The sequence below is a fragment of the Gimesia sp. genome, assembly GCF_040219335.1.
Lineage (GTDB): Bacteria > Planctomycetota > Planctomycetia > Planctomycetales > Planctomycetaceae > Gimesia.
This window is the reverse complement of the sequence record NZ_JAVJSQ010000018.1, coordinates 1-57,671: the sequence shown is the minus strand read 5'-3', so window position 1 is coordinate 57,671 and position 57,671 is coordinate 1. Positions and strand designations below refer to the sequence as shown.

Below are 57,671 nucleotides of genomic sequence, written 5' to 3'. Positions count from 1 at the left end.
AATCGTTCTCATTTCTGCGGCAGTGAGCTGATGTGGTGACGATCGAGGGCACGATGGCAGGTCATCCAGACCACATTCAACCCGCTTCCACTCACGGTAGCGACCGTGCGACAGACCGATCACACGCAGGACAGTTTTCAATGGAAAATGCTTTCGCGAATATTCGATGGCCTGCAGCACTCGGAGCTTTTGGGCTTCTTGCGGAAGCCGAATTTGTGACAGTGTGAAGTGAGTCACTTTCATGACGGTGATGATCAGACGCAGCAAAGCAATAAGTCTGGCGTTGCGACGACGCAGTGCGACCACATCACGTTGTAGTTCTACCAGACTCATATCTAAGACGTCGACGGTGATTACGCCGGACATGTTCTTTGTCAGCCAGCCTCGGGCCGTAGATCGAGGGACACCACGTTGAAGAGCGACATCAATGTTGCCGGTGGAGCGAACGAGTTCTTTCAGTCGATGGTCATAGGTACGCTGCCTGCGTTTGCTGTTGGACATGCCCAGATTCTGGTGATTCAAGGTGCCCGAGGGAAGAGATCTTCGTCATATGGTGGTATGAGAGTGTCGAGAACTCGCGCGAATTTGTAGGAAATGTCGTGACAAACAGCACGAATGACGTTTCCATCAGGCCGCACAGTTCACTGGGCTACAGAGCCCCGGTGCCGGAAGCAAAGTTGTCCTTCTCGCCCGCTTCCGCTCCGCTCCAACGGCTTAGTAGAAAAACTATGAAAAGAACAGAATATTAAGGCGTGTAAATGGTGTCTTAACTGGCAGCAGGTCAACATTGTTTTGATAAACGAAATGTTAACCGAAACTGACTATTGAAAAAACATAAGCCCACACTTATATTAAGCTTGTTTATTAAATAGTAAAGTTATTACCTGAGAAACTCCTACCTGGTATCCGCTACCAACTAACTCAGTGCAACAAGTTTAGATCTCATTACTTCATACGTCTGAGTCCATAACTTTTTCCTTCCTTACATGATCCTACCCTTTTAAAGAAGAGGCACTCCATGAACCCACCAAGAAAACTGAGAAGAGGATTTACCTTAATTGAACTTTTGGTCGTGATCGCCATCATCGCGATTCTGATCGCCCTGCTCCTGCCGGCAGTCCAGCAGGCGCGCGAAGCAGCTCGCCGCTCAACCTGCAAAAACAATATGAAGCAATTGGGACTCGCCCTGCATAATTACAATGACAATTTTCAGGCACTCCCCATCGGGGCCCAGACCGGCTCGTATTCTAACTGGCGAGCCGCGATTCTCCCCTACCTTGATCAAGCCAACATCTATTCTCAGCTGACACGTCCGAATGGTTACTATGCCCACAGCGGTTTCCCAGGGAATACGGTGCTGTATTCGGTGCGTCTCCCCGTTTACAAGTGCCCCTCTAACCCTTTCGGTATGACTAATACCACTGACTACAGTCTTTCTGACAGTACGTCCAATCCCAGCCTGCAGAGCATGATCGTCGATTACGTCGGTATCTCTGGTGCTACCCCCGATCCTGTGGGCCGCACCAATGTCTGCACCGGTGACGTGCTGGCGAGCAGTTCCAGCAACTGTAACACTGGAATGATGATCCCCTACAAAAGCATCCGTTTCCGCGACTGTACCGACGGAACATCGAATACCTTGATCCTCGCTGAACAGTCCGGTCAGGTGAATGGAGCTCAAAAGGGTGCCAATGCACTGGGGGCCTGGCACGGGTGGGCCAACGCGAGCCTTTCTACATGGAATGCCGGCACGCCGTTGCCTCTTAGCTCTGGCGGGTTCTGGTACACAGCCGGGACTACCACCGTGCGGAACCCTCCTAATGCATTCTGGTCCTCTGGAGCCCCGGGATACGCCAACAGTGCCTATTCTGCTAACACGGTCATTAACTCACATCACGTGGGTGGCGTACACGCCGTACTGACCGATGGCTCCGTTCGCTTCCTATCAGAAAACATCGACATGAACACGCTCCGCCAATTATGTGTACGTGACGATGGACAGGTCGTTGGAGAATTCTAAACCATAGGTGTTAGTGAATCACCTCCCCTGGGGCTTCGGTCCGGGGAGGGTGATCCCCCTTAAGATCTCCCATTTATGTTCTTGGAATCGCGATGAAAAAAAATGCTGCTTTACAAAATTTCCGTTTCTTCGCTTTGCTAGCCTTATGCCTCCTGCTTGTCACACTGAATACTGCCTGCAGTCGAACTCCAGGTTCAGACAAGCCCCGTGGTGAAATCTCAATCACAATTACCAACGGCGGTGATCCTGTCCCAGAAGGACAGGTCGACCTGGTCAATGAAGAGACAGGAGAAGGTGGAGGAGGCCCACTGGATGAATCAGGAACTGCCACGATCGAAATGGTCGCCGTTGGAAATTATACGGTGACTGTCAATCCCCCTCCAGAAGAACCAATCGCCCCCGGTATGGATCAACCAGCGGCACAACCAAAAGAATACCCTAATATCCCCAATAAGGTTCGCAAGATTCAGACCAGCCCACTGACTGTCGATGTACAATCAGGGACCAATGAATTCTCTTTCGATCTTAAGGAAATTCAGTAATCAGATTTCAGTGTTTTCCCATGCAGTCGGTGAAAGCTCCGTATTGTACACGGCTCAATCAGACTGTCGTTCGACCGATTTCACCAGCGTGATACTTGTATGACGTATGTGCTGCGGTAATCCCGGCCAGCGAGCAATCAGGTAAGTAAGATCATGATGGTATGTGCCTGTGGTTGTCCTGAACGGGGCTTGGATGGATCGAGTTTTGTTGGTGAGACGAAGGAATAAACCATGAAACGCTCTGATTTCTTACTCATCATACTCCCCAAACCACTACTGCTGGGTGAATACAACCGGGGAGAGTCCACCAGGCAGCGGGATCAGCGTCTGACATGAAATATCTGCTCATCAGGAGATGCCCCTGATCCATGACCTTTGCAAATTCGTGAGCTCTCCCTCACACTTCAAAGGTTTAATGACCGTCAGCTGGGGCCGCGAAACCACACCGGCTTTATTGATTGGATCACCTCAGTAAAACTTCATTTTGTGCGGTTGATTCGCAAAGCATCGACTCATGCATTAGTTACAAATAGACTGGCGCACGATAAGTCCCTTTTGCGTTCGTCCTATTTCTTATCACGTCACTTCTGACGTTCAAGCGCGAAGGCATTGCCAGTGAATGCTGGTTTCATTTTCCGATGGACCGGCATAAAAGACAATCAGAATTTCATCTTCAGGAAACAACGCTGTTGCAGGCAAACCAACAGCGAAATTGGACATCTCCTCCCAGGCAGCAAGTATGTGGCCCGGCTGACCTTGATGATTGTCATCCCCAGGGTATTACTGGGACAACTACGCGGCCCAGCGCCGAAAGGAAAGTATTCGTATATGCTGGGCTTTGCTGAAAACCAGCGCTGACCTGCCCCCACGAATGACACCAGTCAGACGACTCAGTGCTCTATTGTTTACCTTGCCGCCAACTATGACTCCGAACACACTCATTTTTGATTAGCCGACGCTATCACTTCGCCCAAAGTCTAGATCAGACAGAGGCACATCTCGTACGTTAAATTACACTGCACAGGCACACCGACAGCTAACACAGCTTCAGATAGTCCACAAACACATCGGCTTGTTTTTATAAGAAATCTGTAAAAACAATTGACTTTCATTAGTAAAGAATAGTTATCTGCCTACAAATATCAATAAGAGTGGGGCTGACAGGAATGGAGTCCACGCTGGAGATGTTAAAAGTAAAACTCTTCCAGCATGTCCGTTAATGGTTTCTCGTGTTTTCCTTTATTTCACCCAAACCATCTAAACTCTTTTAAAAGCTCTTTTCAATGCAAGATTTCGCAACGGAGATCCGGGAAGCGGTTCATGAATTGCACCAGCAGATCGAATCTACTTATCTCGCATTTCGTATGATGCATGGAATCATTTCGAAGCCAGAATATTCCTGGATTCTAGCACAGCTATACTATTTGCATCGTTTCCTGGAGCCGACCTGGCAAGCAGACAGTACCCTGGCTGGACTCTTCGACCTAAATAAATATTCTCGACTGCAAACCATTCAGGCTGATTTGAACCTGCTTGTGAATGGCGACATGCCTGCCATTGATCCCACAACCCAAAAGCTACTCCAGCAAACATCAGCCATGTATCAGGAAAATAAATACTCGCTGATTGGTGTATTGTATGTCCTGGAAGGATCGAGGCTGGGCTCAGTGTATTTAACCGAGCCTCTGATGAATGCTTTATCGCTTCAGGACACAACAGGGGCCGTTTTTTTTCTCTGCACCCCAGAGCCATGGTACAAAGACTGGTACCGCTTCAAGGAGAGCATCAATCAGATTGATGATCTGCCCCAGCAGTTTGAAGGCATTATGTATGCCGCAGTCAAAACATTTGAAGGAATGATTGAGCTGTACCAGACAAAACCAACTTGAAACGATCTATATCATCCTACTCTGCTGTTAAAAAAATGATTCTATCTCGAGATTCACCCAGTCAGTTCATGCCCCCCAGCGTTCCGCGGTATGACATGTTTTGTGCACTACTTTCAGCCTGTGAAAAGAAAGTCTCGCCAGCTGGAATTTATTGCTGATCGCTGACCGATGAATTTTTCAAGAAAAAACAAAGTTTACATCATCGATGACGACAAAGATGTAGCTCAGTCTACTGTCATTCTGCTCCAGACTCGGGGCCTGCCAACTGAGTTATTTCACTCAGTGGAGGACTTTCTCACAGAAACTGATCCCACAATATCAGGCTGTGTGGTCTCTGATTATGCGCTGGAAGGGAACTGGAATGGCATTGACCTGCTGCGGAAGATACAGAATCTGGGATACAGGATCCCATTCATTCTCGCATCTGGCTCTCTGAACCACAGTTCCCGGTTAACTGCGGAAAAGTCCGGTGCCTTTGCGATTCTTGAAAAACCTTACCCTTCAGATATTTTATGTGAAACGATCTATGCCGCACTGAAACATAATGATGGCCGATTCCCGAATTGATTATCGCTTGCGGGTTTTATGCATTCACAATTTGTGAATCAGACTTAACCTGAATCGAATATTTAGAGGCTGTCTTCTCAAGCTGCGATCAGATTATCAGCATACGATTCGCCTTTAAAAACACGCGCAGATGCAGTTCAATTTCAAATATGCAGACTTGCCATGTCTTGTTGCCTCTACACGCACTTTAAGAGATTGAAACCAAGCCAAACCTGGAGACCACAGAGACCGATACCCAAACACTGGCAAATCACTACATGGATGAAGTCTACATGAGTCGGTAACAATTTTTTTGTCACAAAATCAATTTACCAGAATCGCAATCTATGGATTTCTTAGAAATGGCTTTGGTCGCAGCTACTTTGCTGTGCTCTTTAGTCGCTGGTTTTCTCTTCGCATTTGCCGTTGTCGTTATGCCGGGCATCAGCAGTCTGAGCGACCAGGATTTCATATGTGCCTTCCGAGTCATGGATCGCGTGATTCAGAACAATCAACCACTTTTCATGCTGGTCTGGATTGGTTCGATGATCACCCTGATTATATTTACGGTTTTAGGCATTTCAGATTTACCCCGGTTTCAGCAGGTAATCTTGGTCATTGCCACGTCACTGTATCTTCTGGCTGTGCAGTTACCAACTCTGACAAAAAATATTCCATTGAACAATAAACTGCAATCACTCAGTGTAGAGGAGATGGAGGCAAATGAATTCAGAATTGCCCGCGATGAATTTGAAAAACGATGGAAGTATTGGAATGCGATCCGGACAGTTTCCGCTATCGTGACATCGTTGATGCTTATAATCCTGTTATCTCTGCAGTGATTACAGATCCATATGTTTTAATTGATCCGACCACCTTTCCTGGAATTCCAGTGACCATTAATAGTGAGTTCGGGTTGCATTCTCTCAGTCCACTCCTAGCATGAATGCTTGAATATGTCATCTCGGGAAAAGCCCGTCACACTTCTCTCAGATACGTTTAAAGCCTCTTAAAACGATCCAAATGGTGTAAGATTGCCGCCGACAGTGCCGACAATAAAAGGTCCCCCTAAAAAATCGCGTAATTGCACATACCTTTGAACCATGGATTATCAGCGAATATTTCAGTATGGCGGTTGGAAGCAATCTGCTTTACCGGAAACGAAGTCATTCAGCTGAGAGGATACAGAATCTGGGTTACAGTATTCCTTTCAGTATCTCATCCAGTTCTCTGAACCAGAGTTACCGGTTGACTTCGGAAAAGTCAGATGCCTCTGCGATTCTTGAACAATACCATTCCCTGCAAGGGAGGCTGCCTGATGTCCCTTCAACTGAATCTTGGCTGGTTACCTAAATAAAGTAGTCCTGATTTCCGCCTGGATTAGTGGTAAGCTGTCATAAGATAAATGGTGAGAACTCAAATGGATTATGCAGTATCGACATCACTGCTCTCAGAATCAGCCCGCTTTCGAATCGTAACTTTGGAGCCACACACGGAACGAGTGTTGTCGCGTTGAAATAAAGAGTAGTCACTCAACCATAAACTTTTCTAGACGATCAAATGTTTTTAGTCAGTGACGCATTCTGACTTCTTCGGCCAGCGCGAGCCCACTAAGATATGCACTTTCAATGCGTGGTCCGACGCACCAGTCTCCACAAACCCCCACTCCTAAGTCTTCGTCAAACAGGAACTTTTGATCCAGTGGTTCGCTGGGCAACGCAAATCGCCAACGATGGACATCAGCGAGTCTATGGGGCCGTGGCACTAAGCCGATGGCTTCCCAAAAGCAGGAAATCAGTTGGGCCATCACAATTTCTTTTACGTCTTCCAAGTGTGTGTACGACCATTCAGGATTTCCGTGCAGCAACCAGCAATCCGGCTTTGTCAGGCGTCCTGGCTTACTGCTGTTGCGAGCGATCCAGGAAAGTGACGAATCATGAACAGTCGCAGCATCCCAGGGGACATCCAACCGCTGGTCGAAAGCTAACATGACCGACCAGCAGGGCGCGAACTTAGCGGCGTCAATCTGCTGTGCGAATTCCGGAAAATCCTTCAGCAGGCTGGCCGACTGGGGAGCTGGGGCGTTGAGAATCAATACATCAAAAATGCCGAGATCCCGGTCTTCCTCACCGAGTAATTGCCAGCCATGTTCGCTTCGGGCGACTGTCGTCACTCGAGTTTGCAGAGTCAGGTTCAGGTCACGAGCCAGATGCTTCGCAATCGCCGTCATAGCTGGTACACCGACAAAGTGCCTCGTCTCTGAATTCGTTGGCTTCCAGACTCCCGTATCGAGCGACCCCATGCGACACTGCCAGGGAGCGACAACTCCGGCCGTGAGCCAGCTTTCGACTTGCTGAGCCATTTCCGTATCCTCGACAGTGAAGTATTGGGCCCCATGATCGAACGCGATATCCGTCTGGTGACGTCGCACGGAAACCCGACCACCAACTCCACGACTTTTATCAAAGATTCGGACGCTGAATCCGGCAGCACTAAGCTGGCGAGCGCAGCACAGTCCACCAATCCCGGCACCAATTACTGCAACATTTTGTTTGCGAGTTGCCACTTTCATCATTAAGCTTCCTGGATATTGCGAAAGGTAGCGATTGTGCTTTCCCCCAGTTATACCATGCATTGAGGATTCGACTGCTGAGTCGATTGATCATTGATGGCCCGGAGGCAAGTAAAGGACGCTACATACTTCCTTTTGGTAAAAGCCGTCCAGATCGTGGTTGATGCACGATTGATCTGGAATTCAACTCTCCGGTGCCTCCTGAATCATCCTCTGCCATTCACCATCTTCTGATTCCACGGACTTTCCCGTCAGCCGGGTCATAATACGATCCACATGCTGATGACAGTTTTCGAGAAACAGTCTGTATTGACTGGACTGGGTACCTGCCAGAGCCGTTCCCGCTATGTAAATCCCCGGGACGTTGGTTTCCATCGACTCTTCATTTACCTGTGGCTGCTGATTATCACCCACCAGTTCGATGCCTGCCCGGTGAAACAATGATTTCTCCTGTTCATAACCGATCAGTGTCAGTACATCGTCAGCATAATGCCGCTGTGGTTCACCCTGCTGCTGCACGTCCTCAAGTTCAACATAGGTTGAAGTAATCCGAACTGGCTGGGTCTCAAAGTATGCCTGAATCTTCCCTGAACGAATGAGTCCTGAGATTTCCGGATAGAGCCAGTATTTGATGTGCTCCTCGGGCAAATTTCTCCCTCGATAGCTGATACTTACATGGGCACCGACGTGGTATAATCGTAAAGCCGCCTCGACAGCGCTGTTCCGTCCTCCGACAATCAGCACCCGGCGACCATAATAGCGGTGTGGCTCACGCAGGTAACCGTCGACGTGCGGTAAGTCCTCGCCTTCGATACCAAGTCGGCGTGCATGGTCCAGCCCTCCCACCGCCAAAACAACAGTCTCACAATCGATCCCGGTTTGTCCCTGTGTGGACTCGGTTATGACGGTAAAACCTGAGTCCCGCTGCTGTATATCAACGACACATTGATAGCATTGCACGTGAATCTGGTACTGTTCTGCAACACTACGAAGATAAGTGAGATACTGTTCCCGATTGGCTTTGTTCTGATCATGTGTCAGCAAGGGAACACCCGCTATGGAAATGCGATCGTTGCTGCTGAACCATCGCGTCTGAGGCGCCCACCAGGAAATCGTCTGACCAATCGCACCGGCATCGAGGATCTGGTATGGAATCTGATTTCGAGTTAAAGCGACTGCCAGTTCCAACCCGATCGGACCGGCTCCCACGATCACCACACGTGTGTCCTTAGGCCCACCTGTTTTTGAATTAGATTGCATAAAATATTGTACTGGCTGGAAATTCAATGAGATAAGGTGTACTAAATTACGCATCGTTAATACACAATGTTAGCAGTTGCCGAATGTGTCTTCAGACGGGGACGCTTTCTCGAATCAGATGATCTCGCATCCTTTCAACTCTCGCACAACCGACCTGCTCCATCACCTGTTTCAGTTGCTTTTTGAGCATTTCAAACGTGTGGTGACCACCGTACCTGCCGAGAGCACACACGCCAAACATGGGAGTGCGGCCCATGAAGGCAAAGTCCGCTCCACAGGCTAGGGACGATGCGATATCAGCTCCCGAGTACATTCCACCATCGATCATCATTTTCAGCTTGCTGCCAAACTCCGGTGTGAGTTTATATAAAGGAACGATAGTAGACTCTCCTCGATCAAGCTGTCGACCACCATGATTAGAAACAATCAATCCATCTAAACCATGCTTGACTACGATCTCTGCGTCTTCCGGAGTGACGATTCCTTTAACGACCAGGTTGCCCTGCCACTTTTCTCGGATCGCTGCAATCTTGTTTTCTGTAAGTCGTCCTGAGAAAGTCTTGTTCATAAAAAGGCCCAGATGCTTCATGTTTAGACCTTTAGGAATGTAAGGTTTCATCGTCTGAAACTCAGGCTTGCCGGCCAGAAGTTGTCCCACTGCCCAGGATGGGCTCAAAAACATCTGGACGATGTTCCGCGGAGTCATTCTCGGAGGAATTGACAGGCCATTCCGGATCTCTTTTGGGCGATAAGCGAATGTTGGTGTGTCTGCCAGAATTACCAGTGTACGGCAACCCGCATCCCACGCTCTTTCCAGCAGCTTATCACGCAGATCATCCTCTGCCGGATGGTAAAGCTGAAACCAGAACTTGCCACTCGTGATCTTTCCGATTTCTTCAATGCTGGCGGTACTGACGGTGGATAATGTAAATGGGATATTGTGATCGACAGCAGCCTGTGCCAGATACTCGCACGCCTTGGGCCACATCAAACCCTGTAAACCTACGGGCGCAACCCCAAATGGTGCTGCATAAGTTTCACCAAACAGTTTAGTGCTTTGATCGGCTTCATTGAATTCGCGGAGATACCAGGGTCTGAGCTGTACTTTGCGTATGTCGTCATTGTTCCTCGCCAGGTTGATTTCCGTAAAACACCCAGCCGTAAGATAATCATAGGCGAAACCCGGCATCCGCGATTTGGCTTTAGCTCTCAGATGGTCAACTGACGGATATTCGGAATTGAAGTGAGTCTGCATATAGTTGTTGCCACTTAATTAAATCTACCCGGAAAGTAAAATCCACGGTATATAGAAAAGATCCAAGAAGCTAACGAGGGATGAGTTGTCCCCAGAGAGGACAACTCTCAGGTTGAGTTTACCGGAAAATTGAAATCATCGCTCCTGCTCTCGATTGCTTTCCGGCATTCAGGACAAGTGTGGAATCGCGTTCCTGTGCAACACACCAGATGCTCATAACATAGTCTTTTCTCACCACACTCCCAGCACCTGGCCATAACCATTTCCGGTTGTTCCTCAGCCAACGTGCCATTTTCAAACGTATCCATAATCTGTCCTAAGATATCTTAATTGGTTCAATTTGCAGTCTTCAATCCCGGGTGTCTGACGACCAGCCATCGCCCCACAACAGGCGCATCTGCTGGCAATATCGTAGTGCTGACTTGAAGATCAATTCACCAGAAACTGACTCAAGACGAGCGTGATCCACAATGTTCCCAAAAGGCGATAAAGACAGAAAGACAGAGTGGCTCCATCATCCGGGTAGGTGTAATCTAATCCAGCCTGTGCCGGCACAAACTGGTAAATTTTTTCTGTATTCGGTTTTTGCAGGAACATGGTTCGCATCAGGATTCAGTTTGCCAGCGGGTATGTCTTTGGGTGAAACACACAACTATCCGCTTGTTACTATAGTCTGGGTCGCACAACGTACTACTGTCCAGATGGGAGTTAAACCTGAAATCTTGCCAGCCACGGAGGCTTGACAACTCCGAAGTCGGTATTTCACAAAGGACTCTGCTTACAGAACCAGGTGGTCGTTTTCTGCTTTCATCTGATAGCGATCTCAAGATGAGCCATTTAAAATTACAAGAGTCCCATAGAAAATGATGCCCTGTGATTTTTCTGATGCCCTCTTGAGTCCAATGGAAAGGTTCCCGTCGTGCTGATACAGAAACGTATTCGTATCTCTGTTGTCATTTTTTCAGTGATATTTCTGTGCTTTGCTCACAACCTGCAAAGTGCAGAACCGGCTTCGGATGATCGATCACGCACACCTGTGGATGTAATTATCAATGAGGACAGTAAAATGTACGACTCGCATCCGTCCGCTGTGACCATGCAGAATGGTTCAACGCGGGTTACCTGGAATGCATTCGAGGACAGCCGTGATCAAATCCTGTTGCGCATCAGGACTGAGTGGTGCCTTAACAGGCATCTACGTGGAAGAACTCACAGCGGATGCGATTTTTGATGCGCTGAAAAAACGGCGTTGCTTTGCCACCAACGACTCCCGGTTCTTCGTCGATGCCCGCGCCAATGGTGCTTTGATGGGTGAGGCCTTCAAATCGCAGGATGGTAACGTTGAATTATCATTGCAGGCAGTTGGCACGCGCCCTGTTGTTTCCGCCACACTGGTTCTTGATGGTAAAGAGATCAAAAAAATCAAAGGCAGAGGAACTGAAGAGTTCCATACCACATATCAGCTGAAACAATTACCCCCCGGCAGATACTGGTTTTACTGGCGATTCGAGCAATCAAAGGATGCCCCCGTCCTGCCTGGAAACTTGATGGTAGCCCACGGTCACCTGGCATGGTCAACTCCGCATTATGTTAATGTCTCGGGAGAGTAGAAATGATTATACACCGCTGTTGTTCTCAACAATCCAGACATTTTCGTGCGAGTTCTCGCGTCTGGGTTAGTCAAAGCGTTCCAGCAATGGATGAACTGTGACACCTTAATCACTCCGTATAGTCTTCCCCAGTTTTTATGGCTATTGTCTGAAGCAAGACCGCTCTCATTGCCTGTCCGATTCGTTGTCCGAATGTGTCCGATTCAGCAAATCCCCAAAGCAAGTCTCCCGCTAGCCACATCAACCCAAGTGTCTAATTCTCAATTACTTACTGAGCTCATTTCCAGCTTGAAAATCCGCCTCAGGAGCGACACCCGCCGCCTCCACTCCAACGGCTGCTCACCAAAGTGGGCAGCCGTTTTTCTTTGCCCTCACAGCCCCCGCGATCCTCTCATGGCAACCTTCCCTTTTAATTTTCTCTTTGATCAGCGCTTGCATGCAACCCCTTCCCGATTTCCAGTGCAGTTCTGTCTCTGGAACGGAACAAATTGCACTTGATCGACACTTTCCGAATCGTATTCTTTTGTAATTCTGCTTCGCGCGCGAGGCGGATGATGCGTGCACTGGAACCTGTCCCACTTGTGACTCAGAAGCACCTGAATCGCCGTCGATTTTTCCAGTTTGTCACCGGAACAAAATGAACCGGTTCTCAATATCTCGTACATATTCAATTCATTTCGGAGCAGACTCAGAGCAATTCAAAGCAGACTCAACCCTTTTCACTGCACATTCGGAGCAGGTCAACACGCAGCATCCACTTGACTCCCCCACGCCGATTCCCAAAATTTAAAACCAACATGACCAACTTTAGAACGCCCAACCAGAAACAAGGGTCTGCCCAAATGCAATTCAGGATAAGCGCAGCAAGCCGGAAACAGACAGGAAAACAGACCAGGTCAAAAACAGCCTCCTGTCAAAACTGAGGGCAGCCAGCCTGGCGACGTTACCTTTGATCCAGACTCCCGCAGGCACCATATTCCTCCGATGTGATCTACCACTCAGTTCCAGCATCCAGACGCGTCATTGTATGAAAAGGCAACGTAACGCCGTAACTGAAAATCGTTCAGCGGAACAGGAACTGTTTCCAGAGACAGAGGGAGAAACCCAGATCCACAACGGTTATCCCGGGCACGAGCAATGATAAAGTGGCGTCTTCACCACCCGTGTAAGTGGTCAGGGAGGATGTACTGCCGCGCCTCTGCTGAGAGCAGTCTCTGATTGTCGGAACCAGCAATCAACCTTTCTCTACTTTCCAGAAACAGAAACTGGTGAAAAGCAGACAGCTGAAGATGGCCAGTTCTCGAACGAAGTCGGACATAAACCCGATCTACTTATATGATCGAAAGAATTTAAAAATGCTGAAAAAAGAATGGTAATTTATCTTGTCCATATTCATCCCGGAGTGATCAGTTCAAAACATGCTGCTCCTGCAACATTCGCTCCGATGAAAATAAATGTTGCGATACTGTTTTCTATTTTACTCCGTTTTTCAAGAGACTGTTGGGACAATGCCGTGATGGAAAGCTTCTTTGCAACGCTCAAGAAAGAGCTGATTCATCGCCAGAAATACGAGACACGGGCATCAGCCCGTCACAGTATCTTCGAGTACATCGAAGTGTTCTACAATGGTGAAAGGCACCATTCATCTCTGGGCTATCAGAGTCCCGAAATGTTTGAGCAGGCAGTATAACCTAATTCCAGCGCCCACTATTTCTGGGGAACTTCAGACTCAATCCATATCGGGAATCTTGGATAAAAAGGTCGGCATGGGCTAGCTTTTGATAGCATTAACAACGCCTAAAATGATATGGTGAAAATGGCCACCAATTTAGTGTAGAGGCCAAACTTTGACCGGCTCCATACTCAATTTCCAAGAGAGTACTCCGCTATGCAAAATATTAATCTCCCCCCTGAGAATAACAGCAGCAAGCTGACGCGACGTGACTTCATAGCAACCGCCAGTACTGCGTTTATGGTGCCGACCATCGTTCCCAGTTCTGTCTTTGGTGCGAATGCCCCCAGTAACCGCATCAACATTGCCCAGATTGGTTGTGGAAACCAGAGTCGTGCCGACTTGCCCGGTATGTTGCGGCTCGCTGATGCGCAGGTGGTTGCCGTCTGTGACGTCAACAAGGCCAGTGGTGGCTATGCTCGTAAAGAACATTTTCTGGGACGCGATCCCGCTCAGAAAAAAGTGAATGAGTACTATGCCAAAAAGGTACGTTCGGGGAAGTACCAGGGATGTGATGCCTACAGTGACTTTCGCGATGTTCTGGCACGCGAAGACATTGATGCCGTCATGATCACTTTACCCGATCATTGGCATGCCCTGGCGACTGTCAAAGCCTGTGAAGCCGGCAAAGACGTCTATTGCCAGAAACCCATGTCACTCACCGTCCATGATGGTCAGCAGATGATCAAAGCGGTTCGCAAGCACAATCGTATTTTACAGACCGGCTCTCAGTATCGCTCGAATAAAGTCGTGCGCCGCATGTGTGAACTGGTACGCAATGGTCGCATCGGCGAGGTCAAACGCGTGGTTTCTATTATTAATGGCAGCGGTGCAGGACCAGGCCCAGGCTGGCCGGAAATGCCCGTACCCGCTGGTTTTGATTACAACATGTGGTTAGGCCCCGCACCGATGGCCCCCTATCACAGCGATCGCTGCTTCTACCGTTTCCGCTTCCATCTCGATTATTCAGGGGGACAGGTCACCAACACCGGTGCGCATTCAACCGATATCATCCAGTGGGCGCTGGACATGGACGGCACTGGCCCGGTGGAATTCGAGAACCAACCAGGGGTTGTCTGGCCGCCCAAAGGGCATCTATACACCACCGCGATGAAAACCGACTTCCGCGCACGCTACGCCAACGGTATCGAGTTTATTTGTCGTACACAGGAACCCGGGTTTGGAGCCCGCATCGAGGGCACCGAAGGCTGGGTTCAATTCAGTGTGAATAATATGCGCGAGGTGGAAGCATCCTCAGATGCCATCAAGAATTCAGTAATCGCAGCCGATGAGATTCACCTGCCCGTCAGCGAGAATCATTACCAGAACTTCATTGACTCCGTCAAGTCGCGGAAAGATCCCATCGAACCCGTTGAGGCCGGACATTCTACCGCCAGTATTTGTCACCTGGGTAACATTGCCATGCGGCTGAAACGAAAACTAAAGTGGGACCCGGAGAAAGAACAGTTCATCGGTGATGAAGCAGCCAATCAGATGCTGCAACGCCCCTATCACGCGCCCTGGAAAATATAAAACGGGGGACTGCATGTCCACCTGCGAGTCCTACCTGGGGTAGTGTAAAAACGACTCGTCAATCGGCCAGCAACCAGGTGATCGCATTGTTGTAGAGCCGGATCACATCAGGCTGTTTGACATCCTCGGGGGCGCCCAGGCTTGTGTAAAAGACCTTAGCCTGTTTGGGACCGTAGGTGCGGTACCAGGCTAACGGCTGGGTCGGCGTATCTGTCTCCGCCTTACCAAGCAGCAGCGGGGTAGCATCTTTGGCAAGTGGCAAGACCAGGTACAGCGACTTGTAACCGCGAATGCTGGACGGGTCGATTCCTTTCAAGAACGGCGTTTTCGCGGGAGCATCTGGGTGGCGTGTTACCCGATAAGGCAACCCCTGGGTCTCATAACCGGTGTTTTGTCCGCCGAGGACAGCCGGTGTAAATTCCGGCCAGACCGCTCTTCCTTCAGGAGGCTTGGCATCCTTACCCCGAGGCAAAAAGGCGTGGTTGGCCGTTCGAATCCCCAGCAGCGGTTTACCCGCATTGAGATGTTTTTTGATCGCTTCGAGCTGTTCGGCTGGCAGCGTTGCCCGTCGTATAAATACAATCAACAGGTCGGCCCGTGGAACCGCTTTGAGCAACCCGGGAATATCTGTTGGCAACGGCTGATTGCCTTCCAGAATCGTAACACTATGGCCAGCCGGCCGAAGCTCCTGCGTCGCGTAGCGATTGAGAAACGTGACCGCTTCGTAATTGTTCGGATCATCCACCGTCAAACAAACGATCTCGGCTCCTGGTGCCTGTTGAGCAGCCATAGTGTTGATCATCATGAGTAAAAGCAGGAAGATCGAAAACGTGCAGAATCGGTCGAGAAGTTTACCGTGGTGACTGATCGAGATCGTTGCATATTGAGTTGGCATTGGACGTCTTTCGTGGTGGAGACAGGCAGTGAATAAGACTACCGTCTGGCTGGATATTCAATGGTTGGACTGCTATTTCAGAAAACAGATTGCCCCGTTGTTTCCAGATCAGAAAGGCCTCAACATTGAGAGCTTGTCTGAAATCAAAGCGTAGCGTCTGCCGGTTGAAACCCCTTAGCTGTCTGTGCAGGATTCTTCCTGATGTGTCAGTGGGGGACGAATACGTGGTCTTTTATAAATTTCGTCAGTGGCGATTGTTTGCTTGAGTTTTTCGTCTGCCGTCGTTTGAGAGATTCTGCCGAGTGTATGCTTTGTCGAGATCAAGCACAGCGCGTGCTGGATCCCCCTGAACTGACCGCTGGGCGTTTCTTCGTAAATGATTTCTGGATCTAGAGATGAAGTTTCCCTCTTCTGTAGTGAGATCCACGGCTTAGGCTCTCCAAATCAAAGTCGGTGATCAGAATCAAGTCATCCGTGACGTCACCATTGCCGATCATGTTGCGCAGCGGCGTACCAAAGTCTTATCCGTGGCGGAATGGGGGACGAACCGCTGTTTGCATTTCCGAAATGAAGAGAACTCTGTCTCGAAGCCTTTTTATTGCTCATAATAACATTCAGTCTATATCTGTAGTTCCACTCGTTACGAACATAATTGCTCATTGTGCATAATGAGGGATTGACCTTAACTTAATACCAAAAAGTTTTAACCAATAAACAGACTCACCGACACTTTTTCGCATGACGATGTAGTAAATGAAGTATCATAAAATATTGAGCCCAGACACATCAATATTTCTTCATTAGAAGCGATTCCCGGGGAGGAACTCTGATAAATACTTTCATCTACCATGCCTTGATCGTTGATGATGAATCAGCGATCCGCGAACTTCTGTCTCGCGTATTATCTCAGGCTGGATTTCAGTGTGATACAGCTGGAAATGGCGAAAAAGCCATGGAGATGTGCGCTCTCCATCGGTACGATCTGATTATCACCGACCTCAAAATGCCGGTGATGAACGGTCACATCCTATGTACCGAGCTCATGAAACTTCAGGATCAGCAAACGGAAATCTGCGTCCTCACCGGCATAATGCAGCCCCTGATCGATGAAGATTTGCGGAAGCGCGGAATCAGACACCTATATCGCAAACCAATTAAATACAAAGAATTTTCGCAAAACATGCTGGAAATTCTGTCCCGGAAAACCGACTCAAAGCGTAAGAACATCGCACCGGTTCAGGCAGATGACACATCCACGACTCGTCCCGGCTCAAAACACAATGTCATTGTTCTGAGTCCGGACTCGGCGTTCTGCCACCGTATCGTCCTGGCTGCTGCTGAGTCCCCCTTGAATGTGATCGTAGCTCTCAGCACTGATCATCTGCTGGAAATTGTGAATGAAAAGCGGGTGGATTTGCTGATCATCGACCAGGAGATTTCTGGGTTTCTGCGCGGGAATCAAATCGTGGAACGACTCCACGCTGACCTGATCAATATTCCTGCATTCTTGAGAGGCTCCCGAGACTCACTCGCTCGCCTCAATATTGAAAACTGCCAGGGGGTCGAAAAAACGATAGAGGAAGAAACCGACGAAACAGAAATTCTGAATCTGGCATACGGGTATATGTCACGCCTGTCCCACCACTGTCTGATGATCGACTCCGCAGCCCGCCGACTGGTTACGGAATTCAGCGATGTCCCTCCGATTCCACATGTACTGACCAGACTGGTAGAACATGCCACCCGTTCCTCCCTCGAAATTTCAATTCCACAACTCGTCAGCGAAATTGAAACGGACTCGCGACTGACTTCAGAGTTGATTAAGGTTGCAAACTCATCTCAGGTCGCTGCCTCTTCGCAACAAAAAGATTTGAAAGGCATCGTCACGCTACTGGGCCCCAGGAAGGCAATTGCAATCTGCCTCTCGCTTGGTTTGCGAACTGTCCGTTCCAAGCTGATGATGCCCTGGGCGGAAGAGTTCCGACACTGGTACCTCAAACGCACCTCCCTGATCGCCGCCACAGCAGAGTCCGTCGCGCGCTATTTCGATTCTGTACCTCCGGAAACAGCCTATCTGCTGGGAATATTGCAGGAGATCGGTATCCTGGTGCTGGCCGAGCACTATGGCGAAGCCTATTTTGAGCGGGTCGTAAAACGAGTTCGAACAATTCCCACGTTGCAGTTCATCACTTCCGAAAACCTGGTCACGAATACTGATCATGGCATGGTCTCTGCTGCTGTTCTGCAAGCCTGGGGCTTTCCGTTTTCCATCGTGCAACCCGTGTATGCCCATCACAGGGATGCTAGCGAATTGAATCTGCCTATTATGACGCAGGGGCTGGTACGTTGCATGCAGGTCGCGGAGGCGTTCGCGGAAATGTGCGACCAACCTGTGCCCCAGCGTATTCTTAAAGTCAATCAGCTGTTGTCCGAGTATTACCAGAAAGGAAGAATGGAATCGCAGGATGTCTTTCTGACTGCCATTGAAAAAACCAATCAGATGACAGAAATCCTCCGCACTCCGCCTTTATCCTCTGACGAACTGGAAGCGATTGTCAGCCAGATAAAGGAAAGTGATCAGATCCATTCATGAAGTGATTATTATATCATTCAAACCGCATCAGAATTCCAAATGAGATCCTCGAATAACTCAATATCGTGATCATTACCGACAGGCATGGCTTGACGATCTGGATCAACAAGGGATTCGAACGTAGTACGGGCTTACTCGCGATTCAATCTGCCGAAGCGGGTGGGGCCGCAAAAATATTATTGGCCGAAGCAAAGCGACGCTGTGATCAGGCAAGCATCATCGCTCAGAGGCGTTCGAGTCTGGTTCGAGCTTCATTTGTTGCAGGCCGTCCCCTGTTACTGACCGTAGAATCGTTTGATTATTGCTGATCGAGCAGGTTACGAACTTTTTGGGCCAACTTCGATGGTGAAAACGGTTTCTGGAGGAAGGTAAACTCTGTTGCCAAGACGCCATGTCGGATCACCGCGTCATCGGTGTAACCTGACAGGAACAGAATTTTGCAATTAGGGTGGATCTGATGGACTTTCTCAGCCAGTTCACGCCCGCCCAGATGAGGCATCACGACATCGGAGATGAGTAGATCAACGGCATCTCCGTTGGTTTGCATGAATTCCAGCGCTTCTTTTCCATTGGACGTCAGATGGATTGTGTACCCGTAGTTTCTCAAAATTTGAGCGGTCAGCGTCCTGACCGCGTCTTCATCTTCTGCGACCAAAATCGTTTCTGTGCCGCGAGAAACTGAAAACGTGGTTGCTTTTGGGGAGTGTTCAGCACCAAGCGTTCTAGTAGCCGGCAGATAGACTTTGAATGTTGTCCCCTGGTCGATCTCGCTGTAAACGGTGATCGTCCCACCAGTTTGCTTCACAATCCCATGGACGGTTGAAAGACCCAGCCCAGTTCCCCTACCGACATCTTTAGTTGTAAAAAACGGCTCAAATATTTTAGATTTTACTTCCTCAGGAATGCCCGAACCACTATCGCTCATGGTAAGTAGAACAAAACGGCCTGGTTGGAGATTCGGGATAATCTGACAATAAGTCTCATCCAGATCAACCATACCGGTGGCAATTGAGAGGGTACCGCCGCGAGGCATGGCATCACGGGCATTCACAGCCAGATTCAGCAGTATCTGCTCCAGATGACTTGGTTCCATTTTCACTTGATCGAGGCCGGGCTCCAGGGAGACTTGAAGCAGAATATCCTCACCGATCAACCTGTGCAGCATATTTTCCGTGCCGCGGACCAGTTCGTTCAAATCGATCAGTTTGGGTTCGATGACATGTTGCCGACTGAAAGTCAATAACTGCTTCGTGAGTTCTTCCGCCCGATTACCTGCATCCCAGATATGCGAAATCCAGTCGCGTAACGGAAAATCCTCTCCGAGATCGTCGAGAAGCATTTCGCTGTAACTGTTGATAATGGTGAGCAGATTGTTGAAATCGTGAGCAACTCCTCCAGCAAGTTTGCCGACAGCTTCCATTTTCTGGGCTTGATGAAACTGTTCTTCCAGATTTTTCCGGGATGTCACATCAGTCTGAATACCCACAAAGTGGGATAACTTCCCTTCGGGAGAATAAACAGGGGATATCGAAAGTTGATTCCAGAAAGCCGTGCCATCTTTACGATAGTTTAAGATCTCGACGTCACACTTTTGGCGATCACGAATCGCATTACGAATTTGCGTTACGGTTTCCGGATTTGTCCTGGTGCCCTGAAGAAAGCGGCAATTTCTGCCAAGGACTTCCTGGGCCGAGTATCCCGTAATCAGTTCAAAACCCTTGCTGGCGAAGACGATCGCATTATCAGGGTCACTGGCGTCTGTTATCAGAATTCCCTGTGAAACCGCCTGAATGGCCCGATCACGCAGATGGAGTGTTTCCTCGGCCAGCTTACGTTCCGTCAAGTCCATCATGCCACCGATCATACGGACTGCAACTCCGTTATCGTCGTGCAACACGTGCCCGCGATCAAGCACATAAGCATAGGAGCCATCTTTGCGGAGGAAACGATACTCTCCTTCCCAGGATTCATCACCGGACTCGATGGCCTGATGGACCTGATCGATGACCCAGGTCCTGTCATCTGAGTGAATTCGGTTGTACCACGATTCGATCGTCGGTTCGACATCGTCTCGAGAAAATCCAAAGAGAGTCTCAAAGCCATCCCCCCACCACAATGATTGAGTTTTGAGATCCCAATCCCAAATGGCATCGTTAGTCGCTTTGGCGAGTATTCGAAATCTTGCCTCATTCGCTTCGAGAGCGATGATGGCTTCTTTACGTTCCGAGATATCTTGAGCTACGCCGGCGACCCGGAATACGTTGCCTTGTTGATCTCGGATGGGGAACGCCTTATCAGAAATCCAGCGGATCGATTCATCGGGACGGCTGATGCGATATTCGACATCGTAGCCTGTAATGGCTTCATTCTGCAGCAAATGCTGGATTCGAGCCAGATCTTCCGGATGAATCATATCCTTCCACAGATTGGGATTTTCATAGAGCTCACGACAGGGATATCCCCAGATCCGTTCAAAACTGGGACTGATATAGAGTATCTCGGAAGTGCTGGGATCACTCAGCCAGAAGACTTCTTCAATATTCTCGGCAAGTTGTACGAATCGCTCCTGGGTTTCTTGCCTGGCCAGTTCGGCTTCGCGTTGTTCAGTTACATCCCGTGAGATTCCAATGGTACCGATGACATCGCCATGCTGGTTACGATAGGGGACCTTATGGGCACTGAATGTTCTTGGACCTTCGGTTGTTACCAATACTTCTTCAATCGTCTGGAGTTCGTTCGACTCCATGACTTTGCGATCATTCTCCATAATGCGTTGTGCATCTGGACCAGGAAAGACTTCCGTATCGTCCTTTCCGATAACGTCTTGTATTGGTTTACCGACAAATTTTGCTGCGGCCTGATTGAACAGCAGGTATTGTCCTTCGCGATTCTTGACGAAGACAGCATCATTGACACCATTAACAACGGCCTGCAACAATTCTGAAGTCTGGGCTGCTACAGCTTCTGCCTGACGTTGCTCTGACAGATCTCTGGCCTGGACCAGGCAGGCGGGGCGTCCTGCGAACTCCAATCCATACGCAAAGATCTCGACTTCAAATATTTCATCCGACTTACGCCGATGTTTCCAGATTCCTCGATGTTCTTTGCCAGTTCCTGATTTACTCAGCATCTCTTTTAGACGCAGGACTTCCTCGGCAGGCCGAATTTCTTCGAGCGTCATTGTCAAAAACTCTTCACGGGTATACCCGTAAGAAGAGACTGCAGCATCATTGACTGCCAGATAGCGAAGCGTTTCCCTGTCGTAAACAAAGAGGGGGTCGGTAACCGAATTGAACAGTCCCCGGTAGCGTGCTTCACTTTCACGAAGCGACACTTCGGTTTCTCGATGCTGCTCCAGTAGCTGTTCGAGGGAGAGGTTGGTCTGCGATAACTGCTGGACCTTTTCATTCAGCTTTCGGACTAAGACATGAGAATACTGTTCCAGTATTTTTGAGCTGTTGATTGACTGTTTTTTCAGCTGTTTCGTCTCGGAAGCATCAGGAGTGAGAAGTTCGTCAATTCTCGCCTTAAGCAGGTCAGGCTCGGCTGGCTTGATCAGGAATGCGTCGGCACCGAGTTCGAGTGCCAGTTCTTCATCTTCTGAAGTTGTGTAGGTCGCCGTATAGACAAAGAATGGAATGGACTGCAGTTGTTTCTGGGATTTCCACTTTCGGAGCAGTTCAAAACCATCCATCTGGGGCATGAGAAGATCAGAAATGATCAGGTCGGGAGCATTCTGCATAGCACATGTGAGTGCTTCCTGCCCATTTTTTGCTTCTTCGACCTGATGACCACTCCCTTGCAGGATGACTCGAAGAAAATAGAGATTTCTGTCATCGTCATCAACAATTAATACATGACTCATCACCGGCCCCCTTCGCCTGATGCATGAAGATATTGCTCAACCTCGAAAACGAATGAATTGGGATCTATCGGTTTCTCAATATATCCTTCTGCTCCCGCATCCAGACACCTCTGCCGGTCACCAGGCATCGCATAGGATGTGACGGCAACGATAGGGATCAATTTCAATTGTGGATGCTGTTTTAGGTGACGCATCACGGTGTAGCCATCCACCTCAGGAAGCTGGATATCAAGGAGTATCAAATCCGGATTGATTTTGATGGCCATCTCTAATCCACTCGTTCCAGTTTCGGCTTCAAACACTTCATGCCCACGTTTCGTCAGCAGAAAGGTCACCAGGTAACGATTATTGGGGTTGTCTTCAATGATCAACAGACGGGACTTCATATTTTCTCCACAGGGGTAAATGGTAACTTCACGCTTAAAGTAGTGCCATATCCCCATTGGCTTTCGATGTCAATCGTCCCCCCCATCAGTTCAACCAGGCGCTTACAAATCGCCAGTCCCAGGCCTGTTCCATCATGTTTTCTCGAAGTTCCCGAATCAATCTGACGGAATGGTTGAAAGACGTGTTCCAGATCCTCCTGTTTAATTCCAATTCCGGTGTCAGAGACAAGAATCTGCAAGAGTTCTTTTGCAGATGCTGTCCCGGAATTGTCGTAGACGATAACAGCTTTAAGCTGAATACCTCCCTTTTCGGTGTATTTGACGGCATTACTCAACAGATTCAATAGAATTTGCTCAAACCGTCGTCGGTCACTTTTTAACTGGCTTAGCTCGGGGGAAAGGTGAGTTTGCAGAGTCAGGTTTTGATTATCGACCTGAGGACGCATGATTCTGAGCACATTATCGATCGACTGATGGATATCAAAGTATTCCTGACAGACCTCGAGTTGTCCTGCTTCAATTTTTGAAATATCCAATACATCGTTAACAAGCGCCAGTAAATGACGGGCGCTATCTTGAACCATGGTGAGTTGTTTTTGCTGCTCCTGATTGAGTGGTCCTGCCATCTCTTGAAGAATGATTCCTGTAAACCCGATGATGGAATTCAACGGGGTCCGCAATTCGTGAGACATTGTCGCCAGAAATGCCGATTTAACCTGGTCAGCAGCCTCGGCCTGCTCGCGTTTCTGCCGTTCCACCTCGATTCGCCTGCGGTCAGTAATGTCGGTCCCGATACTCAGAATCTCGGTGACATTCTCATAATCGTTAAGTTGAACCCGATTCGTCCAATCAATTAAGACACGTTTCCCGTTACGGCATATATTCTCATTGACCAGATGTTCGTGTGTCGCGGGAGAATCGCAGATTTCTTCGATCAGTGAACTCAAATCACGCCCATTACTTTCCGTGGCAGGCACGATCGTCCCCATCACATTCTGACCGACAATTTCGTCATAAGAGTATCCAAAAAATTCACACCCGAAACGATTCATAAACCGAATTCGACCACTTCGATCCCAACGCAGGATTATACTGTTGGCCTGTTCGACCAGTTCTCGATACTTCTGCTCGCTTCTGGCCAGTTGGGTTTCTGCCTGTTTCCGATCGGAAATATCAATTCCCATGCCGACCAAACACAGCTTCCCTTTGTAAAGTACGCGACTGCCAGTGAAAAAATACGGGGTTGCTGTCCCCTGCTTGTTGATAAATAATGCTTCCAGAGAAGATTCTCCCAGGGTAAATACTTCCTGAATGCGTTCTTCAACTCGCAAAATATCGTTCCCACGGAAAAATTCCCGGGGATGCAGATGTCGGATCTCGCTGTCTGAATAGCCGGAAACAGTCTCGAAGTTTTTATTCCAGCGTAGGAAAGAACCTTCGGAGTCATAGAAATAAATGATTCCCGGCATGGACTCGATCATCGTGTCAGCAAATACTTTTTCATTTCGAAATGCCTCTTTAACTTCACTGAGAGCGCGATAAGCCTGACTGGCAATTTTGAAAGTTCTGTTCAGGAGAATGACCAGCAGTAAAGTCGTCACCGTAACAAACGCAATGCCTTTGTAAGTCCCCCAAAGAGCAACTCGTGTGGGATCAGACACAACGGCGATCAGTATTCTGTCCGAAAATAAGATCCAGAGGATGCCTGAAATAGCATATACAGAGGCAATTGTTGCTGTTCGAACTCGGAACCATTGGTTCATTTGATCAATGGACCAATCCGGCGACACGGAGGTATTTCTAATAGTCACTATCTTCCTCCAGTCATGAGCATGTACCCACAATCGTCAATAGCTGATTAAGCAAATAAGAGCATTTTGCTCTTCCATTGCGGTCACATGAATTATCCGATTACAGATTGATAAGGGTTTGATCCCGTTGATCATCAATAAGTTAATCTAGGATTTCACATATAGATCAGATAAGAGCCGATCCAGGGATGGATTGTAGCAATTGTGGTTTCCCATGTCTAAAACGAAGTGACTTTCTCCACTTCTATTGGCATTCAGTAGTTGAAATCCATAATCACCGCAGAGACCGTATTATTCAGTGACCAATACGGTCTCTGCGTAGACTTTCTCTGTGATCCCGCCCGTTATCCAATATATAAATTCGCTTCACTTTCACGTGATACGCGGCAGTAATATTGCCGGCCGTGCAATCTGCTCAAGCATCGCAGCGATGAACCTCTGTGTTACAGGGAATTCCATTTTCCCCGGCGATTGCTGCTACTTTTTAATCGGCTGAATCGTGCAGACTACGTTGTTCGCATGCATGATTGCAATCAGAACCATGTTTTTCCAGATCGCCGCCCTACGGCGATAGGATCGACCAACTCCTGATTGTCCAGGGACACACAAGTCAACTCAGCCCCCAGAGACTGTAGAAAGCGGCAGGGCTACCAAGTGAGCCAGTACTGGTAATCACGGTGAAGCTTGAATTGCAAAAGCCTGGCAAACCGAAAGTATGTCCGGCAAATGTATATTACCCGGACATACTTTCGGAGTACAAATTCATTCTGAAATCACGATCACATCGGATTTGAGCTGAGCCTGTTTGAGTTCCAATTCCGTCAGGATTTTGGCGAGTTCGATGAGGTTGTCGACTTCAATTTTTTCCATAATCGACTTTCTTCGAGTCACAACAGTTCGTTGCGAGACATCAAGCAGATGGGAAACCTTCTTATTTGAATGCCCTTCGATCAGCAGGGACATCGTTGATTTTTCGTCGTCTGTAAGAGCCGAGAACTTTTCTGCTGTCTTTTGAACCCAGAGACAATCTTCTCGATGGTCAAAGTCATACTTGATCGCTGCGATTAGATGGTCCCAGAGTTCCTGTTCCGAGTATGGTTTTTCGAGGACAGCGAAAGCTCCTTCATTGATTGCGCTAACAGCCACAGAGACATCTAAATTCCCGGAAACTAATATCACTGGTAGTTCATAATTTTTCGATTTCAACTGTTTGATTAACTCGATGCCATTACATCCCATTAACCTTAGATCTGTCAGGACGCACCCAATTAACTCCTCTTCAATTTCTTTTAGAAAATGCTCAGCAGATTCATGCGAAGTTGATTTAACCCCCAGGCTGTTAATCAGTTCTTCGAGAGAGAGTCGAACCGATTCCTCATCGTCTATGATATAGACGACTGGATCATAATCCGGGGGTAGTCCAAGTGTTTTCTGCATGATCAATGATTCTCCATTCAGGTCCCATTTTCTTGCAAAGAAATAAGGCTGTTCGAGTTGCCTGATCCAGGCAACGTACTAAATTTTTCAGGACATCCTGGCGACCGTGGATGAGATGGAGAATCGATTGGACGATTAGAGGGACAGTCGCGGCTTATCGGTGTCCTACATCATGTTTTGCACAGAGTAATGCTCTCCCAGCTTTGTTATCCACCAACATGACATTCAAGAGTTGTAATTTCGGGTTGATTACAGGACTATTGGTAGCACTACATAAAACATCATTCATATGTGGATTATCGCACGATCATTTTGCCTGGGTAGAGGAAATGAATAAATAATATACGGCTCAATAGTACATGTTGATGAAGCGGTAGGATTTTAACGATTGTCTGAAGTGTTTCCTGAAAACTTTTACACAGAGAAAAACCTCCTTAATTAAGCCGATTGATTGTTGCTGTTCGCGCGAGAGGATGTCCATGGGGAACGTCTTAGTAGAAACCCTGATTAATGGATGGCCCCTATTTCGCGATATCTTTTCATTTAAGGCCTTACCGGGCGTTTCCAGCCTGCGATGCGATACAGGGCCTCTCAGGGCCTGATACGGGCAAATCTGCCAAAATTGGGTGATTTCAGTGATTATCTGAGGGTTTCGTCTGGACGGGTCCGGAATCTGGATCTCTTTGCAGATTTCTTGAATTCCTGGAGCCAGCATTTCTCTCACCAGGCCGCGAAGTGATTTTCCCTGGCGCGCTGCGTAAATGATTAGTGGTCGCCCCTCTTCGATCGTCTTCAGGTCGACCGTTACTCAGGAAGCGCTGGCGTATTTTGGCATTGCCCTGGGACTGACAACGTTTGGGCAATATCGACAATGTTTTTTGGCGGAACACAATATCCACACGCAAGACCGGGCGAGAGAGCAGAATTATACCGTCCCGGCTGTCGCACGAAATGCGACGTAAAAGCAACTGTTAATTCTTAACATTTCAGCTGGTTCAAGGATGGAAACAAGTTGTTCAAATGACTCATCCACATAATCCTATTATCGCTCTCAGGGCAGGTCAGTTATGTTGCGTCAAAATCGAAGTCGATATGATTACGTAAGACAGAACCGTGTGTGGTGTTTTTCTGCCAGACAAATATTTCCAGGGGAGGCAGGTTCCAGAGAACGACGGAGCGATGCTTTGGCTTACCGAAATATTCGAATGCCAGATCGCAGACCCTACTGCGGAACTGATAGGTGACAAAGCTCCCGCCAGGCGCTAAGGTGTCATAAATCGATTCAATCAGGGAATGCCCCTCTTCGGGAGACATTACTGAAAAAGGTACCCCGGAAACAATCACATCAGGAGACGCAAGCTGGTAATGTTTGAGGATCTGCCGTAAATTTAATGCTGATCCTTTTTCAACAATCACTCGCGCATCTGTGATCCGTCGAACCTGATTCACGAATTCATTTACGACTTCAATACAAAGCAGAATAGACTGCTGAGGCAGTTGATTGAGCAGTGCCCGCGTGGTCTCTCCGGTACCCGGCCCCAGTTCAACAACCACCTGAGCAGCCTGCAGACACTCCAGCGAACTCAGTTTTCGCTGCAGGTAATTGGAACTCGGAAGAAACGAAGCCACTCGTAATGGATTCTCAAGAAAACCACGCAGAAAACAAGGTAGTATGGAAGGGCGTGGAGAATCAGCTTCAATGAATGATCGGGAGTTATCCATACTGAATATTTCTTAGGTTAGTATCACCAGGCTCTGAATTACGCGAATCATATTTTGCAATGACACACAGAGATCTGATGCGGAATTCATCGTGCGCTACTTAATCGTGGGCTACTTAAACGCAGTTAAACAGTACGTCATCCCTACGGTCTTTATTACCAGATCTTATCAAAAATTGGATAAGGCCGTGGCCAGCATCCCGGCATATAGTATTCTTTATGTCCCCATACCGACAGTTTAGAGATAAAAACGGTTAACTCATTGCTCCCAGGACAACAGCCAGGGTAATAGATACTGCTTTAGACTTTATCAGCTTCAGCCTGTCACAGGTGAATCAAAATCAGCAGGCTTAACTGCCAAAACAGAACAGTTGATTTGTGGAAGTAATTTTTCAGCTGTATTCCCTATTATTAATCCACTGATGCCCGTACGTGCGATGGTGCCCATAACAAGCAACTCGATATTGTGCTTTTCCACCAGACTCAGAACTGCGATATCTGGTGGTGTGGAAGTGACGATATGTATCTGTGGATGAGTTTTAAGCTGGAAACCAGCAAGCTGAGATTCGATATGGCGTTTGACTTCGAGGGGAGTTCTCAGATTGCGTTCCTCATGCTGGAAAGTAGAATGCCAGGAGTCAAATTCCGAATGTTCCTGTGAGTGAACTACATGGAGTTCCGAACCGTGTAATTCCGCCATGGCGGCCCCTAGCTCCAGAGCGAGATCGCCAACAGGACGCAAGCAATGTGCAACCAGGATCGATTTGATCTGTGAATCTGATTGTGGCTGTGTAATCCATACAGGAGATGGACATAGTCTCAAGAGCTTCACGCCAGTGCTGCCCAGCAATATTGATTTGAACGGGCCCAGGTGTCGGGTTCCCGCTATCACAATATCGTATCCATCAAGTACCACCTTCAGAATTATCTGTCGCCAGCTTCTGCCGAAACAGACCTCGCTGTCAGCCTTGATTCCTGATTCTTTCGCTTGCGACACCAGTCCGTTCAATACTTGTTGAGCAGTTGTGACTATAGAGTCCTTCTCATTAGACTCTTCAATCATCCGTTGAGTTTCAGCAGAAACATCCAGGGTAAAAAAGAATGTGAGCTCTGCAGAATTCGATCCGGCCAACCAGATGGCGCGGTCTACCGCTTCCTGGGAGGCAGGTGAAACCTCATCTGAAACGAGGTGATCTCCTGATGACAGGTCAACACCCACAAGAATTTTTTTAAACCGCTGCATGCGTTCTGATCTACTCCATCCTTAATAGTGGATTGTTGCCCCTGAAGGTGATTTTCAGTTATCAGATCATATTGCTACCTGAAATACTTCTAAAAATCATCCTTTAATCACCCATTCAGTATATTTTTCGATGAAACATGATTCAACCAAATCCTGCCCTTGGTAGAAGCGACAGGCAATCGGGTAAGTGATTTGAAAAAAACACATCCTTCCCAGAGACTCAACGAATGGGCAAACTGATCTGTATCATGCTGATGACCGCAGTGACTTGGACCAGAGCTAAGACCCCCGGGTGGGACAACTTTCTTCAAGCAAAGCCCCCCTATTGGCTGTTTTAGAAAGATCGTCCCGGCGGATGCTGACATCTGCCGGTGCAGTCACACCCAGTTTCACTCGTTTCCCCCGAATCGAAACCACTGTCAGCTTGATGTTATCACTGATAACAACTCTTTCACCACGCTTACGAGTCAAGACCAGCATCGTACTCCTCCAAAAAACTGAAAACGTTATGAGTGCCTGTTGAGATTACTGCGCAACTTTCCGCGAATGGCCTGGTCGCCTCTCTATCGACTATAGCGGGACGACTTCCACATAATTCAATATTTTTATGAAGCCGGGAACATTTCGGACGGTTTCTTGAGCTACCTGCTTCTGATGCCAGGATGTTACCTGGCCACGCAGGATCAGAACTTCTGCTTGTGCTTCACATTCCAGGCAACGTATCTCTCCGTAATCACTGGAATGTAATAGATGGCGAGCACTGGCGGCGGACAAGCTGCACACCCCTCTTTCGCCAGCGCTCACCGGGAGAGTTTTGAGAGAAGGCTGCCCCTTTATGAGCTCTGTCTCTGTTTGATGCCCGACATTCATGGAAGTCCTGTGTTCGCTACCTGCGTGACCATCTAAGTCAGTCATCTTCATTTGGTTCAAAGTGGCAGTACTCATTACACTCCTCCCTGCTAATTGATCAAAGTTTGTTTAGCAACCAGTTCGTTTATTGTGTCGAACCGCTGTTACTACTATCGCAGATCATCAGAACACTCAGACGATCTGCTTCGTCGAGCTGGGATAGATCTACTGGAAAATCCGTACTGTTATTCCAAGGCTCAGATTAACTGCGACGATTTGAACTCCTGGCTCCTGAACTATTCTGCCGCTTTTCTTCATGAACTTGTTCCTGTCCGCATCACAGCATTGAAACGGCCTATGTCCCTGGCTGTGTGTCAGATTCTCGCGCTTTTTAGTGGCGGAATTCTGACCCCAATATCGTAAAATTATCCATAGCATGGCAACTTCTACAATAGATATTAACACCATTTGAGGAATGGCGGATTCCGCTATTCACGGCAGAAATCTGCTTTGTATAATTTTTGTAAGGGCTTGAATAGACGTCCCCTTTCGGGCTCATCGAAAACCGTTTTCAGCGAGAAGCACGTCCAAATTATGGTTGAGAAACAACATCGGCAAATGCAACCGGCAGTCGAGTCCCGCTACCATCAATTACGAGACGCCGTCGCTGACTATCACTACCACGTTCTGCTGGATGAAGGACAGGTAGTAGAAAAGCAACATGGGCCGAAGTGCGCTGCAATCACCGGGTATCGGCCTGAAGAGTATGCCGCTAATCACCGTCTGTGGATCGATCTAGTCCTTGAGGATGACCGTTCTGATATCGAGCGCCAAATTGAACAGGTTCTTTCAGGGCAGCAGCCAAAGCCGTCTGAATTCCGTATCCGGCGGAAAGATGGACAGCTCCGCTGGCTCAGGAAATTGATCATTCCTTACTATGATGCTGACGGTCAATTAACCGCCTATGACGCGCTGTTGCGGGATATCACAGAAACAAAACTTGCACAGCAATCTCTTCGACAAAGTGAAGAAAATTATCGCTTACTCTTTGACGACGACCTCACAGGTGATTATCTCGCCACGCCTGATGGTGAAATACTGCTGTGCAATCGTGCGTTTGTCGACATGTTCGGTTTTGTGAGTCAGCAACAGGCGGTCGGCAGCAGTCTGCAGGACTTTTACTCAGATCCGTATTCATGGACTGCGTTCATCGAGAGAATCCGTGTGATGGGAACACTCGATCGATTTGAACGCATTACCCGTCGCAATGACGGCATAACCCTGCACGTTGTTGAGACTGTTATTGGAACCTTCGATGAACAGGGAAATCTTATCCGGCTCAAAGGGTATGTCTTCGATGATACCCACTCCCGGGTTGAGAACGCCAAGCTCCGGCAACGTACGATTGATCTGGAAGAAGCTGTGCAGCAACGCACGAGGGAAATACGAGCGGAACGCAGTCATCTTGAAGCGATTCTGGATTCGGCCCTTGACGCGATCATCTCGATAGACAGCCAGGGGGTGATCCAGACCATAAATCGCTCAACGGAGAGATTATTCGGTTATACCCGGAATGAAATGATCAACCAGAACGTGAGTATGCTCATGCCGGCTCCTTATAGCGAAGAGCACGACAGCTATATTAAACGGTATCTACAAACCGGCAAACCCCGAATTCTCGACTCAGTCCGTGAACTGGTTGGCCGCCGGAAAGATGGCTCGACATTTCCCATCGAAATTTCGATCACTGAAGTCGACCATTTGCAGGTATTCACCGGGATTGTCCACGATATCTCCGAACGCAAACAGCTTCAGGCTCACGTTCTGCAGATTGCTGAGGATGAACAGCGACGAATCGGGCAGGAACTGCATGATGGGATTGGTCAGGAATTGACTGGACTGGCTTTGTTTGCAGGCACGCTTGTCGAACTTCTGGATGCGATCCCAGAGGAATCGACTGAAGAAACTGCACGCCACTTACAAACAGCTGAGTTTTCCAGACTGCGGGCTTTAGCAGCGAGAATCTCCTCACTACTCAACGAGACGAATGTACATGTCAGACGTCTGGCCCACGGCGTAATGCCTGTGCAGATTGAGCCTCGTGGATTGCAGGCGGCACTCGCAGAGCTCTCAGCCTCGATTAATACACATCCTCGCGTCACTTGCCGGTTCGAGTCCTCTGCAAGCGTCGTGCTTGCCGACAATGCCACAGCCACCCACTTGTATCGAATCGCACAGGAGGCGACCAGTAACTCTCTGCGCCACAGTCAAGCCACAGAAATCAGTATTATATTAGAAGGTGACGAAGATTATGTCGTACTTGAAGTGAACGATAACGGCATTGGAATCAGACCTGACAAAGACAGGGATCAATCGAATCGAGAAATGGGAATGGGATTAAGGACCATGCAGTATCGATGTGGAGTCGCAGGTGGAACATTCCACATAGAAGCCGGTCCGTCCGGCGGGGCATCGATCAGATGTCTCGTACCGACCAAACTGCTCAAGGAGAGCTAAACATGTCTACGCAAAACATGCCTGCGAGAATCCTGATCGTCGATGATCATCCCTTGGTCCGGGAAGCCCTGGCAACGCGCATCAATTTTCAGGATGACATGGAGGTCTGTGGTGAAGCAGGCACCGAAGAGGAAGCCATTTCACTGGTTTTTGAATTAAGTCCTGATCTGGTACTTGTTGATATCGCACTGAAAAGCGGGCATGGTATCGAGCTCGTCAAGCAGATCAAACTGAGACACCCCAACGTCAAGACGCTCGTTGTTTCCGGGTTTCAGGAGTCACTGTATGCAGAGCGCGCTCTGCGCGCAGGAGCGCTGGGCTACCTGAACAAGCAGGAATCAAATGAAAAAGTAATCGATGCGATTCACACTGTGCTGCGCGGAGAACACTTTGTGAGCCCTGATATCAGCCGCAGGCTGATCAAGCAGTCACTGGATGGTGTAGACGCAACCAAAACCCCAATCGAAAGTCTGACCGATCGAGAACTCGAAATCTTCCGGCTGATTGGTGAAGGTCTCACCAGTGGTATGATCGCAGAGCAACTCTTCCTGAGCCCCCACACCATTGATTCCCACCGCAACAACATCAAACGCAAACTGGGCCTCAACAATGCCGCTGAGATGTCCCGCTCCGCTGTTCAATGGCTACTGGAAAACGGCTAAAAATGCTTCTGTCCTTTTCCAGTTAGCTGCGTTACCTCAAGATGCTGTGAAACTGCTCGAATAATGAAGGTATACCATGGAGATACTATTCGAAAAACATTTACACCAGCTCGATGCGGAAGAGATTATTACGCTGCTAGACAGCGATCCGCAAAAAGGGCTGGACCGATTCGAGGTTGAATCCCGCAGAGAACGGTTTGGTCCCAACGCAATCCCGGTGCGCGACGGGCATAGTCCGCTGATCACATTTCTCCTGCAGTTCCATCAACCGCTGATTTATATCCTGCTGGTTGCCAGTGGTATTACTGCAGCGTTAAATGAGTGGATTGATGCGGGGGTGATCTTCACAGTGGTACTGGTCAATGCCACCATTGGATTCCTGCAGGAATCCAAGGCAGCTAAAGCCCTGGAAGCACTTTCCAAGATGACTGTCACTGAAGCACGGGTGTTGCGCAGTGGTGAAATTCACCTGATTCCATCGGTCGAACTAGTTCCAGGCGACATCATATTGCTACAGTCCGGCGATAAGGTTCCAGCCGATCTGCGACTGATGCGCAGTCGTGACCTGCAGATCGACGAATCAACGCTGACAGGTGAATCAGCGCCGGTGCCCAAGGCTGCTGAGACGCTACCCGCTAACACTCCCCTCGCTGAGCGACGAAACCTGGCGTATTCCACAACTCTTGTTACATATGGACAGGGTCGGGGAATTGTCGTTGCTACAGGCGAAAAAACTGAAGTCGGGCGAATCAGCACTTTGGTGTCCACGGCAGACGTCCTGGAAACGCCTCTGACACGCAAGATCTCCGCATTCAGTCGCCTGTTGCTGATCGTGATCCTGGCATTGGCAGCCCTCACGTTTGCTGTTGGTGTCATGCGGGGCCAAACGAGCTTTGACATGTTCATGGCAGCGGTCGCATTGGCCGTCGGGGCGATTCCGGAGGGATTGCCAGCTGCTGTAACAATTACGTTGGCCATTGGTGTTTCGCGCATGGCACGCCGTCGCGCGATCATCCGAAAGCTACCCGCTGTTGAAACACTGGGAAGTACCACTACAATCTGCTCTGACAAAACGGGCACATTGACTGTTAATCAAATGACGGTGAGAGAGGTCTACGCTGCAGGCCAGAAATATGAATTATCGGGAAGCGGCTATTGTCCCGACGGCATGTTCGATCCCAAGTCTGGCGTCGCTTTGGCAGATAATGCTGCCGCACGCCAATGTCTGCAGGCAGGTTTGTTGTGCAATGATTCAACACTCATGCAGAAGGAAACTCACTGGGATGTCAACGGTGATCCTACTGAGGGAGCTCTGCTCGTTTCGGCAAGAAAAGCCGGGTTAGACGAATGGCAAGTTCAACAACGTTGGCTGCGGCTCGATTCAATTCCGTTTGAATCGCAATATCAATACATGGCGACACTCCACAACGACGAGTCTGGTGATACATGTCCCGTCTACGTGAAAGGAGCAGTCGAAGTTATCCTCGACAAATGCAATCTGGCTTTAGACACGAAAGACCAGCCTGCATCTCTGGATTCGGACGTGATCCAGTCACATCTCGAGGAGATGGCTTCACAAGGACTCCGGGTATTAGCGTTTGCGCGAGGAGAGCTAGCAGCCGAGAGTAATGAGATCGATCATAGTGATATCACCAATCTCACCTTTCTGGGACTACAGGGCATGATTGATCCACCACGGCCGGAGGCGATTGATGCCGTACGGACATGTCAGAACGCAGGTATTCGCATCAAGATGATTACAGGTGACCACCCGGTCACGGCCCGGGCAATTGCCACAAAAATCGGCCTCAATGGGACCGAAATTGAGACAGAACAAGCTCCACTGGTAATGACCAGCCAGGATCTGGCTGAAAAAAGCGACCAGGAATTGATTGACATCGCTGAAAACGTCAGTGTTTTTGCGCGTGCCACACCTGAGCAGAAGCTTCGCCTCGTCAAGGCGTTACAGACCAATGGTCACATTGTGGCCATGACTGGGGATGGAGTAAATGATGCCCCTGCTCTGAAGCAGGCAGACATTGGTGTGGCGATGGGCGTGGGAGGGACAGAAGTTGCCAAGGAAGCCGCCGACATGATTCTGACTGACGATAACTTCGCTACGATCGAAGCTGCTGTGGAGGAAGGTCGCGGTGTGTTTGATAATCTCACGAAATTCATCGTCTGGACGCTGCCCACGAATATGGGTGAAGGGCTCGTAATCCTTGCAGCGATCTTCGCAGGGGTGACCTTACCCTTGCTTCCGGTCCAGATCCTGTGGATCAACATGACCACTGCCGTGCTCCTGGGACTGATGCTGGCTTTTGAGCCCAAAGAACCGGGTATCATGCGTCGGCCACCCCGCAATCCGAAAATCCCCATTCTTGATAAAGTCCTGATTATACGAATCTGTATCGTAGGCTTTATCATGCTGGTCGGCGCATTTGGTTCCTTTGAATGGGCACTCGGGCAAGGTTTGAGTGATGCCGCTGCACGGACAGTCGCCGTTAATGTTTTTGTGATGGTTGAAATATTTTATCTCTTCAACTGCCGTTCGCTGACCAAATCGATGTGGGCCCTGGGACTGTTTACCAATCGCTGGATTGTGGTCGGGGTTGCCACAATGATGGCCCTGCAACTCGCTTTCACTTATCTGCCACTGATGAACTACCTGTTCCACACTGCTCCCATCGGCTGGGATGCCTGGTGGAGAATATTACTTACTGGTGTTGGCGCCTACGTCATTGTAGGGTTCGAAAAGTGGTTGCGTCGCAAATGGGCTCAGCGTCGCAGCATGCAGCCCAATCAAAACACCTGATCTTTCGGATCATACGCGCAAAGACTGACAGATATGTCGAAGGAATAGAAACGTGAATCAAGATATCACCTTGACGCTTTTTATTGGTGTTGAATTCACTGTTATTGCAGGATCAAACGGCTGGATGCTGTAACGTAAAATATCGCTTTGGACTACACCTGGCCTAACCGTCATCAAGAAGACTTTAGTGGAATCACTGTAGCTGAGGATAAAAATAAGATGATTCTTGCCGATGACAACAACGCTCCTGAATCTGTTGAAAGGGAGCCTCCGATAAAATCCCAAGTACGTTCCTGGATCGCAACAATATTAGTCAGTGCCGCTGCAGGGGCTTTCTTGTTTTGGTTTATCCAGTTGATCTGGCATAAGGCCGGTGAAATCGACAGTGCCCCAAGCCGCTACGGGTTCAAAAATCAAGTAATGCACCGCAAGTCAAAAGAAATGCATGACATTCTGGATGAAATGGTTGCAGGAGACCTGGAACGTGTGCAGACGTCAGCAAAACGAATGAAGCGCTACGGTAAGATGATTAGCGGGTTTCTGAAAAGCGAATCCTACGACAAGCACAGTGTAGATTTTCAGCAGGCTGTAGGCGATTTGACCACTGCCGCTGGCCGTAATGATTTCAGCAATGCACAGGAAGCTGTCCTGCGTCTGGAGAAATCATGTATTGAATGCCACCAGTTACTAAAAAACCGTGAAATCAAGAGTGAGTGATCAGGCGCCATTTAACATAAGTCAACAGGGCCACGAACAACGTGAGGAGTGAGTAGCAATGCAAAGATTGCAAAACAGCGTATTCCGTTACGAAAGTGATCACGGAAAGCAAGCCAAGCTGCTGCGTCAGAACTCGAAGCTGTCATGATCGACACAAAATCACAGCAGGGCATTTCTTTCGCCCGACGCGGGGTTGTCATCAAAGAAATGCCCCTTCGTGGTTCTTCTAACGAACATTAATATTTTATTACCCATGTAATTGAGGATAAATCAAATGTCGAATCCACTCAGCACTGAAGAGCTCAATGGGATCGACGCCTATTGGCGGGCCGCAAATTATCTGTCGGTGGGTCAGATCTATTTATTCGACAATCCACTGCTCAAAGCCCCCTTACGCAAGGAACATATCAAACCGAGACTGCTGGGACACTGGGGAACGACACCCGGTTTGAACTTCGTGTACGCTCATCTGAATCGCATCATCAAAAAATTCGACTTGAGCATGATGTATATCACGGGACCAGGCCACGGAGGACCGGGGCTGGTGGCCAACACATACCTCGAAGGGACATATACCGAACATTACCCGAGCATCACGCAAGATGAAGCTGGAATGCAGCGGTTATTTAAACAGTTCAGTTTCCCTGGGGGAGTTCCCAGCCATGTCGCTCCAGAAACTCCAGGCAGCATTCACGAAGGAGGCGAATTAGGCTACGCATTATCACACGCGTTCGGCGCCGCTTTCGACAATCCGGATTTGATTGTTGCGTGTATCGTAGGCGATGGCGAAGCAGAAACGGGCCCGCTGGCCACGAGTTGGCATTCCAACAAGTTTCTCAACCCGATACACGACGGCGTCGTGCTGCCGATTCTACACCTGAACGGTTATAAAATCGCCAACCCCACGGTGTTGGCTCGCATCAGCCACGAAGAGCTTGACCAGTTACTGCGTGGATACGGTTACACACCGTATTATGTTGAGGGCGACGATCCAGACAAGATGCATCAGCAGATGGCGTCAATCCTTGATCAGGTGGCTCATGAGATTCAACAGATCAAACGACAGGCGCGGGAGAACAATGATCCTACTCGCCCACGCTGGCCCATGATCGTGCTACGAACTCCCAAGGGCTGGACGTGTCCGCGAGAAATCGATGGAAAGCAAGTCGAAGATAACTGGCGGAGTCACCAGGTACCTATGGGAGAAATGCACGAGAATCCGGACCATGTAAGACTGCTCGAGCAATGGATGAAAAGCTACCAGCCTGCAGAGCTGTTTGATGAACAAGGAGCCCCGCGACAGGAACTCACGGCACTTGTGCCCCACGGTGAACGACGGATGGGAGCCAACCCGCACGCCAATGGCGGCCAGTTACTGAAAAGTCTATGTCTCCCTGACTTTCGAGACTATGCCGTCAAATTATCCAGTCCTGGCAGCGTCAAGGCAGAAGCCACGCGTGTTCAAGGCAAGTTCATACGCGACGTGATGAAAGCGAACTTGCCAACCCGTAACTTTCGCATCTTCAGCCCTGATGAGAACGCCTCAAATCGCTGGGGAGATGTGTTTGAAGTCACGAATCGCGGTTTTGTCGGAGAGACCTTACCGGGTGATGATCACATTTCTGCAGATGGTCGGGTATTGGAGATGCTCTCGGAGCACCAGTGCCAGGGTTGGCTCGAAGGCTACCTGCTCACCGGTCGGCACGGATTTTTTAATTGCTACGAGGCATTTATCCACATTATTGATTCCATGTTCAATCAGCATGCCAAATGGCTCAAAGTTTGCAATCATATTCCCTGGCGACAACCGCTTGCATCGCTGAATTATTTGTTATCTTCACATGTCTGGCGGCAGGATCATAATGGTTTCAGCCACCAGGACCCGGGGTTTATCGATCATGTAGTAAATAAAAAAGCCAATATCATTCGCGTCTACCTTCCACCCGATGCCAATTGTCTGCTCTCGGTCACCGACCATTGTTTACGCAGCCGTAATTATGTCAATGTAATTGTGGCAGGCAAACAACCAGGGCCACAATGGCTCAATATTGACGAGGCGATCGAGCATTGCATTGCCGGCGTCAGTATCTGGGACTGGGCCAGCAACGACCACGGAGATGAACCGGATGTGGTACTTGCCTGTTGCGGAGATGTACCGACACTCGAAACACTGGCTGCAGTGGATATTCTGCGACGTGTGCTCCCGGAGTTAAAGGTCCGCGTCATCAATGTCGTCAATCTGATGAAGCTGCAAGATCCGAGAGAGCATCCCCACGGGCTGTCTGACAGGGAATTTGACATCATGTTCACAACGGACAAACCGATCATCTTTGCTTTTCATGGATATCCCTGGCTGATTCATCGACTGACGTATCGCCGCACTAATCATAAGAATCTCCATGTGCGCGGCTACAAGGAAGAAGGCACGACCACGACACCGTTTGATATGGTTGTCCTGAATGACCTGGATCGGTTTCACCTTGTAGAAGATGTCATCGACCGTGTCCCCAAACTCGGGGCTAAAGCCGCTCACATCAAGCAGAAATTACGAAATAAGCTGATTGAACACAAGCAGTACATCACGGAGCATGGACAGGACATGCCAGAAATACGTGAATGGAACTGGCCACAGGCGGAGCAGTAAATCTGATGAGTATTCTCGTCCTCAACGCGGGATCAAGCACGTTGAAATACGCCCTGTTTGATGATGCCGCAATAACAGAACTCGCTGGAGGCGTCATCGACTGGCATGGCAGCGACTCTAGCGCCACGTTTCACTTTCATACATCGGGAACCGAAAACAGTCATACCCTTGTGGGAAGCCCTGATTACCGGATGGCAGTCAATGAAATCCTGGATCGCTTGACTGTCAACGGTTTTGATAAACCAGTCAGCGCGGTCGGTCATCGCATCGTCCATGGCGGGCCAGCGTTCAACCAAGCTGTTTTGATCGACGATCGTGTGTGTGAAGAGCTGGAGCAGATCAGCACTCTTGCTCCACTTCACAATCCACCTGCATTAGCCGCAGTGGGGGCTGCCCGCAAAGTTTTCCCAGATGCAGTTCACATCGCTGTATTCGACACGGCCTTCTATTCCACCTTGCCGAGACATGAGGTAGTGTATCCGCTGCCCTATCAGTGGTTTGAGGAATACGGCATTCGCCGTTATGGGTTTCATGGCATCAGTCATGCCTACTGTGCGAAGCGTGCTGCTGAGATACTCGAACGTCAGGATGATTCGAATCTTCGACTGATCATTTGCCACCTGGGCAACGGTTGCTCGGCGACTGCTGTTCGGGGGGGACAGCCCGTGGCAACGACAATGGGATTTACTCCCCTGGAAGGTTTAATGATGGGAACGCGCAGCGGCTCCATTGATCCAGGTATTTTGTTACACCTGATGGAGCAGCACGATATGAAGGGAGATCACCTTGACGAAATCCTGAACCGACAAAGCGGCCTGCTGGGAATTTCCGGCGTATCATCTGATTTTCGGGAAGTAGAACAATCAGCAATCGCTGGCCACAAGCGGGCGAGTCTGGCCATCGAAATGTTTGCCACTCGCATTCGCTCAACGATTGGCGCTTTCGCAGTGACGCTTGGAGGCGTCGATGCATTGATATTCACGGCCGGTATTGGAGAACACTCCCGGACTCTTCGCAGCCGTGTGTGTGCAGGATTGCAGTCCCTGAATGTTTTGCTGGACGAAGATAAAAATCAGGAGCGCTCGGCCGATTCGGACATTGCGCAGATGGATTCAACAGCGCGCATCTTAGTCATTCGAACTCGAGAGGAACAATCCATCGCTCATGCTGCGCAACGCCTTCGAGAGGAATCATCGTGATTTACCTGCCGCATTACAGATGACGGAGATATTGAGGAAGCAGAATTTTAATCCTGTGCAGTCTGACACTATGCAGGAGGGTTAGGCGATCATAAAATCGTGCCAGATTGTGAAGATTTATGTATTGCTATCATGGGGCATTAAGGGTGGATTAGAGATCCAGAATCTTAAGCGAATTATCTAATCCTCCTGCTTATCTGTTTCTTTTTCTTTGAGATTCTGATCCGCGTCCGGAGCCGGAGCTTCCGACTTGAGGTAGCGGAAGTAATCGGAGTCACTGCTGAGAATGGCAGTGACGCCTTCGCCGAGGGATTCCGAATAGCTTTCCAGTGTGCGTAGAAAACTATAGAACTCCGGGTCACTACCGAAGGCTTCACTGTAGATGCGGGTCACTTCAGCGTCGGCTTCCCCGCGAATGATCTCTGCCTCTTTTTGGGCTTCACTTTCAATCTCGGCGAGCATGCGTTCGGTTTCCCCTTCAATCTCCGAGGCGCGCCCCTGACCTTCACTCCGAAATTGTTCGGCGATTCGTTGTCGTTCGGCAATCATGCGTTCAAAGACCTGCCGTTGGACTGACTCGACATAGTCGAGCCGTTTGATCTGGATGTCGACCAGTTCAATCCCGTACTGAGGCATCTGCTGCTGAGCGGTTTTGAGAATATCCCGGACCATTTCGCCCCGTCCAATTTCCACTTTCTGAAGCAGGATCTCTTCTTCCCGTTCTCCAGTCATGGTCCGTTGCAGATCTTCTTCCGTGACCTCCCAGTCTTTGGACCGGACAATATTGACTAGCGGGCTGGAGGCGATTTTGTCGCGCACGACTGAATCGAGGATATCATTGAGCCGGTTCCGGGCTCCCGCTTCGTCCTGCACACTTTGCAGGAATTTGAGGGGATCGACAATCTTCCAGCGCGCAGTAGTATCAACAGAAATAAACTGTTCTTCAACGGTAGGAACCTGATTCGGATCACCGTCCCAGGAAAGCAGGCGTTTGTCGAACTTGCGAACTTCCTGAATGAAGGGAATGCGGTAGTGGAGCCCGGGCTCGGTGACGGGATCGCCGACGGGGGCACCGAATTGTACGACGATCGCCTGGGTCGCTTCATCAATCGTAAATACCGAAGCACGAGCGACCACGGCCACGACGACAATCAGAACAATCGTCAACGGAATGAGGTATTGTCGAAATCCGCCGAACCGCCGAAATGAAATTGACATGGAAAGCCTCTAACAAGAATGATAAATCAATAAGGGTAATTTGCGTTAGCGATTCTGGGCAGGATTATTCTTGTCCAAATTAAGCAGTGGAATGGGGGATTGGCCTCCCGGTTCAATGACATAAATTTTGCCGAGCGAGGGGAGCACCTTATCGAGTGTTTCCAGATACATTCGTCGCCGTGTCACTTCTGGTGCAACCTTGTATTCTTTCAGGATCGCTTTGAAGCGTGATGTCTCCCCCAGCGCCCCGTTAACACGTTCAGCCCGATAACCTTCCGCCGTCGCGACAACCTGCTTCGCCTTGCCCCGTGCGGCCGGGATTTGCTGATTCTGCTTTTTCTCGGCTTCGTTGATCAGTTGCTCCTTCTCCTGTTCGGCCTGGTTGACTTCGTTGAATGCTGGTTTGACTGAATCAGGTGGGTTTACGTCCTGTAGTTCCACAGTTCCGACCCGGACTCCCATGTCGAAGGAATCGAGTAGACGCTGGATTTCTTCCTTGGCGTTCAAGGCGATTTCGACACGCTTGATCGTCAAAACGTCACTTCCCAGGTTATTGCCGACAATTCTCCGCATAACTGCTTCGGAAATATCCCGAATCGTCTTGTCGACCTGTTCAACCCGGTGCAGATACTTGTCCGGGTCGTCCACGCGGTATTGTACAACCCACTCCACGTCGACAACTTTCAAATCACCGGTCAGCATCAACGATTCATCGCGATGCTCTTCGGATTTACGATAAACGGCAGAGGTTCCTTCCTGGGCGGCGGTCCGAAAACCGAACTCCTGTTTAAGCACGCGCGCCGTCGGCACGAATTCCTGCTCGTCGATGCCGAACGGGAGTTTGAAATGCAGGCCCGGATCTTTGATTGCGATCACTTTGCCAAACCGCTTGACCACGGCTTGACCTTCCGGCTGCACGGTATAGTAGGACGTGAAAATGCCCCAGGCGATGATCAGCCCCAAGATGACAAACAGGATGATCCACATGACGCGCGATACGTCGATGTCAGCCAACCATTCATCGAATTGACTTCGCTCTCCGGAATGACGCATGGCAGAGATACTTTCTTTAAAACAGTCTGATCGAGAGAGAACCGTACGGAACGATGACCAGTACTGGAAGATCGATCAGGTAACAAATACTTTCGACATTCCACTAGTCTAGTTCACATAAACGGGATTGCAAACCGGGCTGTTCGTTATGACAGACATCGCGGCTGAATCCCCACACCACGTTGAATTGCGACATCGATATTGCCGGTAGATCGAACAAGTTCTTTTAGCCGATGATCATAGCTGCGTTTGCTGTTGGACATGCTAAGATTCTGGTAATTCACGGTGCCCGAAGGAAGAGATCTTCGGTATATCACAGCAAGAGAGTGTCGAGAACTCGCGCGAATTTGTAGGGAATGTCGTGACAAACAGCACCGCTGGATGGGCGGGTGAAACTGTGCAAAACTTTCAGTATCGGCGTGATAAATATCAGGGGACAAACTTGGGTCGGCTCTACCGATAATTGTTAATTTGACCGAGACACATCAAGTTTTAATCAGACCAGAATCCGACAGTACCAGAGGAATCTTCCAGGAAACCAATACAAATTAAAAATGATCTTTAAATCAGAAAGAACTGGAACCATCTCCAGGTGATATTTCAGGAGATGCTTGAAGCGAACGAGTGCTTAAATCCTTTGAGATTCGGCTCCAAAGTACAACTCCGGAAACAGGGTAATTCTGCGTCCAAAGCGGTTGTCCGTTAGAAAACAAAACATAACTGGGACAAACAGTAGCGCCGAGTGAAGAAGCCAAGGCCTGGTTTGCATTGAAATCCATGCGAACCATCTCTACCCGACCAGCAAGCAACTCTCGCAGTTGCTTAACCTCTGGACGCATCTCATTACAGCGAAAACATCCAGTCATCACGCTGAACTCGATCAACACAGGCTTGTCTGCGTTTTGTAGTAAATCTGTTAGCTCAACCTTGCTGACAACCGGTAGAGATATTAAGTCAGCGCTCGAAGACTGAGCGGGAGTAGTATTGCCGCCACAGCCTGATAAAAAAATCAAACCGCTGGTGATTAAAGACACAAAATGTGCGTAATAGCTCATGGAAGGAAGTCTCGCCTTAACAACCAGTTTTGAATCAGCTGAATCAGGTTTCTGAAAATCACTTTGGTCAGATTAACAGACGGCAAACAGCCTGAAGGAACCGGGGTACCCGCCATCAGGATTCCCCCTCCCTTGAGGCGCAATGATTATAGTGAAAGCAGCCTCGGAAACAATTCCCGCATTCTTAGCAATTAGACGCGCTGCTCTATTTGAATCAGGATCTGATCCATAATCGCGAGGGCTATTGCTGTTCGCTGTAAAATAGTGGTCTCAGTATACGAACACCTGATCAACCGCATGCAGATGAGAAATACCCAGAAAATTTCTGTTTAGTGGAGGGCTGTTCTCCTCGTCTGTAAATAGATTTAGGAAGCGGAAGCTTATCAATCTGAATTAACCGGTCCTTTAAATTAATGTTTCTTATAATTTTTTGAAAAACTCTTTGTCAGCCCTCTTGTGAGAGCCTGGGACAGGCCTAAAACAAAAACAGAATTGAGACCGAGTCTCAGTCCCATATTCTTCTATAAGATTATTTGTTCATAACCTCTTTCCATGACTCATATTCAGCATCATGAGTCAAATGGAAAGAAAATCCAGCAATTACAGTTTGACAGAGAGGGCCCCATGCTCCCCCAGTCTTCAGTTTCTCACCAACGACATGGCTTCACATTGATTGAACTCCTGGTTGTGATCGCAATCATTGCGATCCTGATCGCGCTGCTTTTGCCTGCAGTCCAGCAGGCCCGCGAGGCGGCCCGACGGACACAATGTAAAAATAATCTAAAGCAAATCGGGTTGGCACTCCATAATTATGAAGAATCCCACGGCGTGTTTCCGCCCGGCTTCGTGAGTATTCCAACAGGCCCCTGGCCAGGTGGTGGTAATGATCCGGTACCCGAAATCGGCCCCGGCTGGAGTTTTTTTACCATGCTCCTGCCGTTTATGGATCAGGCAAATCTCTCGGAACAGATCGATTTCAATCTTCCAATTATCAACAGTATTAACGCTCCAGCACGGAGTTCGACGGTAACTGCCTACCTCTGCCCGAGTGACACGACTCCACTGCGAATCAGCGCATATCCAGCATCATTGAATATCAATGACCTGGCAGCCTGCAGTTACATTGGCTCGCTTGGAGGTGCCGATCCCGCGAATACTTCAGGCTACAGTGCCATGTATGAGCAACAACCCTTTAATGGCATGTTCCATCGCAATTCCGCTGTCCGGATGCGCGACATTACTGATGGAAGTTCGAACACGATAGGAATTGGCGAAAGGCAAAGTGCATTTGTCCCTAACGGCTGGGCTGGGGTAATTCCCACAGCGCAGACCGTATTTTCTCAACAAGTCGCCACACAGCGTGGGCAGGCGGTGGGTGACACGGCACGGCCCGCGATAACGATGGCGCTCGTTCACGTTCGATCTGGTGGCCCTAATTCTCCCACCGGTAGTCCAGGCGGTTACAACAGTCCTCACACAGGCGGAGCACATTTTCTGCTAATGGATGGTAGCGTGAGAATGATTGGTGAAAACGTCGATATCAATGTCTTCCGCTGGCTGGCAGCCCGAAATGACGGCCAGGTGATCGGTGGTGATTCATTCTAAGAATTCCGAATCTTGGGCTGCTTTCAATAGTATCTGGTGAGACGCAGGAGATGGGTAAGAGCTCTTTACGAAGAAGAGACACTGGCAAGATCAACCAGTGTTCCCCTCCATAGATAGAAGCTAGCGTTTATTCATCTGTTAAAAAAAGCATTTGTCTTGGCAGTTTTGTTAGACACAGATCTCAGCCACCAGCGCAGCGGCCATTTTAGTTGTTGAAATCAGAGCCTCAGGTAATACAAAGTTATTTGACTAATGAACGATAGAAAATCGATCTTGATTCCGTGACGATAGCCTCATTTTATTCGCTTGGGAAAGAGAGCATGGACTGGCTGAATTACCATCACTTACAAAGTTTCTGGCTTGTCGCACGAGAAGGGAGTGTTCGTGGTGCCAGTGAGATCCTGCATGTCTCGCCCTCCAGCGTTAGCACCCAAATCAGACAACTGGAGCAGGCCTTTGGAGTTTCTCTGGTCAAAAAGCAGGGCCGTGGGCTGGTACTCACTGAAACTGGTGCTCAGGTTGCTGAGTATGCCTCAGAAATTTTCTCAACAGGTCGAGAGCTGATGGAGCTCATCAAAGGGAAACCAATCGGAAAACCCCTGGAACTCCGGGTGGGAATCCGCGACATGATGCCGAAACTAGTAGCATTCCAGCTTCTGCAGCCTGCCCTCATGCTTGATGAACCGATCCGTCTCGTTTGCACAGAAGCCGAAATGCCGCGCCTGGTTGCAGATCTGGCCATTCACAAGATCGATGTCATTCTGACTGACACCGCACTCGATCCTGTTTACAAGGTAAAAGCGTTCTCTCACCGTTTGGGGGAGTCAGACGTAGTGATCATGGGTACGAAGGAACTTGCTCAAAAATATTCCCGGAATTTCCCTGCCTCGCTCGATGGTGCCCCTTTCCTGCTGCCCACAGATGAGAGTGTCCTACGCCATGCAATGGATCAGTGGTTCCGTGACCTGCACCTGACCCCGGTTATCAAAGGAGAGTTTGCAGACAGTGCGATGTTGAAGATTGCAGGCCGCAATGGATTGGGACTGTTTGCAATCCCTGTCCAGATCCAGAAAGATGTTTCTGATATTTATGGCTTACACACAGTTGGTCTGGCAAATGGTGTCAAAGAACAATTTTACGCAGTCTCTGTAGAAAGAAAACTCAAACATCCAGCTGTGATCGCGATCTGTGAAAATCCCCTGCAAAACTGCCTGTGACTGGAGGCTTCATTGATCCATGATTCTTCCAGTCACAGAGCAGCCTGATTTTATGCTGTGCTTACAAAGACAATATCTCATGTCTCATCCAGTTGGAATGTTTGCTTGATTCGTTCCAACAACTCCTGCTCTTCGCGGCACACCGAACCCAATCCCCAAAAACCTCCTGAGGCCAGTGACACACGTTCTGCCATCTTGTAGATGGTATGTCCAATTGTCTGTGTATGTCGTAAGCCGATTTGCTGCATCCTTGCGCTGACAAAATCCTCCCATATCTGCCACAGATCGGCGTCTGGTTTCTCCTCCAACCAGGAACGGAACAGGTTCACTGAAGCTGCATGACCAGAGAGCTCAAAGGGAAATACTGACTGCAGAGCCGCCTGAGCTTCCTGTGAACTGACCGAACCACTCGCCCAGGCCGCCATGGCGATCGGAAACATCTGCAACGCAGGCACGTTTTCAGCTCGAATTCCCCGCTTCAACATGCGTTCAATCAAATCATCATCCTCAATTGAACAGGCGCGGGAAAGTCGCGTTTTCTCCTGCTTCCAGAATATATCTTTTTTAAAACGATCACGAATATACTGTTCGGTGGGACAACATCTTAAATCAATTAATTTCTGCAAATTACGACCGGTAGTTTTCGTTGCAACCATTCTCCACCTCACTTTTTTTATTGTTAAAAGATGGTAGTAAGAAGCCCTTTCCATAAACGGCTCGGTCATCATACGACAGAAATGGTTGACTGTTTGTTTCATTATTCCATATGAATTGTTCTGTTTTATTTAACTATCGCTTCCAAGCTCGATGAGCGCTGAAAACTCACATAATTCGTATTTTTCAGAAAAGCTATATCTCTCTGGTTTGCCGGGGGTACGCCTGAAACAAACCGAAACATTTGGGAAGTCTTTGAAACTTTTGCGTAATTGCGTATCGGATTCTGGAAGCGCGCTGACTCCTGGAAACTTTGATTTTATGGGATTTGAGTCAAAGCAGGAGATGCCCCTGTTTAAGGACAAGAAACTTCGCAGGCTAAAACCTGTGGAATGGAGCAATTAGCAGATGTGGATAGTCTGAAAATCATGAGGGGAAGATTTGCCTGCCTGCCCGTCTTCAAGTAACATAAAGAATGATCTATTTGACTGTTGATTCATTCTTTAACAGGCTTTCATCAGTTTCCTTGAACTTCGGCTTCGTCGTAGAAAGCAAGCAATAATGTCTAAACTCTTCTCTCTGATGAGTCTGGTTCTGGCTGCAGGACTTGTTTGTGGAACCGGACAGGTATTCGCGGAATCTAAGACATCGGTCGACCGCATGGCAGGCCCGGTTAACGGCCCCTGGCGGCGACTGTTCCTGGATGCGATGGTCGTCGAAGAATCGCAGGAACTGGAGCGGGTTTTCCACGCTGCCAAAAAACATGAACAGAACCCGGTCCTCATTGCTGATCAGCCTTGGGAAAAAACGGGACGCTACCCGGGCCCCTACCTCTATGGATCGGTGATGTCGGATCAGGGCAAACTCCGGATGTGGTACCGTTGTTATACCCCTCAGGAAATTTTCTGCCATGCAGAATCGGAGGATGGATTTCATTGGACCAAACCGGAACTGGGACTTTACGAACACAATGGTTCCACCTCAAACAACATTTTCCTGGGGCCAAAATCTGACCTGAGTGTTCCCGCAGACCTCAAAGATCCGCTGTCTCGCTTCCATACGGCCATGGTCTTTAAACAACCGGGAAACGTTCCCGCCGATCAGCGTTACCTGTTATTTGGGTATATGTTGCGGCCCTCCCGGCACAGGCTTGCATTTTCTGCCGATGGACTGCGCTGGAACTTTGCTCCTGAGACGGCCCGGAAAGGCCTGATTCCGGGAGGTGATGCGACCACTTACGGTTACGATCCCTATTCGCAGCGTTACATCGCCATGCGTAAGACAGGCAGTTCCGGACTGGCCGGTCACCGTGGAGGCCGCGGGCGGGCTGTGGGTATCTCCTGGTCGAAACCAGGTAACGTACTGGACTGGACTACCCCGGTCTCAGGCCCGGTGCTGGTCCCGGATGACCTGGATCCGGATGCAACCCAGTTCTATAACGGCCCTGTGTTTGCTTACCAGGGAATGTATATCAGTCAGCTCTGGGTTTTTCACGCGCGGTGGTTCAAAGAGGGTCCCTACACGGACCAGAAGATGGCGGAAGCCGAAAAAGGCAGCCCCGTAACGACCGATGTGCAGCTGGCCTGGAGCTGGGATCTCATCAACTGGACTCGCACTCCGGAGAGAAAACCATTCATCGAACTGGGGGATCGTGAACAGAACGAATTTGACTGTGGTTCGATTCACACTGCCGTCGCTCCCGTTGTGGTGGGGGATGAACTGTTTTTTTATTACGGCGGTGCACGCGGCCGATACTTAAATCCCCGCAATCACGCCATTGGTCTCGCGAAACTGCGGCTGGATGGTTTCTGCTCTCTGCAGGCAGGAAACAAAGAAGGCTGGTTCATATCACGTCGGGAATCGCTGAAACAACCAGTCGTGACAATCAACGCCAGAACTGGCCCCCGGGGTTCAGTCGTCGCGGAGATCCTGGACCGGCACAACCAGGTACTTCCTGGCTTTTCACGAGAGGAATGCATCCCCTTCTCGGGAGACGCCGTAGCATATGAATTAAAGTGGCAGACCAAATCCCTGGCCCCCGACCTGATGGAAGGAGACAAGAAAATTCGATTCTTTCTCAAAGATGCTGATCTCTATTCCTACTTACCCCATTAAGCCTGAAAAACGCAATGCACGCTTAAGAGAAACCTGATAAATGATGATTCACGGGACTCGCTGTTATCGATGGCGAACTTGAATAATCGATTGGTTCCCCTCCGACATAAAGGCCTTCAAATGATTTTCCGAGCCCTGCTCCTGTCACTGTTAATTCCCGTTATCGCTCATGCCGAAGCAGAACCGCAGGGAGTATTTCGTGCGGGCGCAGCGGTGAGTAATATCACTCCGTTTCTGGGGACAGATCTGATTGGAGGCTTTAATCCCCGAGGTTCGATCCATATCCACGACGACCTCTTTGCACGCTGTCTCGTTCTGGACGACGGTTCGACTCAACTGGCAATCGTCATCATCGACAATGTCAAATTCCCTACGGAAATTCATTTACCAACCAAACAACGGATCCAGCAGACTTCGGGCCTGCCTCCGGAGAACGTCCTGATTGCCGCAACACACACCCACTCGGCCCCCAGTCTACGCGGGACCAGTTACCTTAAGCTCAATGAACCGCTGGATGAATACCAGCAGTTTGTGATCCGCCGGATTGCCGATGGTGTGCAACGCGCCATCAATAACCTGGAACCGGCACGCATTGGCTGGGGAACCGGCACATTGCCCCAACACGTTTTCAACCGTCGCTGGCTGTTGAAACAGGAGCAGAGTGTGACCAGTCCATTTGGTGAGGAAGAACGCGTTGCCACAAATCCGGGAGGACTGCTCTCCCAAATTGAAAAACCCGCGGGACCGGTCAATCCAGGGGTATATGTATTATCCGTGCGTTCCCAGGCCGGTCATCCTATTGCATTATTAGCAAACTATTGGCTGCACTATGTGGGCGGTGTAGGGACAGGACATATTTCCGCGGATTATTTCGGGGTCTTTGCCAGGGAACTGAACCGGTTACATGCCGTACCCGGGCAGGATCCGCCCTTCGTGGGAATTCTGAGTAATGGCGCCAGTGGCGATGTGAATAATAATGATTATGCGCATTACAATCAGCCGGGACGGAAACGATATGCACGCTATGAAAAAATGCAGGAAGTCGCCTCGGACCTGACTCGTGAGGTGATGCGAGTCGAAAAAAACATTTCGTATCGCGACTGGGTACCACTGGGTGCTGCAGCACAGACGATGACACTCAACCGCCGCCGTCCGTCAATGGCCCAGGTCTGGCGCGCCAGAGACTTGATCCAAAACGCACCGCCGATCGCAGAACAGGACCGAGATCTGTCCCGTCGCATGGTGTTTGCACGCCGTGCACTCGAAGCAGAGCTCTGGCCCGAAACTGCGGAGGCTTACGTCCAGGCACTGCGAATTGGTGATCTGGGTCTGGCAGCTTTGCCATTTGAAACTTTTGTTGAAATCGGTTTCGAGATTCAGGAACAGAGCCCTTTCAAGCAGACTTTCGTTTTCGGTCTGGCGAATGGTGATCTCGGCTATCTGCCGACTCCACGTCAACATGAACTGGGTGGTTACGAGACCTGGCTGACAGTCTCTCATGCCGAAGTCAGCGCCTCTCCCAAACTGGTCAAGAAGCTGACAGCACTGCTGGGCCGACTGCATAAGGAACCTCACATTCCCAACCCCACAGCGAATGGCCAATGATCCCATTCCCCGGTACAGGCCCCTTCACTGAATTCAGACCAGGCTGTTGACTATACGCAGTCAAAAGCAACTTAAACCAACTCTTGAATCGGCTGAGCGGGATCGACCAGATAGGTTGGACGTCCTGATAGATCCGTGACGGTAACGGTATTCACGTCAATCCCCAGATTATGATACAACGTGGCAAATACTTCGTTAAAACCAACCGGACGATCTTCGACATGTTCTGCGAAACGATTCGTCGAACCGATCACCTGACCGGTTTTCATCCCTCCGCCTGCAAGCATGGCACATGAAACTTTCGGCCAATGGTCACGTCCGACCTTGGGACTGATTCGGGGGGTACGGCCAAATTCTCCCCAAACGACCACTGACACATCCTTATCCATCCCCCGGTTGCGTAGATCCTCCAGTAATGCGGTCAATCCCTGGTCGAGCATCGGAAAATGTTCTTCCTCATGCTCGAAAATGGTTCCATGAGGTTTACCGTGCCAGTCCCAGCGTCCATAGGCCAGAGTGACACAACGCACTCCTACCTCGACCAGACGCCGCGCCATGAGAAAATAATCATTCAATAAAGGCCCGGCATCCCCATAGCCGGCAGGTTTAGTTGAACCTCTCCCATAACGATCGCGTAACCTGGGATCTTCTTGCGAAAGGTCCAGTGCCTGCGCCAGTCTGCTGGAGGTGAGAATTCCAAATGCCTGTTTTGTATAGGCATCAATCCCCTGCATCTCTTCGATCACTTCCGCCTGGCGACGCATGTTGTCGAGTGACGCTAACAACGATTTACGGTCATCCAGACGTTCCGCATTCACACCATTGAGCACCATGTCAGCCTTTCCCTCTGCAGTTGGCTTGAATGGGGCATGCGCAACTCCCAGAAAACCGGGCTGCCCTGCATCCGACCAGGGTGAATGACGCATTTTCGGTGAGAGACCGATAAAAGCCGGTACGGCGGGATCGGCCGGTCCCTGCAATTTAGAAATCGTCGATCCCAGAGAGGGCCAGCCTCCCTGTGGCTGGCGATTCGACTTTCTGCCAGTCATACACTGGAATGCAGCATGTCGCCCTTCGGCACCTACAATTGATCTTATAAATGCAAACTGATCAGCCATGCGTGACAAACGAGGCATTAATTCACAAACCTCGATGCCGGACACGTTGGTCGCGATGGGCTCCCGAGGTCCCCGGATTTCTGCCGGGGCTTCCGGTTTTAGATCAAACCAATCCTGATGGGGTGGGCCTCCTGACAAGAAAACCATGATAACTGATTTATGGGAATCCTGTTTTCCGGAAAGATCCTGTGCCCTCAATATTTGTGGCAGAGACAGGCCTCCCATTCCCAGAGCACCAATCTGCAGAAAATTCCGTCGCGAAACGCCATCACAAAAACGATGCTGATTACCACTGGCAATAGTTAACATAGAGTCTTCTCGCAGTAAGTAAAGAAAGCCGGAGGCGATACTTTAACGGGAATATTCTCAACTGGTCCGAATTGATGTTAATCGAGACCTGCGAACATTTCAATATATTTTGATATATCAATCAGGCAGGCTACATGTGTGGCTGTGTTCTGAAGCGATCAGAGTGATCGGAATCCAGGCGCTCGGTAGATGCAATTAACTTTCTCTACCATCTGCAGCATCCCCCTGATATATTGCATAAAGAAAATTTTATTTCTCTTATGTCGCCAGCTGTGTTTTTGAGTATCACTCCGGGGATCTGTCTCGTGAACGCAATCAAGATGGTTCTGATCGTCATTCCGATATCCTTGTTGACGTGCGTTGCGCAGGCGGAAGAATCAGTCGAGTTTAACCGTGACGTCCTCCCGATTCTCTCGAACCATTGCTTCACCTGCCATGGCCCTGATTCGGCAACACGGGCAGCCGGTCTGCGTCTGGATCGTCAAGAGTCGGCCATCGGCAGCGCTGACTCCGGCCGGAAAGCGATCATCCCCGGCAAAGCGGATGCCAGCGAACTCATTCAGCGGATCACTGCAGAGAACGAAAGTGATCGCATGCCACCAGTGGATGGTCCGAAACCGCTGAGTGCAAAACAGATCGCGATCCTCAAAACCTGGATTGACCAGGGAGCTGAATACGAAGCTCACTGGACCTTCAAAGCACCATTGCAACCAGAGATTCCCCAGCCCCGTAATACCACCTGGCCGAAAAACAAGATCGATTTTTTTGTACTGGCCCGCCTGGAACGGGAAGAATTACAACCAGCCCTGACGGCCAGCCGCGAAACATTAATTCGTCGCGTAGCCTTTGATCTGACCGGCCTGCCACCCACGCTACAGGAAATCGACGCATACCTTGCCGATCGTTCTCCAGACGCCTATGCGAAAATGGTAGATCGCTATCTCGCCTCCCCTGCCTACGGCGAACACATGACAAGGCACTGGCTCGATCTGGCCCGTTATGCCGACAGCAACGGCTACCAGTATGATACGGAACGCGAACAATGGATCTGGCGCGACTGGGTCATCAATGCCTATAACGAAAATAAACCGTTTGATGAATTCACGATCGAACAACTCGCGGGTGACTTATTGCCAGACGCTACGGATCAGCAACGCCTGGCAACCGGTTTTAATCGAAACCATTCAATCACCATCGAAGGTGGCATCATTGATGAAGAATATCGTACCGAATACGTGATGGATCGCCTGGTGACCACCGGTGAAGTCTGGCTGGCGCTGACTATTGGCTGTGCCCGGTGTCACGACCATAAATTTGACCCCATCTCGCAGAAGGAGTTCTATCAGTTATACGCTTTCTTCAATCAGGTCCCTGAACGAGGCATGCGCGGCTTCTCACCCAAACAACGCATCCCGTCTCCACTAGCGAGAGAGGAACAGCAGAAGTTCGCAACTCAGCTGGCGCATCTGCAGGAGGAGTTGAAGAAACCACTCGACATTGATCAGCATTTGAATCGCTGGATACAACAGCTCTCTGCGGATCCTGAACATGGCTGGACCGTGCTGGAGCCTCTGACCATGGAATCGTCCGGCGGAACCACGCTCACCCGCCTTCCCGATCAATCGATTCTGGCCAGTGGCGCCAATCCCCGACACGACGTCTATGAAATCACTGCTCAAACCAATACGACCAGTCTCACTGCAATCCGCTTGGAAGCACTCACGCATGAGTCACTGCCCGGCGGAGGACCGGGCCGGCACAGCAATTCCAACTTTGTCCTGAGCGAACTGGAACTGACAGCGGTTTCCATCAAGGATCCCTCACAAAAACAAGTCGTCAAATTCAGCAAGGCCATTGCCGACTATTCGCAGAATCAATACGAAATTGCACACGTCATTGACGGCAGTGTATCCGGTAACAACGGCTGGGCTGTTGACGGACCGTCCCGCAAACTACCAGCAACGGCCATGCTGATCGCGGAGTCTCCGTTCGGATTTGCAGGAGGTACCGAATTACAGTTCCGTCTGCGGCACGAAGCCAACTTTGCCACTCATGGAGTAGGACGCCCCCGCTTATCCATCACCAGTGATGTGCCCGGGAACCTGCAGTTCCATGGGATTCCCGCTGACATTCGTCAGATCGCAGCCAAACCACAACAGAACCGTACAGACAGCGAGCAAAAAAAACTGCGGGAATATTTCCTGTCCCATCACAATCCCAGACAGAAATGGGAACAACAAATCGCTGAACTCAAAAAGCAGCAGCAGGCAGCGATCCCGGAAACGATGATCATGCAGGAGATGGCTCAGCCACGGGCAACTTACCTGCTCGATCGTGGACAGTATAATGAGCCCCGCGAGCAGGTCAGCCCTGATGTTCCCGCGATCTTTCCCTCCCTGCCCGCAACAGCCCCCCGCAATCGTCTGGGATTCGCCAGGTGGCTTGTTCACCCGGAGCATCCCCTGACCGCGCGTGTTGCGGTGAATCGTTACTGGCAGCGAGTCTTTGGACTGGGACTGGTCAAAACTGCGGAAGATTTTGGCGTGCAGGGGGAATTTCCCAGTCACCCCGAGTTACTGGACTGGCTGGCCCTGGAATTCATTCGCAGCGGCTGGGATATCAAACAGATGCAGCGGTTGATTTTGAATTCAGCGACCTATCAGCAAACGTCACACGTCGGCCCCGATTTGTATATACGGGATCCGGAAAATCGACTGCTGGCCCGCGGCCCACGCATGCGGCTGGCTGCTGAGGAGATTCGAGATGCCACGTTACGGGCCAGCGGCTTACTCGTTGAACAGGTCGGTGGAAAAAGCGTCTATCCCTATCAACCTGCAGGACTCTGGCTGGAATTAAATAACCGCCCGAATTATTCCAAAGAATATCCACAGGGAACAGGCGAAGACCTTTACCGACGCAGCCTTTATACTTTCTGGAAACGAACCGTCCCGTCTCCCATGCTCAAAACACTTGATGCCCCGGGACGGGAATTCTGCACCATTCGCCGCTCTCGAACCAATACGCCACTACAGGCATTACTCCTGTTAAACGGTCCCCAGTTCGTCGAAGCGGCTCGAAAACTGGCCGAGCGGATGTTGTCTGAAGGGGGCCAGTCCGTTGACCAGCAAATTCAATATGGTTTCCGCCTGGTCACTGCGCGACACCCCACTGCTGCTGAACTGACTCTCTTCCGCTCAGCTTATGAAGCTGACCTGATGTTCTACGCCAGAAATCAGCCGGCGACACAACGTTTACTAAAGGTTGGCGACTCTCCCTCGAACTCCAGCTTACCCCAGACAGAACTGGCAGCCTGCACCAATCTGGCTCGCTTGTTCCTGAATCTGGATGAAACGATTACGAAAGAATAACACGATGCGCTCCCCCTTGATTGAGTTACAACTGCAGGAGAACCGGCGTCAGTTTTTCGGACGTGCCAGTACCGGCATCGGCGTGGCTGCCCTGTCGTCATTACTCAATCGCGACCTGCATTCCAGCGAGACAACCAGCAGTGCTTCACGGATTGGTGGCCTTCCGGGGATACCCCACTTCGCTCCTAAAGCCAGGCGAGTGATCTATCTGCTCCAGTCAGGAGCACCTTCCCAAGTCGACTTGCTCGATCATAAACCGTCCCTCGAAAAACTGCATCTGACCGAACTGCCTGACAGCGTTCGCAAAGGGCAGCGACTGACGGGCATGACCGCCGGTCAGAAAAAATTCCCTGTCGTCAAATCCCCCTGGAAATTCCAGCAGCACGGTGAGTCTGGTACATGGATCAGTGAGCTGTTACCGCATATGGGAAAAGTTGCCGATGATATTTGCGTGATTAACTCCATGCACACGGAGGCAATTAACCATGATCCCGCCATCACGTTCTTTCAGTCAGGACATCAGCAACCGGGGCGACCAAGTATTGGGGCCTGGCTCAGTTATGGACTGGGAAGCGAAACAGAAAACCTGCCCTCATTTGTCGTGCTGCTCAGCAAAAACTCGTTTCACCAGGCCCAACCGCTTTATGACCGCCTGTGGGGCAGCGGCTTTTTATCCTCGAAATATCAGGGAGTCAAGTTTCGCAGCCAGGGTGACCCGGTACTCTACCTGAGTGACCCAGCCGGCAGCAGCGATTCACAAAGACGCGTGTTGCTGGATCGACTGGCAAAACTCAATCAGTTCCGCGCTGAGGAAATTGGTGACCCGGAGATTAATACACGCATTGCCCAATACGAAATGGCGTATCGCATGCAGACCTCGGTTCCTGAACTGGCCGATATCTCGGATGAGTCCGCCAGTACGCTCGAACTGTATGGTGACGATGTCAAAGAGCCGGGAACGCATGCAGCGAACTGTCTTCTCGCACGGAGACTGGCCGAACGCGGCGTTCGCTTCATTCAAGTCTTTCACCGCGGCTGGGATCACCATAGCAATGTCCAGAAGCACTTACCGACCCTGACCAGGCAAACCGACCAGGGATCAGCTGCACTGATTGCGGATTTAAAACAGCGCGGGATGCTGGACGAAACACTGGTGATCTGGGGCGGCGAATTTGGCCGGACCGTCTATTCGCAAGGGAATCCTCAATCGTTCGGCCGGGATCATCACCCGCGCTGCTTTTCGATCTGGATGGCGGGCGGAGGGATTAAACCCGGAATCACTTACGGGCAAACCGACGATTACTGCTATAACATCACAAAAAACCCGGTGCATGTACATGACTTCCACGCCACGATCCTGCATTGCCTGGGGGTCCACCACGAACAGCTGACCTATCGGTTCCAGGGACGAGATTATCGTCTGACGGACGTGCACGGAAATGTCATCCACGACATCCTTACATGACAACCAGAGTCACCCCCAGCTCACTTCTATCCAACAGATTCTCCACGGGAACACCAGACTCTACTGTTCATCCCAACCAGGAACCACCTGTTTCACACATCGCTGCTCCTATGCCATTTGTTCCTGCACTGCTGTTTGTCACGACATTCCCTGCATTTTTGCGCGAGTTCTCGCTCCGGGGAAAAACTCAGTTCTGTAAGAAACAATGTGCAGGGCATCATCGCTGTCCGAAACCATGTCCGATACGTTGTCCGACTATGTTCGATTCAGCAATTCCGAGCAAAGAGCACCGCCTCTTCCATATCAACGGCTGCTCACCAAAGTGGGCAGCTATTTTTCTTTCCTCACAGTCCCTGCGCTACTCTTATGGCAACCTCCCCTCTTTAGACTCTCTTTGATCAGCGTTTGTATGCAACCCCTTTCCCATTTCCAGTACAGTTCTGTCTCCACAACGGAACAAATTGCACTTGATCGTCACTTTCCGAATCGTATTCTTGTGTAATTCTGCTTCGCGCGCGAGGCGGATGAAGTGTGCACTGGAACCTGTCCCACTTGTGACTCAGAAGCACCTGAATC

38 protein-coding genes and 1 pseudogene (1 of these 39 running past the window's edge) are annotated in these 57,671 nt (G+C 49.6%); 21 read left to right on the top strand and 18 right to left on the bottom strand.

All coding sequences use genetic code 11. The features are described from left to right. Window positions 1-501, bottom strand: partial view of a DDE-type integrase/transposase/recombinase gene (locus RID21_RS14890; protein ID WP_350190123.1) — the 5' portion only. 783 nt of this gene lie to the left of the window's left edge; the window shows 501 of its 1,284 coding nt (coding positions 1-501); its start codon is at window positions 499-501; its stop codon lies beyond the left edge, outside the window. A gap of 517 nt (window positions 502-1,018) precedes the next feature. Between RID21_RS14890 and RID21_RS14885 the strand changes: the two genes are divergently transcribed. The 5 genes from RID21_RS14885 to RID21_RS14865 all read left to right on the top strand — a co-directional run bounded on the left by RID21_RS14885 (window position 1,019) and on the right by RID21_RS14865 (window position 5,839). Next, window positions 1,019-2,020 (top strand): DUF1559 domain-containing protein, encoded by a 1,002-nt coding sequence (locus RID21_RS14885; protein ID WP_350190121.1) that lies wholly within the window; start codon window positions 1,019-1,021, stop codon window positions 2,018-2,020. 92 nt (window positions 2,021-2,112) lie between these two features. Beyond that, window positions 2,113-2,562 carry a carboxypeptidase-like regulatory domain-containing protein gene (locus RID21_RS14880; RefSeq protein WP_350190119.1) on the top strand — a complete coding sequence of 150 codons (450 nt, stop codon included), beginning with the start codon at window positions 2,113-2,115 and terminating at the stop codon, window positions 2,560-2,562. Between the two features lie 1,283 nt (window positions 2,563-3,845). Then, window positions 3,846-4,451, top strand: a complete 606-nt coding sequence (locus RID21_RS14875; RefSeq protein WP_350190117.1) for a biliverdin-producing heme oxygenase — start codon at window positions 3,846-3,848, stop codon at window positions 4,449-4,451. A gap of 168 nt (window positions 4,452-4,619) precedes the next feature. Next, entirely contained in the window at window positions 4,620-5,018 is a 399-nt protein-coding gene (locus RID21_RS14870) for a response regulator transcription factor (RefSeq protein ID WP_350190115.1), read from the top strand. 326 nt (window positions 5,019-5,344) lie between these two features. After that, the gene (locus tag RID21_RS14865; RefSeq protein ID WP_350190113.1) at window positions 5,345-5,839 is read left to right on the top strand and encodes an anthrone oxygenase family protein; all 495 of its coding nucleotides are present in this window, start codon (window positions 5,345-5,347) and stop codon (window positions 5,837-5,839) included. Window positions 5,840-6,567: 728 nt separating this feature from the next. Here RID21_RS14865 and RID21_RS14860 read toward each other — a convergent pair. From RID21_RS14860 to RID21_RS14850, 3 genes are all read right to left on the bottom strand, one after another. Next, window positions 6,568-7,569 carry an NAD(P)/FAD-dependent oxidoreductase gene (locus RID21_RS14860; protein WP_350190111.1) on the bottom strand — a complete coding sequence of 334 codons (1,002 nt, stop codon included), beginning with the start codon at window positions 7,567-7,569 and terminating at the stop codon, window positions 6,568-6,570. A 183-nt stretch (window positions 7,570-7,752) separates the two neighbouring features. Next, a complete protein-coding gene (locus RID21_RS14855) occupies window positions 7,753-8,829 on the bottom strand; it encodes an NAD(P)-binding domain-containing protein (protein WP_350190109.1) in 1,077 nt (358 codons plus the stop codon). 91 nt (window positions 8,830-8,920) lie between these two features. Then, window positions 8,921-10,084: an alpha-hydroxy acid oxidase gene (locus RID21_RS14850; protein WP_350190107.1), complete on the bottom strand. Its 1,164-nt coding sequence runs from the start codon at window positions 10,082-10,084 to the stop codon at window positions 8,921-8,923. Between the two features lie 1,127 nt (window positions 10,085-11,211). On the opposite strand from RID21_RS14850, the gene RID21_RS14845 reads away from it, so the two are divergent. The 3 genes and pseudogenes from RID21_RS14845 to RID21_RS14835 all read left to right on the top strand — a co-directional run bounded on the left by RID21_RS14845 (window position 11,212) and on the right by RID21_RS14835 (window position 14,959). Further along, entirely contained in the window at window positions 11,212-11,694 is a 483-nt protein-coding gene (locus tag RID21_RS14845) for a CehA/McbA family metallohydrolase domain-containing protein (protein WP_350190105.1), read from the top strand. 1,495 nt (window positions 11,695-13,189) lie between these two features. Further along, window positions 13,190-13,384: pseudogene (locus RID21_RS14840) on the top strand (IS3 family transposase); the annotation flags it as partial. Window positions 13,385-13,582: 198 nt separating this feature from the next. Further along, on the top strand, window positions 13,583-14,959 hold the full coding sequence (locus RID21_RS14835; protein ID WP_350190103.1) for a Gfo/Idh/MocA family protein: 1,377 nt from the start codon (window positions 13,583-13,585) through the stop codon (window positions 14,957-14,959). A 58-nt stretch (window positions 14,960-15,017) separates the two neighbouring features. Here RID21_RS14835 and RID21_RS14830 read toward each other — a convergent pair whose 3' ends face one another. Then, window positions 15,018-15,854 (bottom strand): ThuA domain-containing protein, encoded by an 837-nt coding sequence (locus RID21_RS14830; protein WP_350190101.1) that lies wholly within the window; start codon window positions 15,852-15,854, stop codon window positions 15,018-15,020. 853 nt (window positions 15,855-16,707) lie between these two features. On the opposite strand from RID21_RS14830, the gene RID21_RS14825 reads away from it, so the two are divergent. Continuing rightward, entirely contained in the window at window positions 16,708-18,447 is a 1,740-nt protein-coding gene (locus tag RID21_RS14825; protein WP_350190099.1) for an HDOD domain-containing protein, read from the top strand. Window positions 18,448-18,745: 298 nt separating this feature from the next. Here RID21_RS14825 and RID21_RS14820 read toward each other — a convergent pair whose 3' ends face one another. The 8 genes from RID21_RS14820 to RID21_RS14785 form a co-directional block, all read right to left on the bottom strand. Further along, on the bottom strand, window positions 18,746-22,312 hold the full coding sequence (locus RID21_RS14820) for a PAS domain S-box protein (RefSeq protein ID WP_350190097.1): 3,567 nt from the start codon (window positions 22,310-22,312) through the stop codon (window positions 18,746-18,748). After that, complete coding sequence (locus RID21_RS14815; protein WP_350190095.1) at window positions 22,312-22,698, bottom strand: response regulator; 387 nt, start codon at window positions 22,696-22,698, stop codon at window positions 22,312-22,314. The genes RID21_RS14820 and RID21_RS14815 overlap by 1 nt, the downstream gene beginning before the upstream one ends. After that, window positions 22,695-24,542, bottom strand: coding sequence for a PAS domain-containing sensor histidine kinase (locus RID21_RS14810; protein ID WP_350190093.1), 1,848 nt, complete (start codon window positions 24,540-24,542; stop codon window positions 22,695-22,697). The genes RID21_RS14815 and RID21_RS14810 overlap by 4 nt, the downstream gene beginning before the upstream one ends. A gap of 729 nt (window positions 24,543-25,271) precedes the next feature. Then, on the bottom strand, window positions 25,272-25,946 hold the full coding sequence (locus RID21_RS14805) for a response regulator transcription factor (RefSeq protein ID WP_350190091.1): 675 nt from the start codon (window positions 25,944-25,946) through the stop codon (window positions 25,272-25,274). 1,065 nt (window positions 25,947-27,011) lie between these two features. After that, entirely contained in the window at window positions 27,012-27,668 is a 657-nt protein-coding gene (locus RID21_RS14800; RefSeq protein ID WP_350190089.1) for a class I SAM-dependent methyltransferase, read from the bottom strand. A 315-nt stretch (window positions 27,669-27,983) separates the two neighbouring features. Further along, window positions 27,984-28,910, bottom strand: a complete 927-nt coding sequence (locus RID21_RS14795) for a universal stress protein (protein WP_350190087.1) — start codon at window positions 28,908-28,910, stop codon at window positions 27,984-27,986. Window positions 28,911-29,189: 279 nt separating this feature from the next. Continuing rightward, entirely contained in the window at window positions 29,190-29,390 is a 201-nt protein-coding gene (locus tag RID21_RS14790; RefSeq protein WP_350190085.1) for a carbon storage regulator, read from the bottom strand. 90 nt (window positions 29,391-29,480) lie between these two features. Continuing rightward, complete coding sequence (locus RID21_RS14785) at window positions 29,481-29,855, bottom strand: BON domain-containing protein (protein WP_350190083.1); 375 nt, start codon at window positions 29,853-29,855, stop codon at window positions 29,481-29,483. Between the two features lie 498 nt (window positions 29,856-30,353). On the opposite strand from RID21_RS14785, the gene RID21_RS14780 reads away from it, so the two are divergent. The 6 genes from RID21_RS14780 (at window position 30,354) to RID21_RS14755 (ending at window position 40,313) form a co-directional block, all read left to right on the top strand. Then, window positions 30,354-32,276: a sensor histidine kinase gene (locus RID21_RS14780; RefSeq protein ID WP_350190081.1), complete on the top strand. Its 1,923-nt coding sequence runs from the start codon at window positions 30,354-30,356 to the stop codon at window positions 32,274-32,276. A 2-nt stretch (window positions 32,277-32,278) separates the two neighbouring features. Continuing rightward, complete coding sequence (locus tag RID21_RS14775) at window positions 32,279-32,938, top strand: response regulator (RefSeq protein ID WP_350190079.1); 660 nt, start codon at window positions 32,279-32,281, stop codon at window positions 32,936-32,938. A 76-nt stretch (window positions 32,939-33,014) separates the two neighbouring features. Beyond that, complete coding sequence (locus RID21_RS14770) at window positions 33,015-35,753, top strand: cation-transporting P-type ATPase (RefSeq protein WP_350190077.1); 2,739 nt, start codon at window positions 33,015-33,017, stop codon at window positions 35,751-35,753. 219 nt (window positions 35,754-35,972) lie between these two features. Then, the gene (locus RID21_RS14765; RefSeq protein WP_350190075.1) at window positions 35,973-36,470 is read left to right on the top strand and encodes a hypothetical protein; all 498 of its coding nucleotides are present in this window, start codon (window positions 35,973-35,975) and stop codon (window positions 36,468-36,470) included. A 274-nt stretch (window positions 36,471-36,744) separates the two neighbouring features. Continuing rightward, on the top strand, window positions 36,745-39,114 hold the full coding sequence (locus RID21_RS14760; protein ID WP_350190073.1) for a phosphoketolase family protein: 2,370 nt from the start codon (window positions 36,745-36,747) through the stop codon (window positions 39,112-39,114). Further along, window positions 39,087-40,313 (top strand): acetate/propionate family kinase, encoded by a 1,227-nt coding sequence (locus tag RID21_RS14755; RefSeq protein WP_350190071.1) that lies wholly within the window; start codon window positions 39,087-39,089, stop codon window positions 40,311-40,313. Before RID21_RS14760 ends, RID21_RS14755 begins: the two co-directional genes overlap by 28 nt. 180 nt (window positions 40,314-40,493) lie before the next feature. On the opposite strand, the gene hflC is transcribed toward RID21_RS14755, so the two are convergent. The 3 genes from hflC to RID21_RS14740 all read right to left on the bottom strand — a co-directional run bounded on the left by hflC (window position 40,494) and on the right by RID21_RS14740 (window position 43,639). Continuing rightward, window positions 40,494-41,531: a protease modulator HflC gene (hflC, locus tag RID21_RS14750; protein ID WP_350190069.1), complete on the bottom strand. Its 1,038-nt coding sequence runs from the start codon at window positions 41,529-41,531 to the stop codon at window positions 40,494-40,496. Window positions 41,532-41,576: 45 nt separating this feature from the next. Continuing rightward, entirely contained in the window at window positions 41,577-42,584 is a 1,008-nt protein-coding gene (hflK, locus tag RID21_RS14745) for an FtsH protease activity modulator HflK (protein WP_350190067.1), read from the bottom strand. A 566-nt stretch (window positions 42,585-43,150) separates the two neighbouring features. Further along, window positions 43,151-43,639 carry a thioredoxin family protein gene (locus tag RID21_RS14740; protein ID WP_350190065.1) on the bottom strand — a complete coding sequence of 163 codons (489 nt, stop codon included), beginning with the start codon at window positions 43,637-43,639 and terminating at the stop codon, window positions 43,151-43,153. 624 nt (window positions 43,640-44,263) lie between these two features. Between RID21_RS14740 and RID21_RS14735 the strand changes: the two genes are divergently transcribed. Together RID21_RS14735 and RID21_RS14730 are read left to right on the top strand one after the other, a co-directional pair. Continuing rightward, the gene (locus tag RID21_RS14735) at window positions 44,264-45,244 is read left to right on the top strand and encodes a DUF1559 domain-containing protein (RefSeq protein WP_350190063.1); all 981 of its coding nucleotides are present in this window, start codon (window positions 44,264-44,266) and stop codon (window positions 45,242-45,244) included. Window positions 45,245-45,564: 320 nt separating this feature from the next. Next, entirely contained in the window at window positions 45,565-46,461 is an 897-nt protein-coding gene (locus RID21_RS14730) for a LysR family transcriptional regulator (RefSeq protein ID WP_350190061.1), read from the top strand. A gap of 77 nt (window positions 46,462-46,538) precedes the next feature. Here the strand turns inward: RID21_RS14730 and RID21_RS14725 are convergent, their stop codons facing one another. After that, entirely contained in the window at window positions 46,539-47,117 is a 579-nt protein-coding gene (locus RID21_RS14725; protein ID WP_350190059.1) for a hypothetical protein, read from the bottom strand. 559 nt (window positions 47,118-47,676) lie between these two features. Between RID21_RS14725 and RID21_RS14720 the strand changes: the two genes are divergently transcribed. Beyond that, window positions 47,677-49,230: a hypothetical protein gene (locus RID21_RS14720; protein ID WP_350190057.1), complete on the top strand. Its 1,554-nt coding sequence runs from the start codon at window positions 47,677-47,679 to the stop codon at window positions 49,228-49,230. Between the two features lie 120 nt (window positions 49,231-49,350). Then, window positions 49,351-50,835, top strand: a complete 1,485-nt coding sequence (locus RID21_RS14715; RefSeq protein WP_350190055.1) for a neutral/alkaline non-lysosomal ceramidase N-terminal domain-containing protein — start codon at window positions 49,351-49,353, stop codon at window positions 50,833-50,835. Window positions 50,836-50,906: 71 nt separating this feature from the next. Here the strand turns inward: RID21_RS14715 and RID21_RS14710 are convergent, their stop codons facing one another. After that, window positions 50,907-52,262 carry a DUF1501 domain-containing protein gene (locus tag RID21_RS14710; RefSeq protein ID WP_350190053.1) on the bottom strand — a complete coding sequence of 452 codons (1,356 nt, stop codon included), beginning with the start codon at window positions 52,260-52,262 and terminating at the stop codon, window positions 50,907-50,909. A gap of 305 nt (window positions 52,263-52,567) precedes the next feature. Here RID21_RS14710 and RID21_RS14705 point away from each other — a divergent pair, with 305 nt between their 5' ends. Together RID21_RS14705 and RID21_RS14700 are read left to right on the top strand one after the other, a co-directional pair. Further along, a complete protein-coding gene (locus tag RID21_RS14705) occupies window positions 52,568-55,630 on the top strand; it encodes a PSD1 and planctomycete cytochrome C domain-containing protein (protein ID WP_350190051.1) in 3,063 nt (1,020 codons plus the stop codon). 4 nt (window positions 55,631-55,634) lie between these two features. Next, window positions 55,635-57,095, top strand: coding sequence for a DUF1501 domain-containing protein (locus RID21_RS14700; RefSeq protein ID WP_350190049.1), 1,461 nt, complete (start codon window positions 55,635-55,637; stop codon window positions 57,093-57,095). Window positions 57,096-57,671 lie beyond the last annotated feature (576 nt).

Excerpts from the sequence above, each read along its gene's own strand:
- RID21_RS14710 (WP_350190053.1), bottom strand. The coding sequence starts at position 52,262 with ATGTTAACTATTGCCAGTGGTAATCAGCATCGTTTTTGTGATGGCGTT.
- RID21_RS14735 (WP_350190063.1), top strand. The coding sequence starts at position 44,264 with ATGCTCCCCCAGTCTTCAGTTTCTCACCAACGACATGGCTTCACATTG.
- RID21_RS14775 (WP_350190079.1), top strand. The coding sequence starts at position 32,279 with ATGTCTACGCAAAACATGCCTGCGAGAATCCTGATCGTCGATGATCAT.
- RID21_RS14760 (WP_350190073.1), top strand. The coding sequence starts at position 36,745 with ATGTCGAATCCACTCAGCACTGAAGAGCTCAATGGGATCGACGCCTAT.
- RID21_RS14850 (WP_350190107.1), bottom strand. The coding sequence starts at position 10,084 with ATGCAGACTCACTTCAATTCCGAATATCCGTCAGTTGACCATCTGAGA.
- hflK (WP_350190067.1), bottom strand. The coding sequence starts at position 42,584 with ATGCGTCATTCCGGAGAGCGAAGTCAATTCGATGAATGGTTGGCTGAC.
- RID21_RS14830 (WP_350190101.1), bottom strand. The coding sequence starts at position 15,854 with ATGCCAACTCAATATGCAACGATCTCGATCAGTCACCACGGTAAACTT.
- RID21_RS14845 (WP_350190105.1), top strand. The coding sequence starts at position 11,212 with ATGCATTCGAGGACAGCCGTGATCAAATCCTGTTGCGCATCAGGACTG.
- RID21_RS14800 (WP_350190089.1), bottom strand. The coding sequence starts at position 27,668 with ATGGATAACTCCCGATCATTCATTGAAGCTGATTCTCCACGCCCTTCC.
- RID21_RS14870 (WP_350190115.1), top strand. The coding sequence starts at position 4,620 with ATGAATTTTTCAAGAAAAAACAAAGTTTACATCATCGATGACGACAAA.
- RID21_RS14720 (WP_350190057.1), top strand. The coding sequence starts at position 47,677 with ATGTCTAAACTCTTCTCTCTGATGAGTCTGGTTCTGGCTGCAGGACTT.
- RID21_RS14715 (WP_350190055.1), top strand. The coding sequence starts at position 49,351 with ATGATTTTCCGAGCCCTGCTCCTGTCACTGTTAATTCCCGTTATCGCT.
- RID21_RS14755 (WP_350190071.1), top strand. The coding sequence starts at position 39,087 with ATGGAACTGGCCACAGGCGGAGCAGTAAATCTGATGAGTATTCTCGTC.
- RID21_RS14815 (WP_350190095.1), bottom strand. The coding sequence starts at position 22,698 with ATGAAGTCCCGTCTGTTGATCATTGAAGACAACCCCAATAATCGTTAC.
- RID21_RS14885 (WP_350190121.1), top strand. The coding sequence starts at position 1,019 with ATGAACCCACCAAGAAAACTGAGAAGAGGATTTACCTTAATTGAACTT.
- RID21_RS14740 (WP_350190065.1), bottom strand. The coding sequence starts at position 43,639 with ATGAGCTATTACGCACATTTTGTGTCTTTAATCACCAGCGGTTTGATT.
- RID21_RS14785 (WP_350190083.1), bottom strand. The coding sequence starts at position 29,855 with ATGAGTACTGCCACTTTGAACCAAATGAAGATGACTGACTTAGATGGT.
- RID21_RS14805 (WP_350190091.1), bottom strand. The coding sequence starts at position 25,946 with ATGCAGAAAACACTTGGACTACCCCCGGATTATGATCCAGTCGTCTAT.
- RID21_RS14860 (WP_350190111.1), bottom strand. The coding sequence starts at position 7,569 with ATGAAAGTGGCAACTCGCAAACAAAATGTTGCAGTAATTGGTGCCGGG.
- RID21_RS14835 (WP_350190103.1), top strand. The coding sequence starts at position 13,583 with ATGCAAAATATTAATCTCCCCCCTGAGAATAACAGCAGCAAGCTGACG.
- RID21_RS14765 (WP_350190075.1), top strand. The coding sequence starts at position 35,973 with ATGATTCTTGCCGATGACAACAACGCTCCTGAATCTGTTGAAAGGGAG.
- RID21_RS14725 (WP_350190059.1), bottom strand. The coding sequence starts at position 47,117 with ATGGTTGCAACGAAAACTACCGGTCGTAATTTGCAGAAATTAATTGAT.
- RID21_RS14795 (WP_350190087.1), bottom strand. The coding sequence starts at position 28,910 with ATGCAGCGGTTTAAAAAAATTCTTGTGGGTGTTGACCTGTCATCAGGA.
- RID21_RS14700 (WP_350190049.1), top strand. The coding sequence starts at position 55,635 with ATGCGCTCCCCCTTGATTGAGTTACAACTGCAGGAGAACCGGCGTCAG.
- RID21_RS14820 (WP_350190097.1), bottom strand. The coding sequence starts at position 22,312 with ATGAGTCATGTATTAATTGTTGATGACGATGACAGAAATCTCTATTTT.
- RID21_RS14880 (WP_350190119.1), top strand. The coding sequence starts at position 2,113 with ATGAAAAAAAATGCTGCTTTACAAAATTTCCGTTTCTTCGCTTTGCTA.
- RID21_RS14730 (WP_350190061.1), top strand. The coding sequence starts at position 45,565 with ATGGACTGGCTGAATTACCATCACTTACAAAGTTTCTGGCTTGTCGCA.
- RID21_RS14770 (WP_350190077.1), top strand. The coding sequence starts at position 33,015 with ATGGAGATACTATTCGAAAAACATTTACACCAGCTCGATGCGGAAGAG.
- RID21_RS14865 (WP_350190113.1), top strand. The coding sequence starts at position 5,345 with ATGGATTTCTTAGAAATGGCTTTGGTCGCAGCTACTTTGCTGTGCTCT.
- RID21_RS14780 (WP_350190081.1), top strand. The coding sequence starts at position 30,354 with ATGGTTGAGAAACAACATCGGCAAATGCAACCGGCAGTCGAGTCCCGC.
- RID21_RS14875 (WP_350190117.1), top strand. The coding sequence starts at position 3,846 with ATGCAAGATTTCGCAACGGAGATCCGGGAAGCGGTTCATGAATTGCAC.
- hflC (WP_350190069.1), bottom strand. The coding sequence starts at position 41,531 with ATGTCAATTTCATTTCGGCGGTTCGGCGGATTTCGACAATACCTCATT.
- RID21_RS14855 (WP_350190109.1), bottom strand. The coding sequence starts at position 8,829 with ATGCAATCTAATTCAAAAACAGGTGGGCCTAAGGACACACGTGTGGTG.
- RID21_RS14790 (WP_350190085.1), bottom strand. The coding sequence starts at position 29,390 with ATGCTGGTCTTGACTCGTAAGCGTGGTGAAAGAGTTGTTATCAGTGAT.